The organism is Bifidobacterium bohemicum DSM 22767 (assembly GCF_000741525.1).
GTDB classification, from domain to species: Bacteria; Actinomycetota; Actinomycetes; order Actinomycetales; family Bifidobacteriaceae; genus Bifidobacterium; species Bifidobacterium bohemicum.
On sequence record NZ_JGYP01000005.1, the window covers coordinates 115,344 to 173,014 of the forward strand.

The following is a 57,671-nucleotide window of genomic DNA, read 5'->3' on the forward strand; positions in this document are numbered from 1 at the left end:
GCCTTCCCACGCTGGAGCGAGCGTGAACGGGCCGTCTTCGAGATCGTCGTGGCAGGTCGCGTGATCGACAACGGTGACGTGGCAATCGCCATGATCGAAGCCGGTGCCGGCAAGAACGCGTGGAAGCTCATCTATGACGAGGGCCAGATCAAGCCCGATGAGGAGGTCGTCGCCGGCGGTCTCGAGGCTGCGAAGCCGTTCATCAAGGTCATTTGCGAGGCTCAGGACGAACTCAAAGCCAAGGCCGCCAAGGAAACCAAGGAATTCCAGCTCTTCCCGGAGTATACGGACGAGCTTTACGCCCGCATCGACCAGATTGCGCACGCCGATCTCGACCAGGCCTTGTCGATTGCGGAGAAGCTGCCGCGTCAGGATCGCATCCATGAGATCAAGGAAGGCGTTCGCGCCCAGCTTGCCGACGAGTTCACCGACATGGACGATGCCGAGAAGGACAAGGAACTCGGCAACGCATTCAAGGAGCTGCAACGCCAGATCGTGCGTAAGCGCATCCTCACGGAGGACTTCCGCATCGACGGACGTGGCCTGCGTGACATCCGCACCCTTTCGGCCGAGGTCGACATCGTGCCGCGAGTGCACGGCTCGGCGCTCTTCCAGCGCGGCGAGACTCAGATTCTCGGCGTTACCACCTTGGGCATGCTCAAGATGGAGCAGACCATCGATGCCATTTCCGGCCCCTCGACCAAGCGCTACATGCACGAGTACGAGATGCCGCCGTATTCGACGGGTGAGACCGGCCGTGTCGGCAGTCCCAAGCGCCGCGAGGTCGGCCACGGTGCTTTGGCTGAGAAGGCCCTTGTGCCGGTGCTGCCCAGCCGTGAGGAGTTCCCATACGCCATCCGTCAGGTCTCCGAGGCCATCGGTTCCAACGGTTCGACCTCAATGGGCTCCGTGTGCGCCTCAACGCTTTCATTGCTGGCCGCTGGTGTGCCGCTGAAGGCTCCGGTCGCGGGCATCGCGATGGGGCTGGTATCCGGTGACGTGGACGGCAAGCACATCTATAAGACCATGACCGACATTCTCGGCGCCGAGGACGCGTTCGGCGACATGGACTTCAAGGTCGCCGGCACCTCCGAATTCATCACCGCCCTTCAGCTGGACACCAAGCTCGACGGCATCCCCGCCGACGTGCTCGCGGCGGCTTTGAACCAAGCCAAGGAAGCCCGCACCACCATTCTCGAAGTGATCGACGAATGCATCGACGCCCCGGCCGAAATGAGCCCGACCGCGCCGCGCATCATCACCACCCACGTTCCGGTCGACAAGATCGGCGAGATCATCGGCCCCAAGGGCAAGATGATCAACCAGATCCAGGAGGACACGGGCGCTGACGTGACCGTGGAGGATGACGGCACCATCTATATCGCCTCCGAAGGCGGCGACGGCGCGCAGAAGGCCAGGGAGACAATCGACGCGATTGCGAACCCACATGTTCCCGAGGCCGGCGAGACCTTCAACGGCAAGGTCGTGAAGACCACCAGCTTCGGAGCGTTCGTCAACCTCACCCCCGGCACGGACGGGCTGCTGCACATCTCGCAGATTCGCAACCTTGCGGGCGGCGAGCGTATCGACGCGGTCGAGGACGTGCTCAAAGAGGGTGACACCGTCGAAGTGATCGTGCAGGGCGTGGATGACCGCGGCAAGATTTCGCTGGCCGTGCCTGGTTTTGAAGACCAGGAGTCCGGTGCCCGCGAAGGCGACCGTGGGCGTGGCCATGATGAGTGGCGTGGCGGTTCGCGTCGTGACGATCGTGGTTTCCGTGGGCGTGGTGGCCGCGACCGTGACGTTCGTCGTCGCGCCGATCGTGATGATCGTCGTGAGCCCCGTCGCGTCGATGATTTCGTGCCTGAGGTCGAAGAGGGCTTTGAGGTCGACGAGGCCGATTTTGAGGATCGTCCGCGTCGCCGTCGGGAGGATCGTTCTGAGCATTATGCCGAGCGTTCGGATCGCGATTTTGAGGATCGTCCACGTCGTCGCCGCGAAGACCGTGATGACGACACCGACCGTGACGATCGTCGTTCGGTGCGCCGTTCCGAGCATCGTTCTGAGCGCCGTTCCGGTGGCTACCGTGGTGGTCGCCGTGATCGCAACCCTCGTTATGCGACCGACGATCACTATGATGATTACCGTTCGGATCGCGAAGAGCGTAGCGAACGTCCGCGCCGTCGGATTCGTCGCGACTTCGATCCGTTCGATGACTGATCGTTGATTTGTCGCCGGTTGAACCTACTTGTGAATATGGGTTTGACCGGGTGGGACGCTGATAAAGGGGCACGCTTTGTGATGGCGTGCCCCTTTCGTTGTGAGCGTGCCGGAGTTTGTGTACATGAGAGGGTCGCATGCAGGTGGGGTAATTACGGGCCTGTGAGTTTGCATGGTGGGGTGGGTGGGTGCGAGGTTGCATATTACCGAATATGTACGCGCACAGGTTCGTAGTACAGACTCACGGTGCAGGGAGTTGTGCTCGTGCAAAGTCGCAAAGGTTCTGGGAGTTGTGCTCCTGGTTGTGGGCATACGACCGTGAAAGTCATATGTCTGAAAAGTTAGACACCTGAGCAAATCTTACGTATCGGGTGTATGTGACGGTAGAGTGCCTGCAAGCTGATGTTCTGCCGGCGCCCCATTATGCGAACCGTATTATGGCAAGACTGCATATGGTAGATATATCCGATTTCAAAGGTGGGGAAACCACGGTTTTTACATATGGAAACCGTGCGGAATGAGCCGGTGCGGAGCTTTCGGAGCGATGTGGCTTCACTGTAATAATTAAAAACAGTGCAAACCGAAGAGACGGGGAATAGACGAAAGCGCACGAAGAGCGAGCCTGGGGCGGTTGGGCTTGGGCGGAAGCGAATCGTTGAGCGAGCCGTTGAGGGCGCACCGGTTGGATGATTGCCATGAGACTGCGACATGTAAGCATACGTGAGTTGCTAGAGACGTGTTGGCATCTTGCGAGAGGTACGGGTGACCGTGAACCAAGGTGGCACCGCGGGCATAAGTAGCTTGTCCCTTGTCCCTTGTCCTTGATTGTAGAGATAGCCAGGGTGGGCTTTCGCCGCCGAATTGGATAAAACCTGTAGGGGGCGCTTATGAATGTCGTGAGCGAAGCAATGTGGGAGGGGCGGTTGTCGTGAGCGACATATGCCAGTGGCTCCAAGAGCTTGGCGGGTACGATGCTTGCCGTCTGGTCCGCAGACTGCGACGTTTGGCTTCGCAGGAGCGATGCCGAGCCTTGATGAAGTCCGTGGTTGTGCCGAAACGTGTCGGTATCGTCGTGCGCCGATAATGCGTGGAACATTGCCGATCGGCTGAACGCCATTGAAGCTCTCCGCCGAGTGAGTGCCGTGTCGAACCACTGTTTCCTTTTCGAAAGCGCCGAGGTCGACTAATGCATGGGGCGCAATGATATCGGCTTTGTTTCGGGGCTGGTTAGTGTGCGAGTTGATCGTCTGCGAGACATGCTCGAGTTCTCGCAAATGATGCATGTTGGTCCAATGGTTCAGAGCATGTTTGCGGAAGGCAAGGATGCGCTTGACGTGATTGACCGACAAAACGATGCAATTGCTGGCGGTGTTGACGATGTGGTGGATGAATCAACTTTGCAAGCGTGCGATTGTGTACCACTGAGGCATATTTCGCTACGGTGTGCATGGTCGGGTGGATGCTCATGTCCTTGGTATAGTCGGTTGTGCAGGGCGATGTGGAAGAAGTCGGGGAACATGCCGCGACACGCCTCAAATGTGGATAACCGCAAACATTGGGTCACAGTGGTGGTTGCGGTTTGTCCACTGACGGTGAAGGCCTGTTCAATGTTCGTATGAATGGAATCGCGAATCGCAATATTGAGTCTGGCTGGAAACCGCTGCCGGCTCCGCCCGTGTTGGTCAGATTGCCGGGCGGGAAATCCGGAATCTCTCCGGGGAGACAAGAGAGGCTGCCATATCCAGCTACGTCGCGCCGGTCGCGTTCGATGGAGTCGATGAGTCCTGCCGTAGCGGCTGATCGGGTTGATTCAATCGGAGCGGTTGGTTCGGCTGATCCAACCGTAGTGACTGATTCGGCCGGTTCGGAGAATCGGGGCGGACGTGCTGATTCCAGGTCGTCCTTCGAAGTTCATGCGGCTTCGTTGCTTCCCTCGGCGTATCCGAGGTCCGGGGTTCTGATGTTTTCCGCTCCTCCGCAGCCCTCCTGTGCCGTTAAAGAGCGATCGAAGTCGATTCAGGTTGCCGCTGCCGAAACCGGGGCGGCCTGGAAGCGTATGGTGACGTTTGTTTCGGCCAGTGGTGGCGTTGGATTGAGCGTCACCTGCGCATTCGCGGCTCTTGAATTGCAAAGGCGTGGACGCAGGTGTGCGCTTGTCGATGCCGATTTTGAGGCCGGTGGACTTGATGTTTTACTTGGCATGGAGAACGATCGCGGTCTGCGGTTCAGTACGTTGAAAGCGCCGTTGGGCAGAATCGATGGGAATGCGCTTTGCCGTCAGCTGCCCAAGTGGCAGGGCATACCGATACTGGCCTATGACCGCTGCAACGGTGCAAAATCGCAGTGGTGGGAGGTAGCGGCGGCTGTGGAGGCGCTTGCGGCCGAAGTCGATGTGGTTCTCATCGATGCGTCCCGCGGTCGGGCCTTCGAGGATGTGCCACAGCTTATCGCCTCGTCGAAGGTGGTCGTCGCCGAGCTGTCCGTGCTTGGATTGGCACGAGCCAAAGCGCTGCTGTCCTCACGCATCGGTGGTGGTCCGGCCGCCCCCTGGTTTGAAAATGCCCGTAAAGATCAAGAAGCGTATGAGCGCGATGCTCGAAACGATGGGGCGACTGATCTTCACTTCGATACTGAGCCTGATCGAAAGGGGGCGTTGGCTGTGGTCGGCGTCATGCCGCGAGGCATATATCGAGGCCGTGGAGCCGTTGGCGTGGATGAGGCGAGTGACTATCTGGGCCGGGAGGTGCTGGGTCCGGTCAGCATGGATCCGAAAGCCGTGAGCGACGCATTGGAGGGATTGGGATTGAGAATCGGGTCCAAAACCAGCAAGAAAGCATTCGCTCGATTAGCGAGTCTGATTGATGATGGCCAGTAGAAAGCGGGTCGGCTCATGATGTTTGGACCACTTGAACAACTGTCGCATGATCCGGCGCTGACTGATATTGCAGTGACTTGCGAGGGCAGAGTTTGGGCTGATCGAGGTGCTGGCATGACCGAGTACCATCCGCCCATGCCGTTCCGTGGGCCTCAGGCCGTGCGTGATTATGCCACGCAACTGTGCGCTCAGCTTGATTGCAGGTTGGATGATGCCTGTCCCATCGCCGACGCATCAAGTGTGGAGGGCATTCGCGTCCATGCCGTGATTGCGCCGTTGGTCTACCAAGGTGCCGCCATTTCGATCCGTTTTCCAAGTCCGGTCATGCCGCAGTTGAATAAGCTTGCTGCCGGAGGTCTGTTTCCGTTGCCGTGGTTCCCCCTTTTATGCGGACTGGTGCGTCGACGTGCCACCATTCTGATCACCGGTGGCACGGGCGCCGGGAAAACCACGCTGCTCAAAGCGTTGCTTGGTTTATGCGATCCATCTGAAAGGATCATTTGCGTTGAGGAAGTGCGTGAATTGGCCGGGATTGACCGAGGCAACGCCGTTTCGCTGGTCACGCGTCAGGCCAACGTCGAAGGCGTGGGAGGGGTGGGCCTGCCTGATTTGGTCAAGGCGACGCTGCGTATGCGGCCGGATCGCATCATCCTCGGTGAATGCCGCGGAGAGGAGATAGCGGACTTGTTGCGTGCTTTCAATTCCGGTCATCACGGCGGTATGGTCACTCTTCATGCCGACAGTGTCTCACGCGTGCCCTCGCGTTTGGTGTCGCTGGGGCTGTTGGCCGGGCTTGATCCGCGTGCGCTCATGATGCTCGCTGTGGGCGCTTTTGATGTGGTTCTGCACATCGAGCGTATCAATGGCAAGCGTCGGCTGGTGCAAATCGGTCGGCTGGTTGGTGGCGTGCAAGGGCTTGTGGGCGAACCATTGGCGGTGTGGAATGGCATGGGACCAGCCGTTCCGGGGCCCCATTGGAGCTCTTTTGTCCAGCGTTGGAGCGATCGCCCGAATATGACGGGCATGGCATTGATCGACGGCTGATGGTTCGGCGCTGATTGCAATGCCTATGGTCGTCATGTCGTAAGTGCGACAGGTGTTTTTCAATGAAGCATGTGCTTAGGGGGAGGTTGTGCGATGGACTGGTATCCTTTCATCGCCGCTGCTGCCGCGTTCATGACGGTGTGCTGCGCCGGTTCCAGAGGTGTGGTGTTGATTGACAGATTGGAAGGAATCAAGGCGCCCGGCGCCGTGCGGGTACATTCGTCAAAAACGGTTCGTGAGCCGGCGGTGCTCGGTGGTGACGGAATACTGTCTCTGATTCAGGAGGCCAAGGCATATGTAAGCGGCGGCGGAAGCCTCGATAAGGAGTTTGCCCGGTACCTGCCGGACACTGCGATAAGCTCCACTCCTGCGATGCCCGATTTTCGTCAGCTGCGCCTGTTGTTGCGCTCTCGTCTAGGTTCCAAGGAATCGTTGGTCTGGGCCGATCGGGCCGCCGCCGAACTCGATCTTGCCCTCAGGGTCAGTCAACTTTTGGGTTGCGAAGCGTCAGGTTGCCTTGAGGCGGTGAGTGATTCATACAGGCGGGCGAAAATGCTCGAATCGTTGAGGGATCGTGCGTTTTCGGTTCCCAAAGCCACGGTTAAGCTGCTTTCCGCCTTGCCCTTGGCCACGTTGGCCCTGGGCGAACTGATGGGCGCGCATCCACTGAAATTCCTGCTGTTTTCACCCGTGGGCAGGTTGTGCCTGATATTGGGGTGTTTTGCATATGTGGTTGGTTTGGCATGGATGGGCATACTGCTCAAGGCCGTCGGTAGGGCGGACGAAGGTTTTTATGTGCATACGTCGCGACCTGGCAACATATCCGCGTGAGGGAATCGGAGATTGACGTGATTGAACCGTGGCTTGCCGGTTGTTGTGCGGCGCTCGCAGCATATCTGTGGCATTCGGGTGCTGATGGGCGTGGCAGACTGGCGTCCTTCGGCGATGAGGATGTCGAGATTTCGTTGGTCGTGATGTTGCAGATGCTGGCTGTGGCGTTGCGTCATGGTGCGTCGATCACCCGTGCGTTCGAGGTTGTCGGAGGTATTGTTTCAGGTAGGTTTGGGGTGGGTTTGTGCAAGGTGGCGGTCGCTCTGAAAGAGGGTTTTTCGTGGAATGATGCCTGGTTTTCCGTTGCGGTCTGGCCTTCGGGGGATGATCGGGAGGATGCGGTAATGTCAGGACAATCTCGCTTCCGAATCGCTGAAAAGAACAATGAGATGAACCGCTGCTCGCGATCTGCCGATGACGAGGCGTTCGCGATCGTTGAGGAGGCGTTGAGGGATTCGTGGACGTTGGGTGTTCCTCCCGACAATCGGTTGAAGAGCACGATGGAACAGATCGATGTGAACCAGAGGACGGCCATTGATCAGGCCGCCTCAAAGCTGTCAATCAGCTTACTGACGCCTACTGCGCTTTGCTTTCTTCCGGCCTTCATGCTTATCGGTGTCATACCTTGCATCGGTTCGTTCGTCCGGTGAAGTGCCGTTTTTGTGCTCGAATGCGTTTTGGGTTTTGTCTGGGATGTTCTGTTTTGAGCCTACATACTGGATTCCCGTCTTGGTTCCCGTCGTTGCATGATGTGCCGCGTCATGGTGTGATTGCAGTCGCTTCATAATAAATTTATCATTCTGTGTGCGCGGCTTTGTGGTTTTCCGGTTGATCCGCCGCCCAGGAATCGGTTGCTTTCCTGTCGTGAACAACGCTTGAAGTCGTTGCGCGATGTCGGGCTGTTGATTGCTTGTGTCATCGTGCTGATCGGTCATGTCCTCCTGTCGGTGAACGGTTTCCTCGCTCAACGCAACGATGCTTGCTTTAATGGGCCGATCCGATGCCGTGTTTCCTTGGTTGGCGTCGGTTCGTCGTTTTCACGAAGAGGTGAACCGTGGTTGTGGGCGGTGCTTTGGATTATTCGCGCTTTGGGATCGGGAGGTGCATATCGGTGTGTATGCGCTACGGCAAACGGGGGGTGGGGACTGTGTGTGCCGGTACATGAATGCGCACTGGGCAGGCAGGGGTGGATAACTGGTTCGGACATCTAGGAAACCGGTGGATTCAATCGACGCATATCAGGAAAAATGTGGATAACAATGCCGTGACACGCCCGAATTGTGGATAACCACGAACGTTGGGTCACAGTGCCTTTCAAAATTCCTTTCAACTATCAAAATCAGCCAAAATGAAACCATCGCGGCGATAAGGCCGCGAGATCGATATTCAAAGCGTAAGGAGAGACCGATGAACGACAATAATGAAATGATGACGTTGGAGCCGAGTGTCTGGGGCACGGTCAGAGTGCGTCTGTCGCATGCATCCGAGCTGATTCGCGGCAGAGCATGTGTGGCTGATGCGCGTGTGCGGACGTTTTTCGCTCAGCCAGATGAAGGTGCAGCAACAGCCGAATATGCGGTCGTCCTTGTAGCGGCCACTGGTTTCGGTGCTGTGCTGGTTGCGCTGCTCAAATCAGGAGCGGTGAAAGAACTGTTGAAAGCTTTGATCACCAAGGCGCTGAAGATGGCGTGACGATGCGATTGAAAGTGCTCTGACCAAAACGTTGATATTGCGGTGTTGCGGAGTGCGGGCAGGACCAATCTTAAGTGGTGGGAGGCATCGTGGAACGGGCAAGACGTGTATGGGTGTGCTTTGCCGAGTGTCCCGTCAGGTGTGCGCGCCGTTTCGGTGCCGGTGCGCACGCTCTGTTAGGTATGTGCAAAGCGAAAGATTCGGGTGCTGTCACTGCGGAGTTCGCGGTGGTGTTGCCCGCGGTAATGGTGTTGGCTGTGTTGTTGATGATGTGTGGACGAGCCGTGACGGTATCCATGAGCTGTCAGGACGCTGCCTCCTTAGGCGCCCGCACGGCCGTCATCTCTCGAAGCGACATCAAAGCACGGCAGGCAGCAAAGGACGCGGCGGCTTCCGGCGCCAAAGTCGATATCTCCCATCGAGGTACAACAGTGGCCGTGACCGTTTCCTGCCCCTTGGCTTCAGACCCGTTGCGCGTGCTGCCTGACGTCATTGTTGCAAAATCGATCGGAGTGATGCAATGAGGCCGCGTAAGACGGCGGGCTTTGCCGTCAATGTCCGGCTTGGTGCGGTTGGGACATCGGCTAGTGCCTGCCGATGTTCCAGCTTAATGAGTCGTCTCAGAGGTTCAGATGAAGGATCCGGTACTGCCAATGGTGTCATGCTGATTGCCGTCATCGGTGTGCTGATGTCTGTGGCGGCCGTTGGCGGACATCTTATGATCGTCTCTTCGCGTGCGCAATCCGCCGCCGATCAAGCCGCGATCGCGGGAGCTGAGGCCGCTTGGCGTGAGGCGCCGAATCCTTGTCTGAACTCGGCCAATGCCGCTTTGCTTAACGCCGGTACGGTTATCTCCTGTACGGTTGATGACCAGGACGTGATCGTTAAGGTGCAGGTGCGAACTTCCGTTCCAATTGTTGACGGCATCACCAAAAGAGCCAGGGCTGGTCCGGAGGATTGCACGTAGGCGGTCCGATTGGCTGAGCTTGCTCCTCGCTTCTGGCTCAGGTGTTTGCAAGTTCGGTGCGACGAGCAGATTGGGTAATGTGTCGGTGGGGCTTGGTTCACAGATGTCTGCAATGCTTGATTTCACGGATGTTTGGAAGGGCTGAATCGGCAGCCTGCGTTGTGTGGCATTCGGTCGCGGCCGGCGAACATGGGTCGTGAAGATAGTCGGGTGAAGGTAGGTTAGTATATATGGCACTTGCATTGTATCGACGGTATCGTCCCGACACGTTCGATGGGATTATAGGACAGTCACAGGTCACCGTGCCGCTGGTCGCGCGCCTTGGATGAGGGCAGACTGACCCATGCGTACCTTTTCTCTGGACCGCGCGGATGCGGCAAGACGAGCTCGGCTCGCATTCTTGCGCGTTGCATCAATTGCGCTAAAGGGCCTACCTCGCATCCATGTGGTAAATGCGAAAGTTGCAAGGATTTGGCTACCGGTGGTCCAGGATCCATAGACGTGGTGGAGATTGATGCCGCCAGTCATAACGGCGTCGAGGATGCGCGTGAGCTGCGTGAGCGGGCATCATTCGCTCCGGCGCGCGATCGGTACAAGATCTTCATCCTTGATGAGGCCCATATGGTCACTCAGCAGGGTTTTAACGCCCTGCTCAAGATCGTGGAGGAGCCTCCCGAGCATGTGATGTTCATCTTCGCGACCACCGAGCCGGATAAGGTGATCAGCACCATTCGTTCTCGAACGCACCACTATCCCTTCAGACTGGTGCCTCCCGAGGTGATGGGGCCTTACTTGCAGCAGGTGTGTGACAAAGAGGGCATCGAACCCGAGCCCGGCGTGCTGGGCCTGGCCATGCGTGCCGGCGGCGGTTCCGTGCGAGACACGCTTTCGGTGTTGGACCAACTCATGGTCGGTGCGGTCGATAACGAAATCGCCTATGATTCGGCTGTTGCCCTCCTTGGATTCACCCCCGACGAACTGATCGGAGAAGCCATTGATGCCGTGGCTGACAGTGATGGCGTCAAGCTCTACGGTGTTGTGCAGAAAGTCGTGGTCGGCGGATTCGAACCTCGTCGGTTCGTGGAGGATCTGCTTTCGCGCGTTCGTGATTTGCTCGTGCTGACCTTGGCCGGTGGTCAAGCTCAGAACATCTTGAGCGATGACGGCGCTTTGCAGGACATTGACGCTCTAATGCGTCAGGCACAGGCGTTCGGACTTCCCAAACTGACATGGATGGCGCACGTCATCAACACCGCTCTCGGGCAGATGACCAGCACCACATCCCCGCGTTTACGGCTGGAACTGCTGGCCGCCAGCCTGCTGGCGGGCGAGCCCGTGGTGTCCGGCGCAGGTGAACCGTCGCGACGGACGGATGGGTCCACTACACAGGGACAAGGTTCTGGTTTAGATCAGAAGTCGTCACGTACCTCTGGTGATACGGCTGGTGCGACTACAGGTTTCATAGGCTCCAGCCGGAACCGGCGGATGGCGGACGCGGCTCCGGCCTCCCGTCAATCTACGGGGCAAGATGGCGGGGATCGTTCAGGGACGGATGTTGCGCAGCGATCCCAGGCCGCAGAAGCCGGAAACCTACCCAATCAGGCAGGTGACGTTTTCCCGGGCCATGAGGCGGGTCAACCCGATGCGCAAACCCGGCAACCAGATTCGGCCCATTCGTCTCATGGACTCGGCTCTGAGCCCTCGGGGGCCATCGTGAACGGTCAATCCTCCGCACAATCCACTCAAGATGCTCAGTCTGCGTATGCCAATGCCGTCAGTGATCCTGAGCAAGGATGGCAGACGGTGCTCGCTTCGCTGCCAGAAGACATCCGATCATACGTCTCGCGTGAGAAGGTGCCCACCATAGCCTTCGACGTGGCTCCGAACGGCAGAGCCCGCCTTTCGATGACTTTTGATTCGGCGCTTAGCCAACATGCCTTTGCCCTAGCGGTTTCCGGTGATGGCGAGCATCAGGGTCAAAAGGCCGCGAATGTCGTGCTTGGGGCGGTGCGTCAGGTTTTTGGCCGGCAAACCATGATCGCTCCCACCGGCACCGCCGCGAATGGTGAGAAAGTCGTGTCGACCAATCGTATGAGGCCCGAAGAGCTCGCGCAGGTTAAACGAAAGATTGCGCTTGCCAAGGCAGGGGTGGTCGACGTCAGCGCATCTGCTTTGACGACGCACGCAGGATCCGAACCCAAAAGTCAGAAAAACGATGATTCGGGCAATGACGGTGAGGCAGATGACATCTCACACCGGGAGGGTGCTTTCGACGCGACCGTGGTCGAGGGTGATCGAAGTTCCGCAGCCGTCGATCAGACCGGTTCCGGTAATCAACGGGGAGCGATTGCGAACCCCGAAGATGATGACTATGACCCTTGGTTGCAGCCGGCAGTCGCTCCGGCCCTCAGGACCTCGGCCGCTTCGGTATCGGATTCGGCGCATGGGCAGGGTGAGCTGAATGGGAATCCTGCAGCTGTTGAAAGCGTTGTCCATGTTGCCAAGAAAGTGGCCGTTCCCGACATCAGCGACGGTATTGATCCCTGGGCGGTGGAAGAATCCAATGCCGCAGGCGGTGTTGTCAACGATGTGGTCGATTCGCCCGGTGGGCAGGCTCCGGCCGTCGAAAACGTTGGTTCCGTGCCGGCTTCGGCTTCCATATCTTCTCCGGTTGAAAAGGCGGATGACGATCGGTGGGCTGCTGATGGTTCAGTCGGTCAAAGTGCTCACGATTCGCGTCGTGACACTGGTTCGGAATCTTTTGCGGCTGAACCCGTGTCAGACGATACCGGGTTTGTTCCATCCGGGGGTGGCAATCCGCAGGTTGGAGGGAATGCCTCGATCTCTGCGCGATTCGCTCCTGAATCCGGCATGAATGACACCGGGTCGCAGATTGCCCCTGAAGAGGATGAATATTCGATTGACGACCGCTCCCTTGGCGAGGTAACGGCCTTGAGCGTCAAGGAGCTGTCCAAACTGTTCGAGGTAAAGAAGATTGAGGAGTTCAATGCGGACGATCCGCGTAATCCCATCAATCAGAAGCCGCCGGAACGACATCAAGAGGAAATGAGATGAGCCAAGATGGCATTGGCCTATGATGGAGCCATCCAACGTCTGATCGACGCCTTCGCTGGTCTGCCCGGCATAGGACCCAAGGGCGCGCAGCGCATTGCGTTCTATTTGCTCTCTGCCGGGACCGATGAAGTGCAGAACCTCTCGGAGGCCATCGCGGAAGTCAAACTCAAGGTTCGCTTCTGCGAGATCTGCGGCAATATATGCGAGACGAGTCCCTGCCCGATCTGCGTGGATCCCAGACGCGACCACAGTGTCATATGCGTGGTCGAAGAGCCCAAGGACGTGATGAGCATTGAGCGTACGCGGGAGTTCCGTGGCGTCTATCATGTGCTTGGGGGGGCCATCAATCCGATGGCGAACGTCGGGCCGGGTGATCTTGCCATTGCGCAACTGCTCGAACGGCTCAAAAGCGACGAGGTCAAGGAGATCATTTTGGCGCTAGACCCCAATATAGAGGGGGAGGCCACGGTCACTTATCTGGGGCGTCTGCTTAGTCCATTGGGACTTAAGGTCACGCGTCTGGCCAGCGGGCTACCCGTGGGCAGTGATTTGGAATACGCGGACGAGATCACCTTGGGTCGAGCCCTATCCGGCAGGCGCGAGGTGTGAGCTTGGCGAAAATGTTCGGGCTATGCTCAGGCTGACGGCTGCGGCGCAGATTTTGAGGGGGTATGTTGAATGACGGCAATGTCCTGGGGGGTTGCGGATTTCGGCTCTGACCGCGTTCCGAAACGACCATGCCCATATCGTGGAGCCTTCAATCATAAGATAGACTGTTGTCCTTAGAATGAAAGTCTCAACACAGTCGCGTTGAATGACGTGTTGGCGCTCCATTCGTCTGGTTGTTTACCGGGTTGTTCGTTGGATTGTTCACCGGTGGTTCGCGGGTGCGGCCGGCGGATGGACTGCGTGGCATGTTATGAAGAAGGGGGAGAATCCGTGGCTCTTATCGTGCAGAAGTATGGCGGTTCCTCGGTGGCTGATGCGGAATCCCTTAAACGTGTTGCCCGACGCATTGTACAGACCAAGCGGGCCGGCAACGATGTGGCCGTGGTCGTCTCGGCCATGGGGGACACCACCGATGATCTGATCGATCAGGCAATCAGCATCGATTCAGCTCCTCCCGCCCGTGAGATGGACATGCTGATGACCGCAGGCGAGCGTATCTCGATGAGCCTGTTGGCAATGGCCATTCACGCCGAGGGGGAGCACGCATACTCGTTCACCGGTTCACAGGCCGGATTCATGACCGATGCTCGCTTCGGTGCCGCACACATCAGATCGGTGCGTCCCCAGCGCGTGCGTCGTGCGCTCGAGCGCGGCAGTGTCGCCATCGTCGCCGGTTTCCAAGGCATCAACGCCGATGGCGACTACACGACCTTGGGTCGTGGTGGCTCCGACACTTCGGCGGTGGCCCTAGCGGTGGCGCTTAAGGCCGATGTCTGCGAGATCTATACTGATGTGGACGGCATTTTCACCGCGGATCCGCGTATCGTGCCTTCGGCTCGTCGCATCCCATGGATCAACTATGAGGCGATTCTCGAAATGGCCTCCTGTGGTTCGAAAGTCCTCGCACTGCGTTGTGTCGAATACGCTCAGCGTTTCAATATGCCGCTGCATGTGCGCAGCTCCTTCTCGCATCGTTCGGGCACGCTGGTGATACCCGAAGGCTTTGATGCAAGCACGTTGCCAAACCTCGCATAGAACAGTCAAGGAAGAGAGACGAAATGACTACAGAAAATGCATCGGAAAGCAAGTCCAAGGCCCGCCACGTCAACGACAACCCCTCCTTGGGCGACATTTTTCCGGATTTGGATCCCGAGGCCCCGGTCATCTCCGGAGTTGCCCACGATCGTACCGAGTCGTTGGTCACCGTCAATGGCGTGCCCGATGAACCTGGAATCGCGGCGAAGGTGTTCACTGAACTCGCGAGAGCCGACATCAACGTCGATATGATCGTGCAGGCCGCTTCTTCCGACGGTACGGCAGACATTTCGTTCACAGTGCCCGAAGCCGTCATCAAGGCGACGAGCAAGGTCCTTGCCGGCAAAAAGGATGAGTTCGGTTACCGTTCGCTCGACATCAACAACAATGTGGGCAAGGTCGCGGTTGTCGGTGTCGGCATGAAGACGCATTCGGGCCTGGCGGCCAAGTTCTTCGAGGCATTGAGCAATCAGTGCATCAACGTCTTGATGATTTCGACCTCTGAGATCCGTATAGCCGCATTGGTGCCGCTGGAACAGCTGGATGACGCCGTCCGTGCGCTGCATACGGCCTACGGCCTCGATGCCGTGCAGGTTGAAGCTGTCGTCTACGGTGGCACCGGGCGGTGAGGCGAGTCGCCTGCTCTTCCGGCGGGTGCCGTGTTGGTTGAGAAAGATTAGGAGACGGAACGAATGGTTCAGATCAACGATAAGGGCGTGAACGTCGCGGTGTTGGGTGCCACCGGCCAGGTCGGCATGGTGATGCGGCGCGTGCTTGACGAGCGGGATTTTCCGATCAATGATCTGCGGTTTATGGCCTCGGCGCATTCGGCCGGAACGATGCTCAATTGGCGTGGTCATGATATCGAGGTCGAGGATGTGGAAAGGGCCGACCTTTCGGGCATCGATATCGCCATTTTCTCTGCGGGCGGGGGCACATCCAAAGTGTGGGCTCCGCGATTCGCCAAAGCGGGCGCCTACGTCGTGGACAACTCCTCGCAGTGGCGTATGGACGACGATGTGCCGCTGGTGGTGGCCGAGGCCAATCCGGATGACCTCGATGACGTTCCCCGTCGCATAGTCGCCAATCCCAACTGCACAACCATGGCCTGCATTCCGGTGCTGAAGCCCCTCGATGCGCATTTCGGCCTCAGACGGCTGATCGTCAGCTCATATCAGGCGGTTTCCGGAGCGGGACGAGCCGGTGTGGAACAGCTGATGAACGAGGCCAGGGCGGCCGTCGACCAAGGCGCCGACAAGCTCGTATTCGATGGTTCCGCAATCGATTTTCCCGAACCCACCAAAGTCGCGCGTACCATTGCCTTCAATGCCGTGCCCTTTATCGGCGCGGTTGTGGATGACGGCAGCGAGGAGACCGACGAGGAGCAGAAGCTGCGTAACGAAAGTCGCAAGATTCTGCACCTGCCGCATCTGGCGGCGTCCTGCACCTGCGTTCGTGTCGGCGTCTTCACCTCGCACGGCATGAGCGTGAACGCTGAATTCGAGCGTGACGTCACCCCGGATATGGCTCGTGGGGTGTTAGGCGGTGCGCCGGGTGTCATGTTGGCCGACATACCCACCCCGCAGCTGGCCGCTGGCAAGGACCCAAGCTTCGTCGGACGTATTCGGCAGGATCAGGCCGTTGACGGCAACAAAGGCCTCGCGTTCTTCATCGCCAATGACAACCTGCGCAAGGGAGCCGCCCTCAATGCGGTTGAGATCGCCGAAATCATCGCCGCCAAGCATTTCGCCGAACGTCTCTGACTCCAAGTGCCTTCATGTTCGGACGCGTTGCGGTTGTTTGGGTTTTGCGTTGGATGGATGTCGGTCGGGTCACAGTCGGTTTTGCGACGGGAATGCTCGTGAAAACCTACGGCAATGTTAACGAAAACCCGCAGCGGCGTTCATGAGGCACTGCGACAGCGTTCATGACGTCCTACGGCGAATTCATAGAGGGTACGTGACATACTGGGTCTATGTCGAAGGCATCACAAGAGGCACGTAAGCAGCTGGATCGTATCGTCGCTTTGGGCTACCCGGATGTGGCGGACATGAGCGAGGCCGGGTTCCGAGCCTTGGCGCGTCCCCTACTTGAGACGTTGGATCAGACGGATCTGGGGGAGAACATCCTGCTGGTGCCGACCCACGAGCTGGTCAGTCCGGAATCGTTGATTTCCCGCACCAGCATCAATCGCATGGCCGGCTTCACGACCATGCCGCCGCGTGATGTGGCGAGCTTCTTGCCACAGGACGGCTTCGAACCGCCCGAAGGCCCGTTCTATATCGTCGTCGAGCCGCACACCGGCACCGCGTACGTCAACCGCGAACCCGACGTGGCGCGCAAACTGATCGACTCCGACGAACGCATGCCCCTCACTCTCGAAGAAGGTTTGGCCATCGCCACGCAGCACACGGACTGGCTGGTGAAAAAGAACGGCTTCAACCTGCTCGGATCGCGTTCGAGTGATGGTCGTTTCCCCAGTATTTGGATGAGTCAGACGGCCCCGCGCCTTGGTTCCGTCTGGCCCACCTCCCGCCATACCTGGCTCGGCAACGCTTACTGCCTGGCTCGTCGAGGCGTCTCCTTGTTCCGCTGAGTGCGGCTGTCACCGCCGGCTGCTCGTCCTGCCGTGTCACGGCGGAGGTGCGCCGTCCAATCCGCCCGGGCTGGCCGAGCCTAAACTGACCGACTCCGGTTCCGAGTCAACTGACTCTCCTCAATCCATGCAGGATATCGGTTCCTCTTTCGATTCCAACAGCGTCAAGCCCCACAAGCGTTCCCGTTCCCATCTTGACTCACGCGGCATACCCCCTCTAGGTGTCTTTCCTCGCCTCCCGTTTGCGCTGTAAGTTGCGTTATAGGTAGGGGGGGCATTCCCGATACCGCCCGACATGCCGTCAGAAGCGAATGCCGAAGTATCGTCATTTTGGGAATCGGGCGCCGTCTTGTGGCCAAAAACTTCCTGCTTTAACGACGAAAGAGTTTGGAAGTTTGAGGTATTTATGGCACGAATGGGTCAAAGATGGCGGGAAACGTATGTTTTTTGGTGCTTCAAAGCGACGTTTTCTGGCATCTTTGGCATGTTTCCGGCACGAATGGCGTAGGCGAAGTCGGTGTTGAGCGCCAGAAGTGTCGCATCGCGAGCAGCCGGCGCCTTTTCTACGCAAAAGCCGCTAACATGGCTGAATGCGTCTGCCGCACCGGATGCACGTACGATAATGTGTTTCGTTACCTAAGGTAACGCTTCGATCGGAAGAAGGAGGAGAGATGGGTCAGGATCGATCATCGGTATTCGATCTCGCGGCGGTTGCCGCGGCGTCCAATGGAGGTAACAACGACCTGTTGCTGCCTCCCGATCGGTTCGTCGGCGATGCGCAGAGGCCAAGTAGGATGCCGTATGGCAAATATGTGGCCTATGACAAGCAGGTGCCGTTCGACTACCCTGAACGCACATGGCCGCAGAAGCGTTTGAACCGTGCACCGCGCTGGTGCTCCGTCGATCTGCGGGACGGCAATCAGGCTCTGGTCAATCCGATGGATTCCGAGCGCAAGCTTCGTTTCTGGAACCTTCTGATTTCCATGGGCTTCAAGGAGATCGAGGTCGGGTTCCCCAGCGCCTCGGATACGGACTACGACTTCGTACGCCTCTTGATCGAGCGCGAGCTGATTCCCGACGACGTCACGATCGTCGTCTTGACCCAGGCCCGCGAGCACCTGATTCGTAAGACCTACGAATGCCTGCGAGGTGCCAGACGTGCCGTCGTGCACTTCTACAACTCAGTGTCCGTGTTGCAACGCGAGGTCGTCTTCCGTCAGGATAAGGCCGGCATCAAGAAGCTGGCGACCGATGCGGCCGAGTTGTGCAAGGACCTTGAGGGTGAGGCCGAAGGTACGGAACTATATTACGAATATTCCCCCGAGTCGTTTACCGGCACGGAACCGGATTATGCGGTCGAGGTGTGCAATGCCGTGATCGACGTCATCGATCCCACGCCGGAGTGCAGGATGATCATCAATCTGCCGGCCACCGTCGAGATGACTACCCCTAACGTTTTCGCTGACGAGGTCGAGTATGTCTCCACTCACCTCAACAAGCGGGATTCGGTGGTGCTTTCCCTGCACCCTCACAACGACGAGGGCATGGGCGTTGCCGCTGCTGAATTGGGTGTGCTGGCCGGCGCGGACCGCATCGAAGGCTGCCTGCTGGGCAACGGGGAACGCACCGGCAACGTCGATCTGGTGACGTTGGGACTGAACATGCTCACGCAGGGCATCGATCCCCAGATTGACTACTCCAATGTGCCTGAGATCCGCAAGACGGTTGAGTACTGCAACCAGATGGTCATCTCCGAACGTCACCCCTACGCCGGCAACTTCGTGTTCACCGCATTTTCCGGATCACATCAGGACGCCATCAAGAAGGGGTTGGAGGCGCGGCAGATGGCGGCAGAGCGGGCCGGCACGAACCTTGAGGACTTCGTGTGGCTCGTGCCGTATCTGCCCATCGATCCAAAGGACATCGGCCGCACCTATGAGGCCATCATTCGCGTCAACTCCCAGTCCGGCAAGGGCGGCATGGCATATCTGCTCAAGACCAACCACAACCTCGACTTGCCCAAGCGCCTGCAGATCGAGTTCGAGAAGGCCGTTCAGAGCTATGCGGACAAGACCGACAAAGAGGTCAAGGATGACGAGATCTGGCGCCTGTTCAAGGACGAGTACCTGCCCGTCGAGGAGAACGGAGCCTGTGCCGCCGGCGACGTGGTGGCCGATCATGGTGACGAAAGCCTCAAATCGTGGGGACAGTTGAAGCTGCTGAACGTTTCGATCTCTTCGGGCGCCGATGGATCCGATACGGTGCTCAAGGCCAAACTGCTTGATCGCGGCGTTGAACCCGGAACCGAGGACCCCGTCGAACGCGAGGTCTGCGGTGCCGGCAACGGCCCGCTTGACGCCTTCCTCAATGCACTGTCTTCGATCGGCTTCGAAGTGGGCGTCATGGATTACGCCGAGCATGCCATGACCGCCGGTACTGACGCGCAGGCAGCCTCCTATGTCGAATGTCGAATCGGAGGCGAGGGCGCCGAGCGAATCATCTGGGGGGTCGGCATTGATTCGTCGATCGCCACCAGCTCGCTGAAGGCCGTGATTTCCGCCATCAACCGTTCATGTCGTTGAAACCCGGCCGCACCTTCCAAGACGCGGCCGTGAAGCGCACATGGAATGAAGGCCGGTTGCGATGCCTCGTCCGTGCTGGTGCTACTGGCCGTTGCCGGAAGTCTCGTTCTTGTGCGCATCGCCGTTTGCGGATGGCGTGGTGGATGGTGTTGAGGACTGTGTGTCCGGCTGTGCGGGAATATTGGTCAAGCCGGTTTCGGTACTTCCGGGAGTGTTTACGCGACCAGTGGTGCCCGTGCCGCCTTGGAGACGATAATTCGGGCTTGCGGAATACCTGTACAAGCCGCCGACGCCCCAGGATCCATCCGGCCCGCCGATCTTCCCCTCGTCCTTGACCACCGGGAACGTCTCATTCGGCGTGCCGTTCAACGCCTGCCGCATGTATTCGGTGAACAGATGGACCGGGTAGTCGCTGCCGTTGCCGTAGCCCGCGCGCAGTTGCGGAATCTCCTGCGGGCTGCCATTGGGACCGGGGCACCACATGGCGAACACGGTCACGCTGTTGGAGGTGAATCCGGCGAAACTGCCCGCTGTTGAATCGTTTGCCGTGCCGGATTTGCCCGCGACGGCCTTGCCGATGCGTCTGGCCTCGGTCGCCGTTCCATATTGGACGGTGCCGGTCAGGGCCTTGGTCACCAGCGCGGTGTCGTTGGCGGTGAAGACGCGTTCGGTGTTGGTGGGTGCGCGGTACATCTCCTTGCCTTTGGCGTCCTTGACGCTGGAGACGATGTGCAGCGTCGGCCTGTTGCCTTGGTTCGCGAAGGTCGCATAGGCCCTGGCGATGTCGGCCACGTGCACCGAATCGTTGCCGAGCACGGTGAAGGGGTTGTCGCCGGTCACCAGCTTCGGGTTCACGCCCGCCGCCTGGGCGGTCTGGGCGACCTTTTTCGCGCCCAGGTGACCCTGCACGTCCATGTAAACGGTGTTCACGGAATTTGCGGTCGCGTTGTAAAGGTTGATGTATCCGAAACTTTGGTTGTCGAAATTCCGTACGGGTGAGGTGATGTTTTCGAAGATGCGGGGTGAATTGCCGTTGAACGTCGTGTTCAGGTTCACCCCGGACTGCACCGCCGCCATGAGCGCGAACGGCTTCATGGTCGAGCCCGGTTCGTAGGAGGCTTGCGTCGCGTTGTTGAGCTGTTTGGCCAGATAATCGTCGCCGGCGTAGAGTGCCACGATTGAGCCGTCTTTGGGATTGACGTTCATGCCGCCGATCTGTACGCCTTGCGGCACGATGTCCTTGCCGCCCTGTGACGGACTGGCAACGTTGAACATGAGGTCCTGCTTGCCCTTGTCGATCGTGGTGACGATTCTGTAGCCGCCGGTGTCCAGGTCGTCCCTGCTGAAGGTACCGTCCTGAGTGAGCTCATCGCGCACCATCTGCATGAGGTACCCATTGGGCCCCGCGAAGGAGTTCTGCCGGCTCTGCGGTGGTACGGTCTGTGGCGGTTGCGCGTTTTTGGCGTCCGTCGCCGATATGTACCCCTTGCTTTTCATGATCGAAATGACCCTGTTGAACCGAAGGTTCGCCTGTTTCTGGTTCACTGCCGGATCCCAGTTCGAGGGTGCGGGGATGATGCCGGCCAGCATTGCGGCCTCGGGCATGGTCAGATCCTTGGCCTCCTTGTTGTAGTAGGCCTTCGCCGCCGCCTGGATGCCGTATGCGCCGCGACCCAGGTAAATCGTGTTCATGTAGTTGCACAGGACCTCGTCTTTGCTTTGGGTCTGTGTGATCTTAAGCGCGAGAAGGGCTTCCTTGACCTTGCCGGAGTAGGTGTGGGTATCACCCATATAATACCGTTCTGCGTATTGCTGGGTGATCGTGGAGCCTCCCTGACGGGCTCCGCCGGACACGTTGTTGAAGAAGGCGCGGGCGATGCCTTTGATGTCGACGCCTTTGTCCTGATAGAACGACTGGTTTTCCGAGGCGATGATCGATTCGCCGACGTATTTCGGCAGTGCCTGGCAACCTATGATTTCGCGGTTCTGGGTTGCGAAGGTGCCCATTTCGGTCGTGCCGTCGCCATAGTAGACCGTTGTTTTCTCGGCCATTGCGATTTTTTCGGGCGACGGCAGCTCGGTAGTCGAGTAGGCGTAGGCGAAGGCGCCGATTCCAAGGGCCAGCAGTCCTGCGATAATGCCCACCGTCCATTTGAGGAGGAGATGGCGTTTCGGCCGGTTGCGTTTGGGGCCGCGGTGGCTGTTGCGTGCGTTCGCGGCATGATTGCCCCGGTTGCGGTTGTTGCGTGGGTTGGCGCTGTGGCCTGCACCGCCATATGAACCTGAGGTCGACGCACGACCGGCACGGCGCCTGCCTGCCGCTGAGCTTGTGGTTCGTGATGTACCCTTGCGTTGCTGTGATGCCATGAAGTCAACCGTAGCTGTTCCCCTTGAAAAACCGCATCATGCAGGACCTTGCATGAGCTTTCCGCCCGGCTTCGGCCAGGGCCGTCCATCGCGTCGCCGGGCTTCGGGCCGATCGTAGACGGAGCGGATGAAGTCCTGTTGGGCGGTGTGATTCGGGGGGGGGGCGGCCGTTCTCGCCGGGTGAGGACATGGCTCTGAGTATGCCAGATAGTCCGGGTCGGAGTTTCCCCTTGGCTGAACGGAATTCCCATTATGGTGTCATGCCTGCCCGTATCGCATGACTGGCGCTGTCTCCCCGCGCGTCTAAGGGAGACCTGAAATGTGAAATTCAACACTCAGAGATACTATTGACCGTGATATTTGTCTGTCGGTTTGATAAGGAGTCGGTCGATATGAGTATTCGTGTTGCGGTCGCAGGTATCGGCAATTGTGCCTCTTCGCTCGTTCAGGGCGTACAGTATTACAAAGGCGCCAAGGATGACGAGAAGATTCCGGGTCTCATGCACAATAACTTCGGCGGCTACCGCGTGCGCGACATCGAGTTTGTCGCGGCGTTCGACGTTGATGCGCTGAAGGTCGGCAAGGATATCTCCGAGGCCATCGGCGCCTCGCAAAACAACACCTACAAGTTCTGCGACGTGCCGAACCTAGGTGTCGAGGTGCTGCGCGGACCCACCTATGACGGGCTGGGCGAGTATTACCGTCAGATGATTACCGAGTCGGAAGCCGAGCCGGTCGATGTGGCGCAGGTGCTGCGCGACAGGAACGTCGATGTCTTGGTCAGTTACCTGCCGGTCGGCTCCGAAGAGGCCGATAAGGCGTATGCTCAGGCGGCGATGGATGCGGGTTGCGCCTTCGTCAACTGTCTGCCGGTCTTCATCGCCTCCGACCCGGAGTGGGCCCAGAAGTTCCGTGACGCCGGCGTGCCTATCATCGGCGACGACATCAAGAGCCAGGTGGGTGCCACCATCACTCACCGTACGATGGCGCGCCTGTTCGAGGACCGGGGCGTACGCCTTGACCGCACCTATCAGTTGAATGTCGGCGGCAACATGGACTTCATGAACATGTTGCAGCGCTCGCGCCTTGAATCCAAGAAAATCTCCAAAACCCGCGCCGTCACTTCGATCGTGCCGCATGAGATGGCAGAACGTGACGTGCACATCGGCCCATCCGACTACGTGGCTTGGCTTGACGACCGCAAGCTTGCGTTCGTGCGACTTGAGGGCACGACCTTCGGTGACGTGCCGCTGAACCTTGAATACAAACTCGAGGTCTGGGACTCCCCGAATTCCGCGGGCATCGTCATCGATGCCGTGCGTGCGGCCAAGATCGCGCTCGACCGACATCTTGCCGGTCCGGTTCTTGCTCCCAGCTCCTACTTCATGAAGTCCCCGGCCGTGCAGCATGAGGACAGTGAGGCTCGTGATCTCGTCGAGAAGTTCATTGCCGGTCAGGTCGAGAATGATGAGTCCGAGCTTGACGCCGACGTTCAGGCCGCCAAAGACAACGGCAAGGACGTCTGGCATGCCTGAGGGCGGCGAATCTTCAACGCATGATTAATGCATGATCGACGCATGAGGTGGCCGGCTCCGATTGGGGGGAGCCGGCCACCTTCGTATTGTTGCCGATTTTTGACGCTGTTGACCAGCGCCCGTGTGGCGCTACTTGACGAGCAACGGACCGACCTGCTTGTCGTAGGCGTTCAGGGCGCTGTTGATGACCTGATGCATGTCGTAGTAGGCGTAAGTGCCGAGTCTTCCGCCGAATACGACTTGCGGTTCTTTGGCCGCCAGCGCCTTGTACTGCTGGTAGAGCTGCTTGTCGTCGGCGGTGTTGATGGGATAATAGGGTTCGTCGTCACGTCCGGCGGAGCGGCTGTATTCCTCCCAAACCACGGTTTTGTCGGGGTTCTGCCGTTCGCGGCGTTCGGGGTTGAAGTTCTTGAACTCGATGGCGCGGGTGTAGGGCACGTCCGCGTCCACGAAGTTCATCACGGGGCAGCCGAAATGGTCGTCCTCGTCATAGCGCCGCTCCTTGAAATCGACGGTGCGCCACTTCAGGTCGCCAAGCTTATAGTCGAAGTACTTGTCGACCGGCCCGGTGTAGACGACCGGCACGCGCCCGACGAGCGCCTTTTTGTTGAGGGGCTGCGATTCGTCGAAGAAGTCGGTCGAAAGCGTCACATGAATCTTCGGATCGGCGATCATGCGCTCCATCCAAGCGGTGTAGCCGTCCTTGGGCAGTCCCTCCCAGGTGTCCTTGAAGTAGTGGTTGTCGTAGTTGAAGCGCACCGGCAGGCGTTTGATGATGTCGGCCGGCAGTTCGGCGGGGTCGGTCTGCCACTGCTTGCCGGTGTAGTTTTTGATGAACGCCTCGTAGAGCGGCCGGCCGATCAGTTGGATGCCCTTGTCGTTGAGGTTTGTGGGGTCGGTGCCGGCCAGTTCGCCAGCTTGCTGCTCGATCAGGGCCTTCGCTTCGGCCGGCGTGTAATGCGCGTGGAAGAACTGGTTGATGGTGCCCAGATTGATCGGCATGGGGTAGACCTCGCCCTCGTGTGTGGCGTAGACGCGGTGCTGATAGTCGGTGAATTCGGTGAAGCGATTGACGTAGTCCCATACGCGCTTGTTGGAGGTATGGAACAGGTGCGCACCGTACTGGTGAATCTCCGCGCCCGTCTCCTTGTCGAAGTAGGAATAGGCGTTGCCTCCGATGTGTGACCGCACGTCGATGATCTCGACGGTGTGCCCGTTCTCCGCAGCCTGCTGCGCCACCGTCAGACCGAACAGGCCCGCCCCCACGACCACAAGGTCGGGCAGGTTGCTGTCGGACGGGCTGCTATCCGAGAGGTTGCCGCTGGGTAAACCCTCGCTCGACAGGCTTGCGTCGTTCTGTTTCGGATCGTTTCCGTCGTCTGTCATCATCGTTTATCTCCTCAAGTCATACCGCCGACCCCTTACGAGTCTGCGTTTATTTTTGCATGTTGTGATTCATGGTACTCGGTCCTCTCGCACGATCTGGCTTCAACAAGTACCTCCGGTTCAGCGCACTTGTCGTTTCATGGCCGAAACGGCTCATAAAATACCGTGATGGGGTTATCTGTTATATTGTATTTAGCTGGGCAAAGGAAGCTTGTTGCTGGGACGGACATCGGTTCAAGGCATCGCAAGGATTCGGATTCGTGCGAAGCGGTCCCTCAAGGATCGGACCACTGAGCTGTTCGACCGTCTCGGCCTCGACATGGGCACGGCCGTCAACATGTTCCTGGTCCAGTCCGTGCGCGAGGAGGCGTTGCCGTTCCGCATGCCTCTCTCCCCATTGGAACGCGATATTGCGCAGGCAGAGGCTTTCACCGTTTACCGCGCGGGAGACGCGGGGGCGATGAAACGGATCCTTGACAATGTAGGAGTTCGAGTACGCCGGCAAGTTCAAAAAGAACGTAGAGGTGTATTGCGCATAATTGTGTTGTGGCTACAAGGGCATCATAAATGTGATCATATTGTACTTCCATTGGGAGAATGTTATGGAATGAATACTCGAGTACAGGGCCGCAACAATAATGATCTGAAGGACGAGGCCGTGCGGCTTTTGGATTCCATGGGGGATCGATCTGACGGCCGCCGTGAACATGCTGCTCAAGCAGATCGTCAACACCCGTAGCTTCCCGCTTTCCCTGAAGGCGCCGAGCTTCGAGAACGCGGTGCTTGGAACCCTTGATGAGCCGGTGATTGGAGTGGGGAGCGACGATGAGTTTGCAAGGCTGATTGACAATGAGTGAAATTGGCTATAACTCGGCATTCCTGCGCAATGTGAAGCACCTGAAACGTAAGCATTGCGACATGGCCAAGCTGATAGAGGCTGAAAAGGCCTTGCGCCAGAATGACCGTAAAGTATTGGCAAGTAAATACAAGGATCATCAGCTGGTCGGTAATCTCGCGGCGTTCAGCGAATTGTACCTTGGGCCGGACTGGCGGCTCGTCTATCGGGTTGAGGGCGACATGCGGGTTGAGGGCGACATGGTGATTCTCCGCCCGTACCGGCAGTCATTATGGCATCCTGTGATGCGATTTCGAAGGGCTTCATCCACGCGTAACCGGTATATGCTGATTCGTTTCCGCACGATATTTCGCGCATATCAAATCCGGGGTTTCAAATGGACTCAGAAGGCACTGGCAGGTCCTATACGTTCCGAATGAAAGTGACCACCAAGGCCGATGGCGACTCCGCCTACAGCGAGTTCTCGCACCAGACCCTCGACGTGGTGGCGCCAGTGCTCACCAGTGCGAAGGTGAGCGCGGGTTCCTGTGCTACTCGCGCCGGTCTGTACGGCGTGGTGAGGAACTCGGCGCGCACCTCGGCTACGGCGGTGGCCGCTGGTACGACGGTAATGGTGGACCGGCTCGACGCAGGTGGCAACGCATTGTCGCCTGCTGTGGCTTCGTCCGGCCCGATTGCGGTTTCGCCGGCCGATGGCACGTGGAGCATGGATGTTCCTTTCGGGTGTACCGGACGGTTCAAAGGCGCGTATCACGGAAGGATTCGACCGGCAATGCCTCGCAAGGTGTGAACGTCGACTCCCAATTGATTCGCCTCGACTTTCCGCTGGTCGCCGCACTGCCGATGACCGGCGGTGGCTGGCACATGTGGGCGGCCCGTCTTGTCCGGCTCGCGTTGGCGATCCTCACCGCGACCCTAGCCTCTGTCGCGCTCGCCCGTCGATTCCGCATCTAATCCTCGCTTCGCCACTGAGCTGCTGCCACCAGCGTGTGATGCGTTCTCGTCTAAAGGAGCCGCGACGCGTGTGCCGTTGTCGCCTATGTTCCAAACATGTCAACTGACCACATTTGGTCGTGTTAAGACGTGTGGGTTCGGTTCGATGCTCGTCACAGTGTGATTTCGGCTGGCTTAGTGCCACAAATCGGTCATTGGTGTCACACGACGTTTGTTTTTCGTGCCGGGAATGTGGTTTTTGCGGCACTAGTGACTTGTTGGCGGCATTAGTGACTTGTTGGCGGCACGATTGACCGGTTTGTGGCACTGATTCAAGCGTGTGCTGGTATCGCCGTTCCTCTGCGCATGTCAGCATGTCTTCGTAAGCCTCACACTGCCGACGCACATGCCGATGTTCGGTATATCCGACGGTTGCGTTATATTGATAGAGCCTTCACGTGGCGTTACGTCACCCAATCCCCCCAGGGCAGGAATGCAGCAAGGGTAAGTGGCCTCTGTCGGGTGCGTGAAGGTTTACTTTTATTTCGGTTCTCTCGTATCGCCGCGTCGATTTGATCTGGTTTCCAAGGTGTTTCGAGTCTTCCTGCGTTTGCAAAATCGCCGATTCTGGCTATTCTTGGGATAACTGGTATGCTGGCATAACGTAATGCATAATATGGGACGCGAGGAGAGCAATATGGTATTGCACCGCAATCTGGGGCCGTTCGACGCCACAGCCATTGGCTTGGGAGAGATGCCTCTGACCATTGAGAATAACCTGGGTGAGGCTATGGGTATCGAGACCATCCACGCCGCGCTCGATGCCGGATGCTGCCATATCGACACCGCATGGGCATATTACTGTTCCGGCGGCGAGGAGCAGACCGGCGAAAAGCTCGTGCGACAGGCGATGGAGTCTTGGGACGGTCCGAAGGACGAGGTCAGCGTTGCCACCAAAGTCGGTCATTTCCGCAACTTCGGTCCCGATGGCACCACTCCAACGTGGGGCGTCAACGGCCAGCCGGAGCATTTGATCGAGGCGGGCAAGCAGTCCGCCCTCGCGCTCGGTGTCGATACGATAGACCTGCTCTACTTCCATCGTCCGGATCCGTCTGTGCCATATAACGAATCGATTGAGGCCATCAAACAACTTGTCGATGCAGGCGTTGCGCGTACGGCCGGCATTTCCAACACTTCGATTGAGCAGATCGACATCGCGCGCGGCATTCTGGGCGACGGCCTCGTGGCCGTGCAGAATCAGTTCTCTCCGATCTACCGTTCCACGCAGGATACGCTGGATTACTGTGAGAAGGTGGGCCTGGCTTTCGTGTGCTGGAGCCCGCTTGGCGGCTTCCGCAAGGCGAAGGACGAGACGAAGTTCGATCCGTTCCGCGCCGTCGCGACCAGCCGTGGCGTAAGTTATCAGCAGGTGGTGCTCGCGTGGGAGCTCAGCCTCGGTCGGCGCGTCTTCGTGATTCCCGGCGCGCATCGCCCCGCCACCATTCTCGACAGTCTCAAAGCCGGTGACCTCGATCTTACGACCGAGGAGTTGGATGCGTTGGGGCGAGGGTTGTCTGTCGAATAGGCGTGACATCCTTTGGCATCGTCCGACGGATGCCGCTCGAATCCCAGGTGTCGCCGGCATGGTGGCGCCGGCGATTTGGTGAACTGACTTGGGACGAGTCACGCGCGTCGGTTGATTCAGGGCCGCTGCCTAAGATGGAACGGTGCGTAAAGACGAACAACACATTCAATCCGTCGCGGACGGTCAATCGGAAAGCAAGGTCGGCAACATGGCAGGTACCGGTACTGTTGCGTCCGCAATGCCTCGTCGCCGTAGGCCGGAGGTGCTGGCGCCGGCCGGGAATCTGCGTAGCCTTGAGACCGCCATCGACTTCGGTGCGGACGCGGTCTATTGCGGCGGCAAGGCGTTCGGCATGCGCTCGGCGCCCAGGAACCTGTCGCTCGAGGATTTCGAGGCCGGTTCGCGCTATGCCCATGAGCGTGGCGCGCGGGTCTACGTCACCTGTAATGTTCTGCCGCACAACGACGAGGTCGAAGGGCTTAAGGAGTATATCGGCCAGCTCGCCGATACCGGTGTCGACGCCCTGATCGTTACGGATATCGGTGTGATGATGGCCGCGCACCGAATCGCCCCGAAGCTGGAACTGCACGTCTCCACGCAAGCGGGCGTCACCAACTATCTTGCGGCCAATGCCCTGTACGAATTGGGCGCAAGGCGCGTGGTCCTGGCCCGCGAGCTCGACATGCAGGCCGTGCGTGATATCCGCGCCAACATTCCCGAAGACATGGACGTGGAATGTTTCGTCCACGGTTCAATGTGCATGGCGTTTTCGGGGCGCTGTCTTATTTCCAACTATTTGACCGGCCGCGACGCGAATCATGGCGAGTGCTCCCAGCCCTGCCGCTGGAAGTATCACGTGGTCGAGGAGAAGCGCCCGGGCCAGTTCTTCCCCATCGAGCAGACCGATCAGGGCACGTTCCTGTTCAATTCGCAGGATATGTGCATGCTCGAGCATCTCGATGAGCTGATTGACGTCGGCGCGACGAGTCTGAAAATCGAGGGTCGGGCCAAAAGCGCCTATTACGTCGCGGCGATGGCCAATGCATACAAGTGCGCCGTGAACGAATATATGGTGCAGCGCGGCTTCGAGGACGGCGACCGCCATGTTGTGCGGCCCTTCCGGAGCAAGGTCACCCGTGCCGATTCCATGATCGACCGCCGGACCGGGCAGGCCTCCGATGTTCGCGATGGCGCGGCGGCGGATGCGTCGAACCGCGTCGAACTGGCTCAATGGCTGAAGGACGAACCTTACAAGGTCTCGCATCGTGACTACTCAACGGGCTTCTACTATCCGGAGCGTCAGGTCGGCCAAAACACGGACCGTGGCGGTTACTTCCGCGACTGGCTGGTGGTCGGCGAAGTCACGGCCTATGACGCACAGACCAGCCGCATCACCCTGATGAGCCGAAACAAGATAGAGGAGGGGCAGCTGGTCGAATTCCTGGTTCCCGGTCGTGCGCCCGTCGATTTTCAGGTGCCTGGCGGCGGCTTCAGGGATGCGGAAGGTGCGCCCGTCGAATCGATCAACAACCCGGCCCACGTTTTTTCGATGCCCTGTCCGCAGCCGATACCGGCCGGCGCGATGATTCGTTCGCGAGCCAAAACACGCACGCTGAAAGCCGAATGATGGGGGCAGCGATAGATTAAGCCGACTTGCTGGTCGGCGGGCGCGTGGCGCATTCTTCGTCCCGATTGCCATGCCGGATCAGCCGGCCTTGTCGGGTTGGATGCTTGTCCGTCGGTGTGTAAGTGTGATGTGAGCGGGCGTAACGGTACAGTGGTATGCATGAACGACAGCATGAATGCACAATATGACGACATGATTGTGGACAGTAGCGCCTTGGATCCCGTTGATGCTCAGGGCAACCCGATTCCGGTCACGATTCCGATTGAGCTGGCGCCGCACGTCAAAGTCGTGTATACGACGCGCCTGGGCGGGAGCAGCTGCGGCGATTGGGCTTCATGCAATCTGGGAGGCAAGGCGGGCGACGACCCGAATGTCGTGACCGCAAATCGGATTGCATTATCAAAGGCCGTCGGGGCACCGCTTTCGCTGGTGGCGCAGGTTCATTCCGGTCGGGCGATCGATGCTGACGAAGATGCCGATTTCAATGCTCCATACGGTTGTGATCGGTCGGGCGCGGATGCGGTCGACGATCGGTTGTCGGCGGATCGCAGACTTGAGGCTGACGGGCAGGTGACGGCTCGGGCGGGCTTGGCCGTCGGCGTGTTTGCGGCCGACTGCCTTCCGGTGCTCGTGACCGACCCACAGGCCGGGGTGATCGGCGTGGCACACTGCGGCCGCAGGGGTCTGGAGCGTGGCATCGTCAGCTCCACGATTGATGCCATGGAACGCAAAGGGGCCAGCGTCGAGCGTATCGTCGCCACGCTCGGTCCTTGCATCTGCGGAGACTGCTACGAGGTGGGGGACCAGGTGGCGGCGGCGTTCGACGCTCGTTTTCCCGGCACCCGCACGACGACACGCTTCGGTGGAGCCGGCATTGACATCGCCGAGGCGGCCCTACAGGAACTCAGCCGTTCCGGTGTCGACCGGGAGCATGTCGTTGATTCGACACCAAGAGTCGCGGCCGCAACGCAATATCTTGAGTATGACGATGAGCTCGAGGCGGTCTGTCGTACGGATGGAGACGGCGGCGCAGACGACCATGCCGGTGAACCGGTCGTCCTGCCGGCGTCTTCTTCGGTGTCGGCAACGCAAGGCGATCTGGTCGATACTTCCGACGAGGTGGTGCGAGATGGAACGTTCGAAGCCGTTGTCTCTGCAACTGCGGGAATCCCGGTTGCCGCCATGTCGCCCGAGGTTGCTGCGCAAGCTCGACGAGTGGCCGTTTGCGCCGATCTCGGCGCGCGAATCAATGCAATGCAGCATCCGCTGTGCACTCTTGAGAACCCGCTGTGGTATTCCCACCGCCGTTCTGCCTTTGCCGATAAGCCTCATGAGGGTCGCATGCTCGCTCTCATCGTACGGGAACATTAGGGCGGCTCCGCTTCGTGGGCACTTCGGTGCGCTCCGCGACGATGCCCGGCCCAACGGTCGGCGAAGTGGACATCGACGGTGGGTTGTGGGGGGGGGCAGGTGCCTACGGAATGAAAACGCCCGGCTGAATCGAAGGCCGGCTGTTCGGCAGGGGTCGTCAATGGGATCCGTATTGGTTTCTGCCGGTTGATGACCGCTGATCGGACTCGATTTGAGAATCGGTATGCGGTTGGCGGTCTTGCGTTTGTCTCGCTGGTTGTGCCGTTTCGGAGATGGGCGGTGTCGCGCAAGGCCGCCGCTGCCATGTACTCTTTGCATATCAGGTTGGTAGGGTATCGGCTAGACTTGAACGCATGGAACATATCAGTGTCGTCATCTCCGGTTTCGACCCCTATGAGGGCGTGGACCGTAACCCCTCTCTTCTGGTGCCGCAGGCATTGGCCGAGGAGGGTCTTAACGCGGACGACGAGTCGTCGGTCGAAGGTTTTGAGGGAATCGACGTGTCGATTGAGGCGCTGAGTCTGCCGGTGAGCTTTGAATTGGCCTGGTCCGCACTCAAGGATCGTATCGATGCGGTGCACCCTGATATTGTTATCGCCACCGGGCTGAAGCGTTCGGCGCGTGGCATTCTGCTTGAGCGTTGCGCCAACAATCTGGTCGATTCGATTTACGGACAAGCCGGAGGCGCCGACTTCGCTGCGAAGAATTCGGACCAGGCCACACGTCAGCCCATTAGGTCCAGCGGTCCGGCCTCGTTCTGGACGCGCCTGCCGTTGCGTGGCATTCTGAACGATTTCGCGGCGCATGACATTCCTTCGACATTGAGCTCCGATGCGGGTACGTTCGTATGCAATTCGCTGTTTTACAATCTGATGAAATGGGTGAGTGGCCAGGACAAGGTGCTCGCCGGGTTCGTCAATTTTCCTATTATTTCCGAGGAGCGTAATCCGCGTCGGGGGCTGCCCATGAAGCAACAGGTCGAAGCCTGTCGATTAGTTGTGCGCCGCGCGGTGGATTACCTGATCGAACCGTCCTGCTCGAATATCCTCATCGCTTGAAACGTAAGGCGTGTCGGCGGGGTGAGTCGCTGACCGCCGTCGATCAGGAGACGATGCTCGGCTCATTCTGCAATGCATGTGATGATTCCAAATAGATGGCGCGTTGACGTTCATGCGTTCCCTATGTTGCATTAGAGTAGGAGATAATTGGTCTTTACGACGTCGGTCGTGGTGCGAAAGGGAATCGGTATGGTTGACAGCTTTACGACGGAGTTGCGCGGGTACAACAAGGAGCAGGTGGATGCCGCACTGTCCTCAATGCGGCAGACCGTGGACGGATTGCGCAATCAGATCGCTCAGAGTGACGATGCGATTCTGAAGCTGCAGGGGCAGCTTCAGGAGGAAAAGAAGAAAAACAAGGACGGCAACAACGGGTCGTTTGCCTCACTCGGTTCAAACGCCCAGCAGATGTTGGCCAGCGCCGAACAGACCAGCACCGAACTGATCGATCGAGCCAAGCAGGATGCGGCGAGCACCCGCGCATCGGCCACCTCCGAGGTGGAGACCCTCATCAATAATGCCAAGCTTGACGCCCAGCGCATCATCGACGAGGCCAACGCCAAGGCCGCCACGGTTCTGGCCAAGGCCAAGACAGAGTCCGACTCGATCACCGCCGCCGCCAAGGACGATGCCGTTCGTCTGCGCGAGGAAACGGCGAAGACCGTTACCAGCCAACGCGACACCATGGAAATCGAGCTGACCAATACGCGCGAGGAGCACAATAAGCGTCTGGCCAGTGAGAGGGCGAAACAGGACCGAGAGATTTCCGAACTCAAGGCTAAGACCACGCAGCAGGTCGTCGAGCAGCGTAAGGCCGCGAACGAGGAGATCGCCAAGCTCAAGAGCGACACCAACGATCAGATTGAAGCAGCTTTGGCCGAGGCGAACAAGAAGTTGGCTGACGTGCGTGACCAAGTGTCCCGTATGACCTCCGAGGCGCAGCGCAAGTCCAACGAGATTATCGACAATGCCAAATCGCAGGCGCAGACGATCACGGATGAGGCCGAGGTCAAACGCACCAAGGTGCTAAGCCAGGTCAATGCCGAGGTCGAGCAGATTCGCGCCGACATCTCCAAACAGCAGGATGACGCCACGGCGAAGATCAACGAGCTTCTCAAGAGCTTGGATGAAAGCCGTGCGGCGGCCAAGGCCGAGGCGGACGCTCTGGTCAGCAAGGCGAAGGACGTGCGCGACCAGGCTGACTCCTATGCGATTGAAAAGCGGGAGCAGGCGGACGAGCAGTCCAAGCAGATTATCGCGAAGGCCAATCAGGAGGCCGAGGAACGTGTCGAGCAGCGCCGTCAGGCAGCGAAGAAGGAACTGGACGGGCTTAGCGCGCGGATCAGCGAACTTCAGGAGCGCGAATCCACCATCACGCAGCGCGTTTCCGAGCTGCGTTCGATGTTCTCCAATGCCTTCGCGGGCTTCGGTTTTCCAGATCACGACAAGCCTGATGACGCGGTAAATGTGCCGGTGGTCAACGCGGTTGCCGACGGTCTGGACGATGCGGCCGGACAGGACGAAGGCTCTGTGCCGACGATTCCGGTGCAGGTTCCGTCCGGCGCTTCGGCGCAAGGTGAGGTTCAGGACTCCGGCGATGGTTCGAAAGCCGATCAGAGTGCGCGGCCCGCTGCCGGTCAAGGTGGTGCCGAAGGCAACCGTTGACCGGGTTTCGGCCGGCAATGTGCCGTGCATCAATGGCTCTACGGCGGCTACGGCGTTTCACCGGTGGCGCCAAGTAAGGCCGACTGTTGGTCGCGCCTGCGCTAATGCCGGGAATGTAGTGATGAAACAAAAGGAGTATCTATTATTATGACAACACTGGAATCGTTGAGCGGTGCCGAGCTTGAGGGAATGCGCGACCGGTTTGAGGCCAATCCGGCTAACCGGCTGGCGATGAACGCCGTCACGTCCTCTGGCATCAACCCCGTGGCGCACAACTACGACCGCGCTCGGACCCTGCAACGTCGTTTTTCCGTCACGGTCGACAACGGCAAGGTCACCAACCAGAATCGTTCCGGTCGTTGCTGGCTGTTCAGCTCCTTGAATGTTGCGCGGTTCGTGGCCAAGCAGAACCTCAATATCGATCAGTTCGAGTTTTCGCAGAATTATGCGATGTATTTCGACAAGCTCGAGCGGGTCAACTATTTCATGCGCGATACGGCGGCGCTTGTGCGAGCTGGCGAGCCCGTCGATTCGCGGCTTATGCGGCATATGCTCGGTGATGTGATGGGCGATGGTGGGCAATGGACCATGGCGATGAACGTCTATAAGAAGTATGGTGCGGTGCCGAAGGACTTCTTCCCCGAAACCGCTTCTTCTAAGAACACCGGTGAGATGGACACGCAATTGCGTCGCCTGTTGCACACCGCAGTGGCGCACATGTACGCCGAGCCCGAGCGCATCGACGAGATCGTCGCGCAGACCGTCGAGGCCGGTCATCGCATGCTGACCATTCATCTTGGTGAGCCGCCGAAGAGCTTCGATTGGGAATGGAACGACAAGGACGGCAACTTCCACCGGGACGGCGAGATCACGCCGGTCGAGTTCTGGAACAAGTACGTCGGTTCGGCGGATCTTGAAGGTTATGTGTGCCTCGTGGACGACCCTCGTGCCGAACATGCCAAGGGCAAGAAGATCGGCATTGAACATCTGGGCAATGTGGCCGGTGGAGACCCGACCGAGTACCTCAACGTGCCCAACCAGTTCATGAAGGACTGCGTGCGCCGTGTGCTTTCCGAGCAGGGCATCCCCGTATGGTTCGGGGCGGACTGCCACCCGATGATGGACCGCGACGGCGGGGCTTGGGCGACCGACTTGTATGAATACGACAAGGTGTACGACGTCGATTTCGACCTCGACAAGGAGGACCGCGTGCGTTTCGGTGACTCCGCGATGAATCATGCCATGGCGTTCGTGGGCGTGGACGTGGCCGATGACGGCGAGACCACCAACCGTTGGCGCGTCGAGAACTCGTGGGGTGAGGAACTGGCCGACAAGGGTTACTTCACCATGAGTGACGACTGGTTCACCGAGTACGTCTACGAGGTGGCCGTGCCCAAGGCATTGCTGCCGGCCGAATACCAGGCCGCCCTGTCCGAGCCGGCGACGATGCTCCCGGCGTGGGACCCGATGGGTGCATTGGCCTAAAAGCAGACAGTCCTGTGGGCTATTCGCCGACCAATACGTGCCGAATGGTGGCTGTTGCCACCATTCGGTGGGTTCTTGCTTGGGTTTGCTCGGGCTCGGGTTTGCCTCGTTGGTTCATTCGTGTACATGTACGCACCCAGCATGGCCCGGTGGTCTCTTTAACCAGATCACCGGGTGATGGTGCGTCCGAGTGTCGGCTTTGTCGTCTCCGCTGGTCCGGCTTAAGAACAGGTCGTTAGAGTGCAGAAAACGGTTTTTGAATCCACTGAATCAACGTTTTGCACCATGAATGACCGGTTTGCGCCATCGGTTACCGGTCGGGCCTCTGGTCGGCGCGATTGGTGTGTCAATGACCCGCCGTTGCCATGGATGACTCCGTCCGGGTCGCTCATGGTCGGTCTGGATCACGAGAACGGCGACAGAGGGCGGGGTGCTCATAGCCGTCGCGACTCGAACCATTTGAATGGCTTACGTTTCATGATCTGGTGTGACGAGGGTTCCGACGATGATGGTCGGGTAGAGTGGTGGTTCAGCTTAAGGATTGCCGTGGAAGCGTTGATGGTAGCAGGAGGTAGCAATGGCGGAAGTACGAGGCCCCGGCAGCGCGGAGGACGCACAGAGATTCAGTGATGAAGCCGTGTACCCCGAAACCGTGGATGTCAACATCCGCCAACTGGATCCGATACCGGCGCCGCGTGTATTCCTCAAGGAACTGCCGATGAGCGGGGAAATGAGCCGGCTTGTCCTGCATAGTCGTCAACAGATTCGGGATATTCTGCATGGCCGTGATGATCGTTTGCTTGTCATCGTGGGGCCTTGTTCGATTCATGATGCGAAGGCCGCGCACGAGTATGCGAGCCGTCTCGCCGAACTTAATGCCGAGCTGAACGACCGTCTCATGATCGTGATGCGTGTCTATTTCCAGAAGCCACGTACAACCATTGGCTGGAAAGGCCTGATCAACGACCCGGATCTCGACGGCGAGTTCAACATCCGCAAGGGCATGTTCCTGGCTCGTCAGGTATTGGTCGATATGCTTTCGCTCGGCCTGCCGACCGCGACCGAATGGCTTGACCCGATCACTCCGCAATATTTGTGCGATCTGGTCAGCTGGGGCGCGATTGGCGCTCGCAACACGGAAAGTCAGGTGCACAGGGAGCTGGCCAGTGGCATGTCGATGCCCATCGGTTTCAAGAACTCGACCGACGGCTCGGTGCAGGCTGCGGCGGATTCCTGCTACGCCGTGGCCAACGAGCACCATTTCCTTTCAATCAACCTTGACGGACGTGTGATTTCCGCCGAAACGAAAGGCAACCCGGACTGCCACATCATTCTGCGCGGTTCGAACCACGGCTCCAACTACGACACTGCGTCTGTGTCCGCTGCGCTGGAGACCCTGAAGGCCTCGAAGGTCACCGGTCCCTCAGAGCATGGTCTGGTGATTGACGCCGCACACGGAAATTGCGGCAAGGACGAGGTGCGTGAGGCTCAGGTAATCGAGCAGATCGCAGCGCGTCTGGCCAGGGGAGAGCATGGCATCTTCGGTGTGATGATGGAGAGTTTCCTCAAGGGGGGCCATCAGTCGCCGGCGCCGTTGAACCAATTGGTGTATGGCCGTTCCGTGACGGATTCCTGCATTTCATGGGACCGCACCGCCGAACTGCTGCACACGTTGGCCGACGCGGTCACCGCCCGTCGTAAGCTTGACGGCGAGTAGATTTCGGTTTGTCCGTCGGTTCGGGAAGTGCAGCAGGCTTTTGCCGCGAATTGTTCTTGTGACGTGGCATGGCGTAAACGGTCGCGTTTGAACGCTGTTATCGCCAGGTGTCGATTCCGTCTGATTCGATGGCGGAAGGCCGTGCGTGGAGGCGTCGGCGGTGCGGGCCTGCTGCTGTGTCCTGCCGTAATGGTTGTAGCGTTCCGATCAATGCGTACGCCGCGTCGCCTTCCGCCCGATCAGGCGTCGGTATGGAACCTGCGAGTTTGTCATTCGGCTCGGCGTGGTCTCGTGATTGGCGATGTTGCGACGCGTCGCGGTGCGGATGGTTTTTGACGGGTTCGGATGCCGGTTTCGCGCTTTTCGCGGCTTCGGTTATTGTTGGGTTATTGTTGTGGATAAGGGTGACGGCAAGAGCGGGAGATGAGGCTGAGTCATGAGCGGCGAAGACGTGTCGATGGAAACGACACCGGATCAGAACGATGGGATTGCAGCGGTTCGTCGGGCGTTGCGCAATGGTGAGAACCCATTGGAGTCCGCAAACGTGACGCGCTGGGAGGATGCTGCCGGGGTCAGCCGTATCGTCAACCGCCGGGTCTTTGAGTTGGCTCCGCTTCCCACTCCCGCTGACGTGCTGGCCGAGTTGCCGATGAGCGACGCGGCTCAGGACTTGGTGGTCGCTTCGCGCGATGAGATTCGCGACTGCCTCTATGGCCGCGATCCGCGCGCACGTTTGCTGGTCATCGTCGGGCCTTGTTCGGTGCATGATCCCAAGGCCGCTCTTGACTACGCGCATCGTCTTGCCGCGCTCAAACGCGAGCTGGAGGACGAACTGCTCATTGTAATGCGAGTTTACTTCGAGAAGCCGCGCACTACGGTCGGCTGGAAGGGTCTTATCAACGATCCCGATATCGACGGTACGCACAATATTCAAAAGGGCCTGCTTCTGGCTCGAAAGGTGCTGCTGGGCGTGCTTGACGAGGGGGTGCCTGCGGCCACTGAGTTTTTGGAGCCGACCAGTCCGCAGTATATCTCGGATGCGGTCAGTTGGGGGGCGATCGGCGCACGTAATACGGAATCGCAGATTCATCGACAACTGGCCAGCGGCCTGTCCATGCCGATCGGCTTCAAAAACGCAACGGACGGCTCGGTCAAAGCCGCGATTGACGGTTGTTTCACGGCTTCCGAACGACACACGTTCTTCGGCATCAACCATCTAGGCCAGGCCAGCGCCGTGGAGACGCTTGGCAACCCGGACTGCCATGTCGTATTGCGCGGTTCGAATCATGGTCCGAACTATGACGCCGGTTCGGTTCGGTCCGCCATGCAGGCCATCCGCGCCGAAATGTCGGCCGACTGCGCCGCCTCGCAAGGGCTGGTGGTCGACTGCTCGCACGGCAACTCAGGCAAGGACGAAACGCGCCAGGCGCAGGTCGTCCGTGAACTGGCCGCCCGGATCGCTTCCGGTGAATCGGACATCGCCGGCCTGATGATGGAGAGCAACATCAAAGGCGGCAATCAGCCCGCCGCGCCGTTGAACGACCTTGAGTACGGCAAATCGATCACCGACCGTTGCATCGCCTGGCCCGCCACCGAGCAGCTTTTGCGCGAGTTGGCCGAGTCGGTCGTCACGCGGCGCTCGCTGAACAAATGAGCGTCGATGGACCTGCTCGGGTTTTGCCTGTGGGTCGATTCCGTCGGCGGTCGGGGAAAACGGTCGCCCGAATGATAGGCGTGGTCGATTTGACGATGGGTCCTCAAAGTCGCCGATCGGCGGCAACGGCGTCGTCATAGCGTAATGCTTCATGGAATTATTCGTCTTATCTGAAAACTACTGTGGACGGTACGGTGCTTTATGCGTCGTGCCTGATGAACCTGAATCCCTGTTGCAAGGAGCACTATGAAAACGATCGCCATCATCGGAGCGATGGACGAGGAGGTCGCGCTGATCGGCAAATCGCTGGACGGCGTGCAGCACAGCCATGTTGCGAGCCTTGATATCAACGTCGGCACCGTTGAGGCCCAGTCGGGCGAAAGCGTCACCGTGGCGGCGACGGTAGGGGGCATGGGCCTGGTCAACGCGGCCGCGACCACGCAATGCCTGGTCGACCTCTATCACCCCGATGCCATCGTCTTCTCCGGCATCGCGGGTTCACTCAACAAGTCCATGCACATCAACGACATCGTGCTCGGCGGAACCTTGCGCTATCTTGACTCCGACATGCGCATGATCGCCCAATGGAAACCACAAACCGAGGAGTTCCATAGCGACAAGCACCTGATCGAAGTGGCTTCGTCCGTGCTTGACGACATGGGAATGCATCACATCACCGGCGTGATTGCATCGGGCAACAACTTCATCGGCACGCCCGAGGCGGCGGCCAAGGTCGCCCAACAAACGCATGCCGACGCGGTGGAGATGGAGGGTGCCGCGGTGGCGCACGTGGCCGCGCGCAACGACGTGCCCGCTCTGGTCATCCGCGCCCTGTCCGACGAGGCCGACACCGATTATGAGGTGTTCAAGGAGTTCGATGTGTCCGAATATGCCGACACCGCCGCCCGTCTGGCAATCAGCATCGTCGCGCGCCTGTAGACCGCGTTGGTGACCGTCCCTGGGAATATTTGTCCAAGGCGCTGCCGGACACGGCGATTGCCTGTAGCGTGAATCACTCAGGTTCGCGGGTTCCGTTCCTGCTCGCCCGCCCGTTTCCGTTCGCTCAAGGTGAAATATTGGAGTGAATTGTGCATGGTCCGGTTCGATTCGTGCGGGCACAATTCGTGGACGGCGGCAGAAAAGGCAGTCGGGCAAGTGCGTCGACGGTCGCTGGACGTGCTACGCAACGGTCGGAACATGTGCGTCGAATGGCGGTTACTCCTTCGTCGGTTCGTCGCCGGGAATCGCTTGGTGCGGTCAGGCAACGGTCGGTGCCATCGGTTCGGTCCGGTCGCCCATTGTGGCCTATGCCAGATTGGTGTGTCGCGGCATCGGACGCTCGTGGTCACACGTTCGGGTCATTCTGCGATGTTTTTCTGATTCCGGCGTTATGGCACAATAAGACATGATGAACAACATCAAGCATCACAGTGTGCCCAAACGCCTCATCGCGGCCCTTGGCGGCTTGGCGATGATGGTGTCTCTTGCCGCGTGCGGCGACAACGTGGATCCAACGGACTCGTCTGGAGCGCGCGACGGCAACGTATCCGGCTTGTCCGGTGAATTCCATGGTGCCGGCGCTTCCTCTCAGCAAGGTGCCGTCGAGGCTTGGATCGCAACGTTCCAGAAGAAGAATCGCAAGGCGAGAATAGCGTATAATCCTTCCGGCTCCGGGGCTGGCGTCACCACTTTTCTCACCGGTGCCATCGCGTGGGCCGGCACCGACGCTCCGCTGACCGACGAGCAGGTCGAGGCTTCGAAGTCGGTATGTAAAACAGGAACGGCGTTTGAGGTACCGGTCTATATCTCACCGATTGCCGTCTTCTTCAATCTCAAGGGGATTTCCGGGCCCGACAAGCACTTGAACATGGACGCGTCGACCGTTGCGCGCGTTTTCTCGGGCTCGATCACCAAATGGAACGACCAGGCCATCGTCGAGCAGAACCCAAAGGTTTCCCTGCCAGATTTGCCCATTACCGTCGTACACCGTTCCGACAAATCCGGCACCACCAACAACTTCACCTCCTATCTCAAGGCGGCGGCACCGGAGCAGTGGCCGCACGATCCTCAGGAGAACTGGCCCAACGATGTGGGGCAGGCGGCCAAGGGCAACAGCGGTGTCGTCTCGAGCGTCGGTCAGGCCGATGGCACCATCGGTTACGCGGACAACTCGAAGGTGATCGCCTATGGCACTGTGGCGGTCAAGGTAGGCAACGGCTACGTGGCGCCTTCGCAGGACGGCGCCACCAAGACCGTCAGTGCCTCGCCCGCCGCCAAGCATGTGGCCAAGGGTAGCGGGCGTGTGGTGCTTGACGTGGACTACGCCACCAAGGAAACCGGCAGTTATCCGGTCGTCTCGGTGTCCTATGCGGTGGCATGCCGTGCCTATAAGGATGCGCAGACCGGCTTGTTCATGCGGTCTTGGTTGGGGTACATGGTTGGAGCCGATGGGCAGCAGGTTGCGGCGGACAACACAGGTTCGGCCAGGTTCACCGGTGATTTGGCCGACCGCGCGGCGAAGTCCGTGGCGAATATCGACGTGGAATAGGCGGTTCCGATCGCGGGCTCGCTTCGGGTTCGCATCAGGGCCTTGATGCACAAGGAATGATGGGTATGGCTGACGCAGGCGAGACCAAGACGCGACAGACCGACGTGTTGCCGGACTCACAGCCGACAAACCGGTCGGAATGCGGCGGCGAGGCGCTCGGGATGAAAGCGGAGGCTTCGGTTAGCGGTACTCACAGCCCCAACGGTGCCGGCGTCGATCTGGGAGACGTGCCACGAGGTGTTGCGGACAAAGTGTTCCGTGGCGTCGCCACTGGCTGCGGCATGCTCATCCTCCTGACCCTCGGTGCGGTTGTGCTGTTTTTGGTTTTGCGCGCGTGGCCGGCGGTCGCAGGCTCCCGCACCAAGGTGGCTTCCGTCTATGAGTCCCTCAGCGGGGGCAAGGCGCATGGATTTTGGCAGTACGTCGGACCACTGATGTTCGGCACGGTGCTCATTGCCGGTCTCGCTCTTTTGATTGCGTTTTTCATTGCGGTTGCGGCGGCCCTGTTCATCGTCTTCTACGCACCGAAACGTCTTTCTGTGCTGCTTAATTATGTCGTGGATTTGCTTGCCGCGATTCCTTCGGTTATCTACGGCCTGTGGGGCGCGCTCGTCTTTGTGCCTGCGACCTACGGGTTTTGGGCCTGGCTGTCAGAATATTTCGGATGGATACCATTGTTCTCGGGGCCAGCCGCCAACCCCTCACGTACCGTCGCGACCTGCGCGGTGGTGCTGGCGGTCATGATCCTACCGATCATCACCTCCATGACGCGCGATCTGTTCATGCAGGCCCCGCAGCTGACCCGCGAGGCGGCGCTTGCCCTTGGCGCGACCAAATGGGAGATGCTCAGGCTTACCGCTCTGCCATTCGCGCGTTCCGGTATGGTTTCGGCCTCAATGCTCGGCCTGGGTCGTGCACTGGGCGAGACGATGGCCGTCATGATGATTCTGTCGCCCGGCATGACCTATTCGTGGCATATCCTTCAAGCCTCGAAAAGCCAGACGATCGCCGCCAATATTGCCGCGCAATATCCTGAGGCCGATCCGTCGGGTGTTTCGGCCCTGATCGCCACGGGTCTGGTGCTGTTCGTCATCACCTTCGTGGTCAATTTAGTAGCGCGCCGTATCGCCATAGGCGGTAAGCGTCCCGCCAGAAAGCCGCTCTTCCGTCGTTCCATGCCCGAGCCCGATGTGCGTGTCAAGGACGGCAGCACACCGGAGAACACCGAAGCGGCTCAGTATTTTCGTCTCAAGGCTCAGGTCAGCGCGGCTCAGGGCGCTGCCGATGATCGGGGCAGTGCCGACCGTCCCGATAACGGCATCGACGTGAACCGGTCCCCGGCAGGCTTCGTCGGGGCAGGGGGACAATCCGAAGGCTTCGTCGGCGACCGGATTGCGGGAACGCCATCCGCGTCCACCCGCCCGAACCCCGATTTCAGCCGTTTCGAGCCCACGGCCATGGAACTGCGTCGACGCAAACTGTTCAGTGCCTTCGTCGCGGCGCTCATCGCCATCGCTTTCGTTGTGGCGATGGTTCCGCTGGTCTCACTGTTGTTCACCACCTTCGCCCGCGGCCTCAGGCGTCTGAACCTCAACTTCCTTTCGTACAACATGTCCGGCGTCATTGGAGGTCTGCCGACGCCTTCCGGCGGCTACGGTGGCATTGAACACGCCGTCATCGGTACGCTCGAAGTCACCGGCGGCGCGATGCTGATCTCCGTGCCGGTTGGTCTCATGTGCGCGATCTACCTGACCGAATATGCCCGCGGCAACGGGTTCTCCAAAGCTGTGTCGATGCTGGTCGACGTGATGAGCGGCATTCCCTCCGTCGTGGCCGGCCTGTTCGCGTTCTCCCTGTTCACGCTGCTGGGCGGGCCCGGCGTTTCCAATGGTTTCGAGGGCTCGGTGGCCTTGTCGATCCTGATGATTCCCACCGTGGTCAACTCAAGCGTGCAGATGCTGCGCGTCGTGCCGCAGGATCTCCGTGAGGCCTCGTACGCTCTCGGAGTGACCAAGTCCCGCACCATCGTGCATGTCGTGCTGCGGACCGCACTGCCGGGCATAGTCTCAGGCGTCATCCTCGCCATTGCCCGCGTCATCGGCGAGACCGCACCGTTGCTGCTGACGGCCGGTTTTATCGCCACCACGAATCTCAATCTGTTCTCCGGCCAGATGACCACGCTTCCGGTGTATGTATATCAGGAATACAGCAAGATGTCCGTCACCTGCCTGCCCAAGGCCGGTGCCGGTTGCGTCGCCGACATTCCCACGGAACGTGCATGGGCTGCGGCGCTCGCGCTGATCGTCATCGTGCTTGCACTCAATCTCGCGGGTCGTTTGGTGCAGCGTCTGCTGAGTGTGGAGACGTCGAAATGAGAAGGTGCCAGGACTGCAAGACGATGAACCGCGAATCGGAGCAGACACCAGCAACGTTAAAAAACCCGAGAAAGTGAGGCATCATGGGTCAACGCATCGACGTGGAGCATCTCAATGTCTACTACGGCGACTTTCGTGCCGTCGAGGACGTGAACATCAACATCGAGGCCAATAAGGTCACCGCCTTCATCGGTCCATCCGGTTGTGGCAAGTCAACGGTCCTGCGCACCCTCGACCGCATGCACGAGATCACCCCGGGCGCCAGGGTCGAAGGCAAGGTGCTGCTTGACGGCAGGGACCTTTATGGGCCGGGTGTAGATCCCGTGGCCGTGCGCCGTGACGTGGGTATGGTGTTCCAGAAGGCGAACCCGTTCCCGACCATGTCCATCCGGCAGAACGTATTGGCCGGACTGACGCTCAACAAGAAACATATTCCGAAAGCGGATGCGGACGAGGTCGTTGAATGGGCTTTGCGCGGCGCGAACCTGTGGAATGAGGTCAAGGACCGTCTCGACAAGCCGGGCATCGGGCTTTCCGGCGGGCAGCAGCAACGGCTTTGCATCGCCCGTGCAGTGGCTGTGCATCCGCAGGTGCTGCTGATGGATGAGCCGTGCTCCGCCCTTGATCCGATTTCGACATTGGCCGTCGAGGATCTGATCAACGAGCTCAAGAACGACTACACCATCGTCATCGTCACCCACAACATGCAGCAGGCGGCGCGGGTGGCCGACTACACCGCGTTCTTCGACCTCAAGCGGGTGGGCGGCCCCGGTCATCTCGAATATTTCGCAGACACCGAGACGATGTTCAACAACCCCCGGAACCCCCAGGCCGAGCGCTACATCTCCGGTCGTTTCGGCTGATTTTGCGGCCCTGCCGGGGTGGGGCATGGGTTGGTCGAACAAAGGACACAAGATCGTTGGTGGATGGTCGGTCACTGCAGTCGTTGCGGTTGTTGAGGGCGATGGGGCCTCGCCATAGCGGCAACGACTGCCCGGGGAATGCATGTCATTGCCGCGTACAAGAAAGTTTTTAGCTCAATACAATACCAGACACGCCAAACAAGTTTGTTCGCTGCGAGTGCTATATTATCGCTTGTTCGCGGTCTTCCGCGGATGAGTCGCAGCAACCTCCGTATCGTCAATTCATTCACTACACAAAATGAAGTCGTCGGTCTTGCAGTGTTGGTAATGCTTCCTGAGTGCCGGCCACCCACTTTTGTGAATCCTTGATTTGGCGATGCATAAACCAAGGAAGTAGAGAATATAGATGGACAGCTTCTTTCATCTGAAGGAAAACAACACCTCCGTCGGCACCGAAATCATCGCAGGAATCACCACATTCTTCGCGATGAGCTATATCATCATCGTCAATCCGCAAGTACTGAGCAGCACCGGTATGCCGTGGGGCGGCGTGTTCCTCGCCACCATCATCGCCTCGATGGTCGGCACGTTGATTATGGGCCTGTTCGCGAACGTGCCGTATGCGCAGTCCGCAAGCATGGGGCTCAACTCCTTCTTCGCCTTCACGGTATGCGCAGGCCTCGGTTTTCCGTGGCAGCAGACCCTGTGTATGGTGTTCCTGTGCGGTCTGATCAACATTTTGATCACCGTCACTTCAATCCGTAAACTCATCATCACATGCATCCCCGAATCGTTGCAGCATGCCATCGGCGGCGGCATCGGCCTGTTCGTCATGTATGTGGGTATGCTCAACGTCGGCCTGATCTCCTTCACGCCTAAAGACCCGAAAGCGGCCGGCAAGGGTCTGGCCACCGCGGCCACGCCGGGGCTGGCAAACCTCAATAGCCCGGAGCTGTGGGTGTTCCTCATAGGATTGGTCATCGCCATCGTTCTGACGCTCATGAACGTCAAAGGCTCACTGCTGATCTCCATCATCGCGGCCACCGTCATCGGCATTCCCATGGGGGTCACTTCGATGTCCAACTCGATGCCCATCGGCAAGACGTTCTCCCAGCTGCCAGAGACCTTCCTGGCGATTTTCACCCCGCAAGGTTTCCCCGCCCTGTTCGGGGATCTGTCCAGACTACCTCTCGTGATCGTCACCATCTTCGCGTTCTCGATGTCCGACGTCTTCGACACGATCGGCACCCTCGTGGGCACCGGTCGGAAAACCGGAATCTTCTCCGATCAAGACATCGCGGACATGTCCAACGGCCACGGTTTCAGTTCCAAGATGGACAAGACGCTCTTCGCGGACACCATCGCCACGTCCATCGGCGGCTTGTTCGGCACGTCCAACGTCACCACGTACGTCGAGTCCTCGGCAGGCATCGCCGCAGGTGGCCGTACCGGCCTGACGAGCGTGGTGGTCTCGGCGTGCTTCTTCGTCTCCATGTTCCTTTCGCCCTTGGTCTCCGCGATTCCTTCCGCCGCAACGGCTGGTGTGCTCGTGGTGGTCGGTTGCATGATGGCTTCCAGCCTCAAGGAAGTCGAATGGGGGGATTTGGCCGAGGCGATTCCCGCCTTGTTCGCATCCGTGTTCATGGCGCTGTCATACTCGATCTCGTATGGCATCGCCGCCGGCTTCATCATGTACTGCCTGGTGAAGGTGTGCAAGCGCAAGGCACGCGAGATACATCCGGTCATGTGGGTGGTCACCGCCCTGTTCCTGCTTGACTTCGCATTGCAGGCCGTGCTGTAAAGACTCATTGCCGCAGACGTCGCCGTTGTCTCAATTGTTGGGCAACAACGACGTCTTTTTGTTGTGGTCGCCGCTTTTTCGTATGGTAACCCCTGCGCTAAGGGTCTGGTCGTCATGGCGGAGCTCTGCCTGATTCATTTTGTCTAATTTGATTCGGTCGGGGCGTGGCTTCATATGAATCGGCTTCGCTTGGTCTGACTCGTCCAGACTGATTCGGGCCGGACTCAATCCATATGCGGACAGGCGTGTCGTCCGGTCCGGACGCGCCCATATACTGTTTATTCGTAAACCACAGACTGTTGGTTGGAGGTCGCAAGACCTCTCGAAGTTTGGTTCGCCAAGCCAGCATAGGTTGAACAATGAGTTGTTTCGCGATAAAACGTGGAATGTGGTCCGTTCAGGATTATGAGCGTGGCCGATTATGTTGCTCTGCCTATGTGCAGGGCATTTTTTGTAGGGATACAATGCACTCGCAGGCTTTGCGCACGGGACTTCTTCGGATCAACGGTCGACTCAGGAAGGAACGCCATGAAAAGGCCCGAAAAGGCAGAGGTGATTGCCGAGCTTACGGAGAAGTTCCGTAACGCCGACGCGATTTACCTGTCCGAGTACCGCGGGCTTACCGTTCCGCAGATCACCGATCTGCGTGAAAAGCTAGGCCGCGATACTTCCTACTCCGTGGCTAAGAACACGTTGGCTCGCATCGCCGCCAAAGAGGCTGGGTACGAAGGCTTCGATGAAGTCCTCGCCGGCCCTTGCGCAATTACCTTCGTAAAGGGTGATTACGTTGAGGCTGCGAAGGTCATGCGTGACTTTGCCAAAGACAATAAGGCCCTCGTCATCAAGGGTGGTTTCGCAGACGGAACCATGTACGACGCCGAAGGCTTCAAACAGCTCGCGGATCTCGAATCTCGCGACACGCTGCTTGCCAAGATGGCTGGCGATCTCAAGGGCTCCATGTCCAAGGCCGCCGCACTGTTCGTCGCTCTGCCCACCAAGGCCGTGCGTACGATCGACGCCTTGCGCGAGAAGCAGGAAAAGGCCGCCTGATTACTTTGTCCGGTTCGTGCCGGTCGATGGGAACAAGCAGTCGCAAGCAGTAAACAATTAAAGAATAAAGAATTTCGGTGACGGAAACCGAAAATACTCCGTCGCCACGATTGAAAGGAAGCCATTATGGCTAAGCTCTCAAGCGATGAGCTTCTTGACGCGTTCAAGGAAATGACCCTGGTTGAGCTCTCCGACTTCGTCAAGAAGTTCGAAGAGGAGTTCGATGTCGAGGCTGCCGCTCCGGTCGCCGCCGTCGCCGCGGCCCCCGCCGCCGGTGCCCCCGCCGCCGAAGAGAAGGATGAGTTCGATGTCGTGCTCACCGCTTTCGGCGACAAGAAGATCCAGGTCATCAAGGTCGTCAAGACCCTGACCGGCAAGGGTCTGGCTGAGGCCAAGGCTCTGGTTGACGGCGCTCCTGCCACCATCCTCGAGGGTGCGAAGAAGGAAGATGCCGAGAAGGCCAAGAAGGACATCGAAGAGGCCGGCGGCACCGTCGAACTCAAGTAGTTCCGACCTGCTTCCTTTGTCGGGTTCCACGGTATGCGCCGTGGCTCGGAGGGACGTAGCTGCGAAACCCCGCGTGTGGATCATTCCCCGTGGGGTTTTGTTTTTTTTTTTACGATGTGCTTCATGGCGGTCATGCGAAGGAGTTGTCAATGTATGCAGGTTATGCGTATGACAATCTTGCGCACATGGCACAATCTGTCTTAGGGTTTTAGACGGCGTGTAGGGTAGCATCGGTATAGCATCTACAATGACATTGAGCACAAGCAGGAAGGTCGGCCGATCAATGGGAGCGCAATCCGTGCAGCGATGGGTCATCAAGGCCAATAACGCCATCGAGTGTGCCGTAAGTCGTGGCCAGAGCGTCGAAATAGGTCGTAGGCCGTTACGTCCTTTGACGGGCAATCGGCATAAACGGGTCGATATTGATGACCCCACCCGTTCGATGTCAAAGCGGCACGTGCTGTTTTCCGTCAGCGATACCGGTTCTGCGACCATTCGCGATCTGGGTTCGACGAATGGCACGTATCTGGTCGCGGATGACGGTGGCCTGCGTCGGCTCGAACGGATGCGCGACTACCCGTTGGGGGATTCTCCGATACGTGTACAGCTGGGAGATGTACCGATCGATTTTGTAGAGGTCGTCGAGGATCAGACGGATCGGCCGCCGGTTGCTGATTTATTTGAGTATGCAAAAGGTCGTTCGAACGCCGAGCCTGAGATGGGCGAGATGTCCGTTGACGACATTCTTGACCTGAGGGCCGGGGAGCCTACCGCATCCATCAACTCGGCGGATGTGGCCGAGCGGATCAAGAAACTCGTCGAGGCTCAGAATGCCAAGGTGCGGTCCCATGTGAACTCGTCTGACGACAATGCCGCGGATGCCGGGCGGGATAAACACGAGGCTGGGGCCGCTGTGCAACGGCAGGATCCTGACGCTGCCGAACATGATGCCGTTGCCAAGGATGACGACGCTGACGACCGGCAGTCTCCGCCCGCGACGGATGCCTTGGATGCGCATGCGTCGCAGGTTACCGTCGAAGCCAATGCCGACAGGCAGACGGTTTCCTTGGATCGGAGCGTGCGCGACGAATCCGATGCCAGTGAACCGACAGAGGAGGCTTCCGCCTTTGAGGGTCTTTCATTGGGCGTGGTGGGCACGGCTCCGGTGATGCCTTCCAAGCCCCGTGACCTTTTCCGGGATGCCTTTACCGGCGACGCCATCAGTGCCGTCCAACCGACCGCCGACTCCCCGGTGAGCGACGATTCGCCGTCGGCATTTCATGACGTGACGCCGGCTGTGACTCAAACCGGTGGGGCCAATATGTCGGCCGCAGGTCCTGTCACGGGCGCGATTTCGCCCGACGGCAAGGGGGCGGTGCAAAATTCCGAGGCAGTTTCCGGTTCGTCTGACCACCCGGTCGCGGCCAAAGAGGTTCCGACGGGCGGTGCGATTTCGAGCTTTATGGAGCATCGTGAGCAGGTTGTTTTTGTGCCCATGGATCAGCAGACGGGACGGTCGGTGCCTGATCAAAACGACGGGATTTCACCATATGATCGTTTCATGAAACCGCAGGAAGCTGAAGTCGATCAGGATGATTTGCAGCAGAATCCGGTTGGCGCGGAGCAGAATCAGACCGGTGCGTTCACTCCCGCCTTCGAGCCCGGGTCGGTGTTCGAAAAGGTCTCAAAGGGCCAGTTTGATCGGGTCGACACGGCTCAGTCGGTCGAAGCCGGCGGGTTCACATCTGACGACGCGCAGCGCTCCGATGATTTCAGCAAGCAATTCCAGATGGCCGGATATCCTGAACTACAGGCCTTCTTGGCCATGAATCCCAATCTGTATGATGATTTATATGCATGGCTGAGTGCCTTGGGTAATCAGGATGTTGATGCTGCACTTGAACGCAACTCCGGTTATGCGCGATATCGCGAGAGGGCAGGGAAGGGACGCCGATCATGAGCGGCACAAACCGTACTACAAGTGGCATCGAACGGATGGCGCAGTGGCGTGACGAATATCGGGAGGGACTCAAGCCTTCACCCCTTGAGGATGTGACGCAACTGGCCGCAAGGCTCGATCTCACCCACGCGCATCCCACCGGGGTGGCGCAGTTGTTCGCCAGTGGCCATACCACTCTTGACTCGATGTTCCGCGACCAAGGTATGCTGCGGGCCGCCGGCCGTAGACTTGAGCGGGTATTGGACGATTTGGCGGTCAAGGTCCGTACCTTTGGCGTCGCAGAGCTGTCGTTGGTCGTCGGAGTGGCCTCGTTCAAGGATTCCAACGTGCCCGTGCTGCTGTACCCGGTCGAAGCGCAAAGGGCCGCCGACGGCCGCGAGACCGGTGCCTCGATTCGTTTCACCGGGCATGTCAGTCTCAATCCCGCCTTCATCTCGTCAATGCGTGCGGCCGGTGTCACCATCGATGAGCGCGCCTTGTTCGACGGGTCGAATTATCCCAGCGGAACCCCGGATACTTCCACGGTGTTTGCGGCGTTGACCAAGTTGGCATCCCCGGTCTTCCCCGATTTTGACATCGAACGCGCCATTGTGCTCGGTTGCTTCATGGATCCCACCACAAGGACGCTTTCGGAGGGTGGACGCATTATCGACGCCCTGAAAAGCAAGCCTTCGGGCAATCCCGCACTCGATGCGCTGGCAGGGTACGGCGATGCCGTTAAGCGTCTGAATGGTGAACAGCTTCCGCAATACAGTCCTTTCGATGACGATCCGCACAATGAACATGAGGTGGGTGACGTCAGCAACGAAGTACGTAATGCGGCGAAGCTCGCGGCCTCTGGCCATTCCTTGTTCATTGACGTTGCGCCTGGCGACGACTCGGCTCTCGACGCTGCAGCGATAGCCTCACGTTGCGTTGCTTCGAACCGTTCAGTGCTTTACGTGGCCGGGGTGTCCGGGCAACAGAAGCGTTTCGGGCATATCATGAAGACGGCCGGCCTCGATAAATTGGTGCTGGATCTGGCCGACGGCAAGGCGGTCGCAGGTCTCGACCGGCGACTGATTGAGGCCGTCGGGTTCCGTCCCGGTGCGGCCGCTTCACGGTTCGACCAGCTTTCCGACGAACTTGTGGGCGTGCGTTCGCGACTGACCCGTTATCTGGGTGATTTACACGGAGTTGACAAGCAATGGGGCGTCTCGGCCTATCAGACCATACAGAACCTTGCAAAGATCGCCGCTTTGCCTGTGCATCCGGCTACTCACGTTCGTCTGAGCGCACAGACAGCCCATGCGATTGCGCCGAACATGACGCAGTGGGGTCAGAAGCTGCGACGTGCCGCACAATTCGGTGAGTTCACCATCGAGCCACAGGACACGGTCTGGTATCACGCATCGTTGTATTCCGACAGGGATGCGGTCAGCGCCTATCGGAACGTGGAAGACCTTCTTCAACGGCTTCTTCCCGAACTTCGCGAACAGGTCAGTTCCACCACTCAGGCATGTGGCTTCCCGGTGCCCGCCACCGTCGAGGATTGGGGTCATCAGGTCAGGATTCTCAGGAACCTGCGTCGTGTTCTCGACGTGTTCCAGCCGGAGATTTTCGAACGCGATATTTCCGGAATGATTGAAGCGAGCAAGCCCAAGGCGCAACGCAAATCCGAAGGATCCCAGATGGGCTTCTGGGAGCGTCGGCGGCGCGTCAAAGAGGCCAAGAGTCTTCTGCGTCCGGCGGCACAGGTCGAAGACCTCAATGCAGCCCTCAAAGTCGTCGACAAGCAGGCGGCACAGTGGCGTACGTTGGTGCCTCATGGCGGTTGGCCGGTTCTGCCCCCGAAACTGGATGCGATTATCGACACACAGGAGGCATTGATGCGTTCCATCACGTCTCTTGACGCCGTTTTGAACACCACCATTGCGGGCGGAAATTTGGAAACGATGGATTTGGCACGGCTTGAGGAACGGCTCAAGGCGCTATACGCCGACCGTATGGCCCTCGACACCCTGCCGAGTCGCGCCCAGTTGGAGCGTGACTTCTCCGCTGCCGGTCTGGATGAACTCATAGATGACATGCGTTCTCGACACGTGGACATCAACGCGGTCGAAGCCGAGCTCCAGCTTTCCTGGTGGACGACCGTTTTTGAGGACATCGTGGGTTCGTCCGCGATTATCTCCAATCAGGATGGGTCGGCACTGCAGTCGGCCGTGGATCGCTTCGAGCAGGTTGATGTTGATCACATAGGGTCCATCGGGCCCATGGTGGCGCAGGAATCTACGCGACGGCTGTGCGACCTGTTGTTTGCTCGTACGCAGGAGGCAAACCGGTTGCATACTTTGCTGGCCGGCAGCCCCCGTGTGCCGCTTACGCGTGCACGTCGTGAATACCCGGAGATCGTGATGGCCGCAAAGCCGGTGCTTTCAGCCACGCCTGCTGCGCTCACCGTCGCCAGCGACCCCGGTCCGTTGGCGCAAGTCGTCATCATCGATGCAGCCGCGCATCTGCCGGCTCTGGAACTGCTTGGCATTCTTGCGCGAGCGCGGCAGGTTGTGGTGCTGGCCCATGGTTCGACCGTCACCTCGAGCAGCCTCAAGGCGCTAATCGGGCTTTTGCCCCGCATCGCATCTGAGCCATGTCCTAGTCGTCGCGATCCCAAACTGTGCGCCTTTCTGAGCAATCATGGGTATGGGATCGTTCGTTGCGACGTGGCTACCGCGGCCGAACAGGGTCGTGTCAGATACCATCGCGTCAAAGGCGGTGGTGTGCCGGTGCTTGCGACGGGTCTGGTGGAGAGTAGCCAACAGGAAATCAGTGAGGTCGTGGCCACCGTCAAACGGCGTGCTGCGGGCTTTACCGTGGTTCCCACCGACTATCTGTTGGCGATCGTCACGTTGACGCCCGTGTTTCGTAGTCGGCTTGGCGCCGAATTCAAGTCGCTTGCCGCCAAAGATGAGTCCATGGCGCGTTTCCTGCGGCATGTGCGCTTGCTGGACATCGATCAGATAGCCGGGCTGAAAGCGACCGATGTCATCCTTTCGCTTAGTTTCGCCAAGACCGCTCATGGCCGTCTGTTGCAGCAGTTCGGTGCGCTTGAATCCGTGGGTGGTGACGGTGAAATATTGGATGCGCTTGCGTTGGCCGATCGCAATCTTGATATCATTTCCGCGTTTGGATCCGAAGACATGGAGGATGACCGTCTTCACCAACCTGGTCCCCAACTCCTCAAGCAGTTGCTCGTGTGGGCTGAGAAGCTCCATGACGAATCATCGCGTCCGCAGGAGCGGATCACAGGGGGGAATGTGCTTGTTGACGATCTGGCCAAGCGCATTCGTGCCCGTGGGCTCAACGTTGCCGTGCATTATGGTTTCGATGGGGGTATTTCCATTCCATTGGTCGTGGGGTTGAAGGATAAGCCTTTCTGCCTGGCAGTACTGACCGACGATGCGAACTTCATGAGCATCCAGTCCACTCGTCTCCGTCACCGTGTGCTGACACAGCGTCTACAGTCGCTTGGCTGGTCGGTCATGGAGGTTTGGAGTGTCGGGGCGTTCGTCAACCCCGACCAGGAGGTCGATCGCGTGGTGGGCAGAATTGGTCAGATCTACCGTGAGGTGCGTTGATGGCCGCATACGACTCCAGTCGTCGTACCCCTCGTGGACGGCATAGACGTGTGATCAAGGTCGGTACTGAAAGGTTCGCCATGAATGATGCCGATCAGGTGAATCAGGGCTTTGTCGTCGCCGATTCGACGGGCTTCACCGATTATTCTGACCGTCGTGCGCCCGAATCCAAGAACGCCGAGGATGATGGTCGTATTCTCACTGAGTTACCACCGCATTGGGCGGTCTTCAGCGAACGCGAGTAAGGGGTAGCGACCGAACCGGAGCGGGTGAAGCTGTGTCAAGCTTAGGGTGCACGGGGATCGATCAACTTGTGTCACCTTCCTTTCATCGTTGCCATGATGCCGATACGTTCCTGAACCGCCATCACCTTCGCGGCTTCGCCTGGCGACATGGCGAATTGCACTGTTTCCTTGTCTTCGCCTCCTCCCATGCCCCCGGTGTCATTGCTTTTGTGGGCTACGGTAATAACCGTTGCCGTTTGGGCAAGGGTACAGAGCTCGTTACGTTCTGGTCCTTGCGTCGCTGATGACTCCGAAGGGGCTGGCGAATTCGTTGACGCCAATAAGGGCTGTGGCGTCTCTATTTTTCGGTTTTTGTCTTTTTCCTCCGCTTCCTTCGGATTTTGAACACCCTGCATGGTCGGCGTTACGTGTCTTATCTGTGCTCTTGATGCTGTGCGTGTTATTTGCGATGGTCGTATTCGTTGTATTGATGACACCGTTAACGCTGTCCGCACTGGCGAACCTGATGGCGTGGACGATTTTGATTGTTCTGTTTGCGCAGACGGCAACCTGCGTATTCTCTGTGCCGAAACCGTTGACTCGGCATCGGTGAACATCGCCGTGATGTCCGCATGTGAGGCCTCGGCCATGCCGCGCATGTCGGATTCGGCGGCCCCGGCAGCATTGTCGTCTGGTGTTCTCCGCTCCGGTGCATACCCGCTTTCGGCTGAGCGTTGCACGTTTTCGCAACTTGTGACCGCCACCAGCGTGACCGATTGTCCAGGGATGAGTTCGTCGGCCACGCTTGCGATGCGTACGCTGACCACGGCCTGGCCCGGTTCCGGGACCGGCGAAGCACGAGCCATCGGTTTGATGAGCATGTCGCCGGCCTTTATGTCGATTTGCGCGATCTTCCCGATCGCCTGATTCGCGTCGGTGAAACCTGAGGCGAACGCTTTGTGATCGGGAATCTGGAGTACGTTAAGATCTCCGCTCTCGATCAAAGTGCCACGCGCGATGTCGTGTGTGGCGATTACTGCCGTCTTGGTCCGCATCAGCCCCACCGCCGTTTCAAGGCCGAAAAACACCGTCAGTCCCACGCATATTGCCATCGTAACGGTTCGTAAAGTCTGGGCTTGTCTGCGTTGGTTGAGCGTCATGGCTTTGTGCGGCCGCGTATTTGAGTCCGACGCATTGTCGTTGTGCCGATTCAGGTGTTGCAAAAAATTCATCATGCCGTCATCATGGCCCTGCCTTGGGAGTATGGCAATGCGGAACGGTTGCTGTGACCCAAATCGACGGGCTGTGTATAAATTCGGCGTGTCGCAGTGAATAGCCGTCGAAATTATCCACAATGCGCGTGGGACGATTTCAGGGTTGCCAAACAAGCGTGGAAATCCGTCGGAATACGAAAAAACCGACTGTTACCAGCCGGTTTAACTACGTATCTGATCAAGCAATTCGTTTCAAAGAAAACGCTCACTTTGAAGAGTCGGAGGATTTCGACGAACCACCATCGGTGCGGTAGAAGCCGGAACCCTTGAACTCAATCGGCACGGCTGAAAATACCTTACGTACCTGCTCCAGTCCGCATTTCGGGCATGTGGTGATCGGGTCGTCGGTGAACGACTGCTGTTCGGTGAAATCGTATCCGCAGCTTTTGCAACGGTAATGATAGGTAGGCAAGGTTCCTCCACAAAGTCAATGGCATCAGAAGCGGCGCATTCGACACCGCGTAGGTCAACTGTTCACATTCTAGTCCCGGCCTTGACGCGTTTTCATCACCGGCAAAGCAGGGTGCGGGTTGGGGTCAGTGCCACGTCCACCGGCACGTCGTGGGCTTGGTGGGGTATGGCAACGCTTTGGGTCGGCTGGGTTGAATTGCGGTTACGGCAAGGACGGTTGCCGCCCGCGGCTGCGCGTTCGTCGAAGCAGCCGGTCTTGGCCTCGGATCGTTGGTCGCAATGGCTGCTTGGCGACTTTGCGGCGTCGCTTGGATCGGTTCCGTCATTGACTGCAAGTTCCCAGTCCCAGCAGATGCCGATGGTGATGGCATCGCGATTTCGTAGCGTGAGAGCCCGATCATACCAGCCGCCGCCACGTCCCAGCCGATACCCGTTAACATCGATGGCGAAGGCCGGCACGAAGATAACACGCGCCGCGCCGATCGCCTCGGCCGTAAGCGTTGCTCCCTCCGGTTCCGCTGGCCGCAGCCCGCCGCGTTGGGTTCGAGGCATGTCTCGCAGGGCTGCGCGCCCGTGGTATTCACCCCACCCGATGTCGCGCCCGCGCCCCAGTCGTGGAACCAGTACTCTCAATCCCCGTCCTACGAGCATGTCGAGCAGTGCGTCCGTCGGGGCCTCGCCGCCCATTGACACGTATGCCGCCACGGTGTCACCTGGTTCGAGTGCCGGTCCGCGCCATGCGGACACAATCCTAAGGGCTCCGCCACCAAGGCTATTCGCCCGTGGTTGTGCGGTTTCCTGTTTGGCTTCCGCGTTGCTCCCGTTCGCGGCGGATTCGGGTGCCGGGTTGGGGGTCGTCTGCCATGTGGCGCGATCGTCGAGCAGATCCGCCGCACGTTGTGCCAGTCGGATACCGGCGGTTTCGCGTGCGTCCTGATCGACCGTTCTGCGCCGTGCAATGGCCTCGTGGCGCATGGTCCGTTTGATTTCGTCGATATCCGTACCCATGCCTCCATCGTAGGGTTTCCGGTGCATCGTCGCTTATCAGGCGCGTGATTGCGAAAGGCTGCCTACGTATGAACGCTTTAAACGGGTAGCATGCACCGATAAAGACCGTGTTGAACCACGTTGGGTCCCGGCGCGTCGGCATGGGATCCATTAAGGGCCGAGAGCCGCAATCGCTGATTTTCCGAGGTCGGTTCCGAAGCGGCCGAGGGTGGTTATGCCGCTTCCGGTTGGTTCGAGGCCGACCTTTCGCGTACCATGGATGGTATGGCTGTTTTCCGTTCGTTGCGTGGGGCGATTAGGTCTCCGGGGTCGCAGGCCTTGCTGATGCCGCGTGCCTTGGTCGCCCCGCAGGGTGCCATTGCGATTCGTCTGCGCCCGATGAGAGCCGACGATGCGATCGAATGGAGTCGTCTGCGTGAACGCAACCGCTCCTGGCTTCAACCTTGGGATTCGGGCGATCCGATGCACGGCCCGGGGTTCAGTTTCAATGAGTGGATCGAGCGTCAGCATCGTGCGCAACGGGCGGGTACGGCGGCCCAGTTCTTTATCGAATACCGGATGTCGATAGTCGGTCAGGTTTCCGTTGGCGCCATCAGCTATGGGGCGATGCGTTGCGGGTCGGTGGGATATTGGGTGGACGAAGGTCATGCGGGCCTCGGCATTGCCCCGATGGCGGTCGCCTTGCTTGCCGATTGGGCGATGCTGGACGCTGCCGGCTCCAGACTGCATCGCCTTGAAATCGCGATGCTTCCAGAAAACAGGTGCTCGAAACGGGTCGCGGAAAACTCGGGGCGCGTCATGAAGGTGTGCGTCGTGGCTACATGTACATCAATGGCGCTTGGCGCGATCATGAAATGTACGGTCTACTGGCTGAAGATGCGCCTGAAGGCTTTGTCAAACGTCTGCTTGATTGAATTTCGGCCTTCGGCTGCGGGCATTGAAAATCCGGTTGAGGTGCAGTAAAAAGCCTCTGCCGGATCCATGCACAATTGGGTGTTATCGTGCGTCGTGACACGCCACGCGTCGGAGGCTTCAAAAGTCATGAACTCTCTCTATTCTTAGGACATATGAACTACGAGTCTGTCAGTGGTGTTGTAGTACTCGTGATCTTTGTCATGTTGGTTGTTGTATGGCTGCCGAATCGGACGGTGGACAGTATGAGAAAGGCTCAGAAGCATCAAGAGGACAAGTACTCGTCTTCGTTGCATCTG

Annotated in this window: 43 protein-coding genes, 1 other RNA gene and 3 pseudogenes (2 of these 47 cut by a window edge); 42 read left to right on the forward strand and 5 right to left on the reverse strand. The window is 58.9% G+C overall.

Features of this window, described 5'->3' with window-relative positions; translation table 11 throughout:
* The 15 genes and pseudogenes from BBOH_RS07430 to leuA form a co-directional block, all read left to right on the forward strand.
* Nucleotides 1–2,220: the 3' portion of a polyribonucleotide nucleotidyltransferase gene (locus BBOH_RS07430; protein ID WP_033520955.1), read on the forward strand. 510 nt of this gene lie to the left of the window's left edge; only the last 2,220 of its 2,730 coding nucleotides appear in the window; its start codon lies off the left edge, out of view; it ends in the stop codon at nucleotides 2,218–2,220.
* A gap of 1,777 nt (nucleotides 2,221–3,997) precedes the next feature.
* Nucleotides 3,998–5,095 (forward strand): CpaE/TadZ family protein, encoded by a 1,098-nt coding sequence (locus BBOH_RS07435; protein WP_074428515.1) that lies wholly within the window; start codon nucleotides 3,998–4,000, stop codon nucleotides 5,093–5,095.
* Nucleotides 5,096–5,110: 15 nt separating this feature from the next.
* Entirely contained in the window at nucleotides 5,111–6,139 is a 1,029-nt protein-coding gene (locus tag BBOH_RS07440) for a TadA family conjugal transfer-associated ATPase (protein WP_044098294.1), read from the forward strand.
* A gap of 93 nt (nucleotides 6,140–6,232) precedes the next feature.
* The gene (locus tag BBOH_RS07445) at nucleotides 6,233–6,970 is read left to right on the forward strand and encodes a type II secretion system F family protein (protein WP_052118147.1); all 738 of its coding nucleotides are present in this window, start codon (nucleotides 6,233–6,235) and stop codon (nucleotides 6,968–6,970) included.
* Nucleotides 6,967–7,620, forward strand: a complete 654-nt coding sequence (locus BBOH_RS07450; protein WP_052118146.1) for a hypothetical protein — start codon at nucleotides 6,967–6,969, stop codon at nucleotides 7,618–7,620. Before BBOH_RS07445 ends, BBOH_RS07450 begins: the two co-directional genes overlap by 4 nt.
* Nucleotides 7,621–8,377: 757 nt before the next feature.
* Nucleotides 8,378–8,662 carry a DUF4244 domain-containing protein gene (locus BBOH_RS07455; RefSeq protein WP_033520953.1) on the forward strand — a complete coding sequence of 95 codons (285 nt, stop codon included), beginning with the start codon at nucleotides 8,378–8,380 and terminating at the stop codon, nucleotides 8,660–8,662.
* A gap of 182 nt (nucleotides 8,663–8,844) precedes the next feature.
* On the forward strand, nucleotides 8,845–9,186 hold the full coding sequence (locus BBOH_RS07460) for a TadE family protein (RefSeq protein ID WP_033520951.1): 342 nt from the start codon (nucleotides 8,845–8,847) through the stop codon (nucleotides 9,184–9,186).
* An 86-nt stretch (nucleotides 9,187–9,272) separates the two neighbouring features.
* On the forward strand, nucleotides 9,273–9,629 hold the full coding sequence (locus BBOH_RS07465; protein WP_033520949.1) for an Rv3654c family TadE-like protein: 357 nt from the start codon (nucleotides 9,273–9,275) through the stop codon (nucleotides 9,627–9,629).
* A 230-nt stretch (nucleotides 9,630–9,859) separates the two neighbouring features.
* Nucleotides 9,860–12,704: pseudogene (gene dnaX / locus BBOH_RS07470) on the forward strand (DNA polymerase III subunit gamma/tau).
* A 6-nt stretch (nucleotides 12,705–12,710) separates the two neighbouring features.
* Nucleotides 12,711–13,313: a recombination mediator RecR gene (gene recR / locus BBOH_RS07475; protein WP_033520945.1), complete on the forward strand. Its 603-nt coding sequence runs from the start codon at nucleotides 12,711–12,713 to the stop codon at nucleotides 13,311–13,313.
* Between the two features lie 330 nt (nucleotides 13,314–13,643).
* Nucleotides 13,644–14,408, forward strand: coding sequence for an aspartate kinase (locus BBOH_RS07480; RefSeq protein WP_074428516.1), 765 nt, complete (start codon nucleotides 13,644–13,646; stop codon nucleotides 14,406–14,408).
* A 23-nt stretch (nucleotides 14,409–14,431) separates the two neighbouring features.
* The gene (locus BBOH_RS07485) at nucleotides 14,432–15,037 is read left to right on the forward strand and encodes an ACT domain-containing protein (protein WP_044098295.1); all 606 of its coding nucleotides are present in this window, start codon (nucleotides 14,432–14,434) and stop codon (nucleotides 15,035–15,037) included.
* Between the two features lie 63 nt (nucleotides 15,038–15,100).
* The gene (locus BBOH_RS07490; RefSeq protein WP_033520943.1) at nucleotides 15,101–16,171 is read left to right on the forward strand and encodes an aspartate-semialdehyde dehydrogenase; all 1,071 of its coding nucleotides are present in this window, start codon (nucleotides 15,101–15,103) and stop codon (nucleotides 16,169–16,171) included.
* A gap of 212 nt (nucleotides 16,172–16,383) precedes the next feature.
* Complete coding sequence (locus tag BBOH_RS07495) at nucleotides 16,384–17,004, forward strand: DUF5701 family protein (protein ID WP_033520941.1); 621 nt, start codon at nucleotides 16,384–16,386, stop codon at nucleotides 17,002–17,004.
* Nucleotides 17,005–17,675: 671 nt separating this feature from the next.
* Nucleotides 17,676–19,586 (forward strand): 2-isopropylmalate synthase, encoded by a 1,911-nt coding sequence (gene leuA / locus BBOH_RS07500; protein WP_033520939.1) that lies wholly within the window; start codon nucleotides 17,676–17,678, stop codon nucleotides 19,584–19,586.
* An 81-nt stretch (nucleotides 19,587–19,667) separates the two neighbouring features.
* On the opposite strand, the gene BBOH_RS07505 is transcribed toward leuA, so the two are convergent.
* The gene (locus tag BBOH_RS07505) at nucleotides 19,668–21,953 is read right to left on the reverse strand and encodes a transglycosylase domain-containing protein (RefSeq protein WP_081930428.1); all 2,286 of its coding nucleotides are present in this window, start codon (nucleotides 21,951–21,953) and stop codon (nucleotides 19,668–19,670) included.
* A 392-nt stretch (nucleotides 21,954–22,345) separates the two neighbouring features.
* On the opposite strand from BBOH_RS07505, the gene BBOH_RS07510 reads away from it, so the two are divergent.
* Nucleotides 22,346–23,488: an inositol-3-phosphate synthase gene (locus tag BBOH_RS07510; protein ID WP_033520937.1), complete on the forward strand. Its 1,143-nt coding sequence runs from the start codon at nucleotides 22,346–22,348 to the stop codon at nucleotides 23,486–23,488.
* A gap of 129 nt (nucleotides 23,489–23,617) precedes the next feature.
* On the opposite strand, the gene glf is transcribed toward BBOH_RS07510, so the two are convergent.
* Nucleotides 23,618–24,874 carry a UDP-galactopyranose mutase gene (gene glf, locus BBOH_RS07515; RefSeq protein WP_081930443.1) on the reverse strand — a complete coding sequence of 419 codons (1,257 nt, stop codon included), beginning with the start codon at nucleotides 24,872–24,874 and terminating at the stop codon, nucleotides 23,618–23,620.
* A gap of 214 nt (nucleotides 24,875–25,088) precedes the next feature.
* Here glf and BBOH_RS07520 point away from each other — a divergent pair, with 214 nt between their 5' ends.
* The 24 genes and pseudogenes from BBOH_RS07520 (at nucleotide 25,089) to BBOH_RS07625 (ending at nucleotide 53,788) form a co-directional block, all read left to right on the forward strand.
* Nucleotides 25,089–25,613: a type II toxin-antitoxin system RelB/DinJ family antitoxin gene (locus BBOH_RS07520; protein ID WP_033520936.1), complete on the forward strand. Its 525-nt coding sequence runs from the start codon at nucleotides 25,089–25,091 to the stop codon at nucleotides 25,611–25,613.
* Nucleotides 25,582–25,731 (forward strand): hypothetical protein, encoded by a 150-nt coding sequence (locus BBOH_RS08640; RefSeq protein ID WP_081930429.1) that lies wholly within the window; start codon nucleotides 25,582–25,584, stop codon nucleotides 25,729–25,731. Before BBOH_RS07520 ends, BBOH_RS08640 begins: the two co-directional genes overlap by 32 nt.
* Nucleotides 25,724–26,149 carry a type II toxin-antitoxin system RelE/ParE family toxin gene (locus tag BBOH_RS08375; RefSeq protein ID WP_052118144.1) on the forward strand — a complete coding sequence of 142 codons (426 nt, stop codon included), beginning with the start codon at nucleotides 25,724–25,726 and terminating at the stop codon, nucleotides 26,147–26,149. The genes BBOH_RS08640 and BBOH_RS08375 overlap by 8 nt, the downstream gene beginning before the upstream one ends.
* Complete coding sequence (locus tag BBOH_RS07530) at nucleotides 26,146–26,520, forward strand: hypothetical protein (protein WP_033520934.1); 375 nt, start codon at nucleotides 26,146–26,148, stop codon at nucleotides 26,518–26,520. The genes BBOH_RS08375 and BBOH_RS07530 overlap by 4 nt, the downstream gene beginning before the upstream one ends.
* Before the next feature lie 588 nt (nucleotides 26,521–27,108).
* Nucleotides 27,109–27,205: signal recognition particle sRNA small type (gene ffs / locus BBOH_RS08645), an RNA gene on the forward strand.
* A 155-nt stretch (nucleotides 27,206–27,360) separates the two neighbouring features.
* Nucleotides 27,361–28,248 (forward strand): aldo/keto reductase, encoded by an 888-nt coding sequence (locus BBOH_RS07535; RefSeq protein ID WP_033521009.1) that lies wholly within the window; start codon nucleotides 27,361–27,363, stop codon nucleotides 28,246–28,248.
* 238 nt (nucleotides 28,249–28,486) lie between these two features.
* A complete protein-coding gene (locus BBOH_RS07540; RefSeq protein WP_033521007.1) occupies nucleotides 28,487–29,875 on the forward strand; it encodes a peptidase U32 family protein in 1,389 nt (462 codons plus the stop codon).
* A 159-nt stretch (nucleotides 29,876–30,034) separates the two neighbouring features.
* Nucleotides 30,035–31,246, forward strand: a complete 1,212-nt coding sequence (locus tag BBOH_RS07545) for a purine nucleoside phosphorylase YfiH/LACC1 family protein (RefSeq protein WP_052118143.1) — start codon at nucleotides 30,035–30,037, stop codon at nucleotides 31,244–31,246.
* Nucleotides 31,247–31,599: 353 nt separating this feature from the next.
* Nucleotides 31,600–32,304, forward strand: a complete 705-nt coding sequence (locus BBOH_RS07550; RefSeq protein ID WP_033520932.1) for a pyroglutamyl-peptidase I — start codon at nucleotides 31,600–31,602, stop codon at nucleotides 32,302–32,304.
* Nucleotides 32,305–32,493: 189 nt separating this feature from the next.
* On the forward strand, nucleotides 32,494–33,969 hold the full coding sequence (locus tag BBOH_RS07555) for a cell division protein (protein ID WP_033520930.1): 1,476 nt from the start codon (nucleotides 32,494–32,496) through the stop codon (nucleotides 33,967–33,969).
* A 147-nt stretch (nucleotides 33,970–34,116) separates the two neighbouring features.
* Entirely contained in the window at nucleotides 34,117–35,454 is a 1,338-nt protein-coding gene (locus BBOH_RS07560) for a C1 family peptidase (RefSeq protein ID WP_033520928.1), read from the forward strand.
* Nucleotides 35,455–36,031: 577 nt separating this feature from the next.
* Complete coding sequence (locus tag BBOH_RS07565; protein ID WP_033520926.1) at nucleotides 36,032–37,171, forward strand: 3-deoxy-7-phosphoheptulonate synthase; 1,140 nt, start codon at nucleotides 36,032–36,034, stop codon at nucleotides 37,169–37,171.
* A 457-nt stretch (nucleotides 37,172–37,628) separates the two neighbouring features.
* A complete protein-coding gene (locus BBOH_RS07570; RefSeq protein WP_033521003.1) occupies nucleotides 37,629–38,825 on the forward strand; it encodes a 3-deoxy-7-phosphoheptulonate synthase in 1,197 nt (398 codons plus the stop codon).
* Between the two features lie 246 nt (nucleotides 38,826–39,071).
* Complete coding sequence (gene mtnN / locus BBOH_RS07575) at nucleotides 39,072–39,764, forward strand: 5'-methylthioadenosine/S-adenosylhomocysteine nucleosidase (protein WP_033520924.1); 693 nt, start codon at nucleotides 39,072–39,074, stop codon at nucleotides 39,762–39,764.
* 466 nt (nucleotides 39,765–40,230) lie between these two features.
* Nucleotides 40,231–41,373 carry a phosphate ABC transporter substrate-binding protein PstS gene (pstS, locus tag BBOH_RS07585; RefSeq protein ID WP_237743184.1) on the forward strand — a complete coding sequence of 381 codons (1,143 nt, stop codon included), beginning with the start codon at nucleotides 40,231–40,233 and terminating at the stop codon, nucleotides 41,371–41,373.
* 161 nt (nucleotides 41,374–41,534) lie between these two features.
* Nucleotides 41,535–42,500 (forward strand): annotated as a pseudogene (gene pstC, locus BBOH_RS08650) (phosphate ABC transporter permease subunit PstC); the annotation flags it as partial.
* Nucleotides 42,501–42,830: 330 nt separating this feature from the next.
* On the forward strand, nucleotides 42,831–43,748 hold the full coding sequence (gene pstA, locus BBOH_RS07590; RefSeq protein ID WP_237743190.1) for a phosphate ABC transporter permease PstA: 918 nt from the start codon (nucleotides 42,831–42,833) through the stop codon (nucleotides 43,746–43,748).
* Nucleotides 43,749–43,831: 83 nt separating this feature from the next.
* Nucleotides 43,832–44,611 (forward strand): phosphate ABC transporter ATP-binding protein PstB, encoded by a 780-nt coding sequence (pstB, locus tag BBOH_RS07595; protein WP_033520922.1) that lies wholly within the window; start codon nucleotides 43,832–43,834, stop codon nucleotides 44,609–44,611.
* Between the two features lie 406 nt (nucleotides 44,612–45,017).
* Entirely contained in the window at nucleotides 45,018–46,412 is a 1,395-nt protein-coding gene (locus BBOH_RS07600) for an NCS2 family permease (protein ID WP_033520920.1), read from the forward strand.
* 528 nt (nucleotides 46,413–46,940) lie between these two features.
* The gene (rplJ, locus tag BBOH_RS07605) at nucleotides 46,941–47,462 is read left to right on the forward strand and encodes a 50S ribosomal protein L10 (RefSeq protein WP_033520918.1); all 522 of its coding nucleotides are present in this window, start codon (nucleotides 46,941–46,943) and stop codon (nucleotides 47,460–47,462) included.
* A 126-nt stretch (nucleotides 47,463–47,588) separates the two neighbouring features.
* On the forward strand, nucleotides 47,589–47,969 hold the full coding sequence (rplL, locus tag BBOH_RS07610; RefSeq protein WP_033520917.1) for a 50S ribosomal protein L7/L12: 381 nt from the start codon (nucleotides 47,589–47,591) through the stop codon (nucleotides 47,967–47,969).
* Between the two features lie 247 nt (nucleotides 47,970–48,216).
* Nucleotides 48,217–49,929, forward strand: a complete 1,713-nt coding sequence (locus BBOH_RS07615) for an FHA domain-containing protein (protein ID WP_081930430.1) — start codon at nucleotides 48,217–48,219, stop codon at nucleotides 49,927–49,929.
* Complete coding sequence (locus BBOH_RS07620; protein WP_033520913.1) at nucleotides 49,926–53,543, forward strand: helicase; 3,618 nt, start codon at nucleotides 49,926–49,928, stop codon at nucleotides 53,541–53,543. Before BBOH_RS07615 ends, BBOH_RS07620 begins: the two co-directional genes overlap by 4 nt.
* A complete protein-coding gene (locus tag BBOH_RS07625; protein WP_033520912.1) occupies nucleotides 53,543–53,788 on the forward strand; it encodes a hypothetical protein in 246 nt (81 codons plus the stop codon). Before BBOH_RS07620 ends, BBOH_RS07625 begins: the two co-directional genes overlap by 1 nt.
* A 71-nt stretch (nucleotides 53,789–53,859) precedes the next feature.
* Here the strand turns inward: BBOH_RS07625 and BBOH_RS08380 are convergent, their stop codons facing one another.
* The 3 genes from BBOH_RS08380 to BBOH_RS07640 form a co-directional block, all read right to left on the reverse strand.
* On the reverse strand, nucleotides 53,860–55,002 hold the full coding sequence (locus BBOH_RS08380) for an SAF domain-containing protein (protein WP_052118142.1): 1,143 nt from the start codon (nucleotides 55,000–55,002) through the stop codon (nucleotides 53,860–53,862).
* 244 nt (nucleotides 55,003–55,246) lie between these two features.
* On the reverse strand, nucleotides 55,247–55,453 hold the full coding sequence (locus BBOH_RS07635) for an FmdB family zinc ribbon protein (protein ID WP_033520911.1): 207 nt from the start codon (nucleotides 55,451–55,453) through the stop codon (nucleotides 55,247–55,249).
* A 95-nt stretch (nucleotides 55,454–55,548) separates the two neighbouring features.
* The gene (locus tag BBOH_RS07640; RefSeq protein WP_052118141.1) at nucleotides 55,549–56,460 is read right to left on the reverse strand and encodes a 5-formyltetrahydrofolate cyclo-ligase; all 912 of its coding nucleotides are present in this window, start codon (nucleotides 56,458–56,460) and stop codon (nucleotides 55,549–55,551) included.
* 264 nt (nucleotides 56,461–56,724) lie between these two features.
* Here BBOH_RS07640 and BBOH_RS07645 point away from each other — a divergent pair.
* Both BBOH_RS07645 and BBOH_RS07650 read left to right on the forward strand, forming a co-directional pair.
* A pseudogene (locus BBOH_RS07645) lies at nucleotides 56,725–57,374 on the forward strand (GNAT family N-acetyltransferase).
* A 243-nt stretch (nucleotides 57,375–57,617) separates the two neighbouring features.
* Nucleotides 57,618–57,671, forward strand: partial view of a hypothetical protein gene (locus tag BBOH_RS07650; RefSeq protein ID WP_143242380.1) — the 5' end (the start) only. The gene runs 1,383 nt beyond the window's last position; only the first 54 of its 1,437 coding nucleotides appear in the window; its start codon is at nucleotides 57,618–57,620; the stop codon falls past the right edge of the window.

Bases quoted from the DNA above. Each gene is read 5' to 3' on its own strand.
- BBOH_RS07435 (WP_074428515.1), top strand. From the start codon at position 3,998: ATGAGTCCTGCCGTAGCGGCTGATCGGGTTGATTCAATCGGAGCGGTT.
- BBOH_RS07440 (WP_044098294.1), top strand. From the start codon at position 5,111: ATGATGTTTGGACCACTTGAACAACTGTCGCATGATCCGGCGCTGACT.
- BBOH_RS07445 (WP_052118147.1), top strand. From the start codon at position 6,233: ATGGACTGGTATCCTTTCATCGCCGCTGCTGCCGCGTTCATGACGGTG.
- BBOH_RS07455 (WP_033520953.1), top strand. From the start codon at position 8,378: ATGAACGACAATAATGAAATGATGACGTTGGAGCCGAGTGTCTGGGGC.
- BBOH_RS07460 (WP_033520951.1), top strand. From the start codon at position 8,845: ATGTGCAAAGCGAAAGATTCGGGTGCTGTCACTGCGGAGTTCGCGGTG.
- BBOH_RS07465 (WP_033520949.1), top strand. From the start codon at position 9,273: ATGAGTCGTCTCAGAGGTTCAGATGAAGGATCCGGTACTGCCAATGGT.
- recR (WP_033520945.1), top strand. From the start codon at position 12,711: ATGGCATTGGCCTATGATGGAGCCATCCAACGTCTGATCGACGCCTTC.
- BBOH_RS07485 (WP_044098295.1), top strand. From the start codon at position 14,432: ATGACTACAGAAAATGCATCGGAAAGCAAGTCCAAGGCCCGCCACGTC.
- BBOH_RS07490 (WP_033520943.1), top strand. From the start codon at position 15,101: ATGGTTCAGATCAACGATAAGGGCGTGAACGTCGCGGTGTTGGGTGCC.
- BBOH_RS07495 (WP_033520941.1), top strand. From the start codon at position 16,384: ATGTCGAAGGCATCACAAGAGGCACGTAAGCAGCTGGATCGTATCGTC.
- leuA (WP_033520939.1), top strand. From the start codon at position 17,676: ATGGGTCAGGATCGATCATCGGTATTCGATCTCGCGGCGGTTGCCGCG.
- BBOH_RS07505 (WP_081930428.1), bottom strand. From the start codon at position 21,953: ATGGCATCACAGCAACGCAAGGGTACATCACGAACCACAAGCTCAGCG.
- BBOH_RS07510 (WP_033520937.1), top strand. From the start codon at position 22,346: ATGAGTATTCGTGTTGCGGTCGCAGGTATCGGCAATTGTGCCTCTTCG.
- glf (WP_081930443.1), bottom strand. From the start codon at position 24,874: ATGACAGACGACGGAAACGATCCGAAACAGAACGACGCAAGCCTGTCG.
- BBOH_RS08640 (WP_081930429.1), top strand. From the start codon at position 25,582: ATGCTGCTCAAGCAGATCGTCAACACCCGTAGCTTCCCGCTTTCCCTG.
- BBOH_RS08375 (WP_052118144.1), top strand. From the start codon at position 25,724: ATGAGTGAAATTGGCTATAACTCGGCATTCCTGCGCAATGTGAAGCAC.
- BBOH_RS07530 (WP_033520934.1), top strand. From the start codon at position 26,146: ATGAAAGTGACCACCAAGGCCGATGGCGACTCCGCCTACAGCGAGTTC.
- BBOH_RS07535 (WP_033521009.1), top strand. From the start codon at position 27,361: ATGGTATTGCACCGCAATCTGGGGCCGTTCGACGCCACAGCCATTGGC.
- BBOH_RS07540 (WP_033521007.1), top strand. From the start codon at position 28,487: ATGCCTCGTCGCCGTAGGCCGGAGGTGCTGGCGCCGGCCGGGAATCTG.
- BBOH_RS07545 (WP_052118143.1), top strand. From the start codon at position 30,035: ATGAACGACAGCATGAATGCACAATATGACGACATGATTGTGGACAGT.
- BBOH_RS07550 (WP_033520932.1), top strand. From the start codon at position 31,600: ATGGAACATATCAGTGTCGTCATCTCCGGTTTCGACCCCTATGAGGGC.
- BBOH_RS07555 (WP_033520930.1), top strand. From the start codon at position 32,494: ATGGTTGACAGCTTTACGACGGAGTTGCGCGGGTACAACAAGGAGCAG.
- BBOH_RS07560 (WP_033520928.1), top strand. From the start codon at position 34,117: ATGACAACACTGGAATCGTTGAGCGGTGCCGAGCTTGAGGGAATGCGC.
- BBOH_RS07565 (WP_033520926.1), top strand. From the start codon at position 36,032: ATGGCGGAAGTACGAGGCCCCGGCAGCGCGGAGGACGCACAGAGATTC.
- BBOH_RS07570 (WP_033521003.1), top strand. From the start codon at position 37,629: ATGGAAACGACACCGGATCAGAACGATGGGATTGCAGCGGTTCGTCGG.
- mtnN (WP_033520924.1), top strand. From the start codon at position 39,072: ATGAAAACGATCGCCATCATCGGAGCGATGGACGAGGAGGTCGCGCTG.
- pstS (WP_237743184.1), top strand. From the start codon at position 40,231: ATGATGAACAACATCAAGCATCACAGTGTGCCCAAACGCCTCATCGCG.
- pstA (WP_237743190.1), top strand. From the start codon at position 42,831: ATGGAACTGCGTCGACGCAAACTGTTCAGTGCCTTCGTCGCGGCGCTC.
- pstB (WP_033520922.1), top strand. From the start codon at position 43,832: ATGGGTCAACGCATCGACGTGGAGCATCTCAATGTCTACTACGGCGAC.
- BBOH_RS07600 (WP_033520920.1), top strand. From the start codon at position 45,018: ATGGACAGCTTCTTTCATCTGAAGGAAAACAACACCTCCGTCGGCACC.
- rplJ (WP_033520918.1), top strand. From the start codon at position 46,941: ATGAAAAGGCCCGAAAAGGCAGAGGTGATTGCCGAGCTTACGGAGAAG.
- rplL (WP_033520917.1), top strand. From the start codon at position 47,589: ATGGCTAAGCTCTCAAGCGATGAGCTTCTTGACGCGTTCAAGGAAATG.
- BBOH_RS07615 (WP_081930430.1), top strand. From the start codon at position 48,217: ATGACATTGAGCACAAGCAGGAAGGTCGGCCGATCAATGGGAGCGCAA.
- BBOH_RS07620 (WP_033520913.1), top strand. From the start codon at position 49,926: ATGAGCGGCACAAACCGTACTACAAGTGGCATCGAACGGATGGCGCAG.
- BBOH_RS07625 (WP_033520912.1), top strand. From the start codon at position 53,543: ATGGCCGCATACGACTCCAGTCGTCGTACCCCTCGTGGACGGCATAGA.
- BBOH_RS08380 (WP_052118142.1), bottom strand. From the start codon at position 55,002: ATGATGAATTTTTTGCAACACCTGAATCGGCACAACGACAATGCGTCG.
- BBOH_RS07640 (WP_052118141.1), bottom strand. From the start codon at position 56,460: ATGGGTACGGATATCGACGAAATCAAACGGACCATGCGCCACGAGGCC.